This is a genomic window from Simplicispira metamorpha, from assembly GCF_004341365.1.
In the GTDB taxonomy this organism is placed as follows: Bacteria; Pseudomonadota; Gammaproteobacteria; order Burkholderiales; family Burkholderiaceae_C; genus Simplicispira; species Simplicispira metamorpha.
Genome location: NZ_SLXH01000009.1, coordinates 57672 through 114214, shown reverse-complemented (window position 1 = coordinate 114214; position 56543 = coordinate 57672). Strand labels below are relative to the sequence as shown.

Genomic DNA, 56543 nt, shown 5'->3' with positions numbered 1-56543 from the left:
GTGCGCGCTCTTTGGTGTCGCGGCCCTTTTGCTGGCCCAGCACCATGCAGGCGTGGCCATTGAAGCGCGCCAGACCACCGACGATGGATTTGTCGTCGGCAAAATGCCGGTCGCCATGCAGCTCGACAAAGTCGGTGAACAGATCGCGCACGTAGTCCAGCGTGTAAGGGCGCTCGGGGTGGCGCGCAATCTTCGTAACCTGCCAGGGCGACAAGTCCGCATAGATGTCTTTGGTGAGCTGCTGGCTTTTTTTGCTGAGCTGGTCGATTTCTTCCGAAATATCGACAGCACTTTCGTTTTGCACGTAGCGCAGCTCTTCAATTTTGCTTTCGAGTTCTGCGATGGGTTGCTCAAAGTCGAGGAATGTTTTTTTCGCCAAGATGGGTTCTCCTAGGGCGCCCTGCGGCCGATGGTGGCGCAGGCGCGGTGCCGTTCAGTACGCGACCGGCTGCGGGTCCAGCGAGCGCCAAATATACCAAGTGGCTACGCTGCACCAGGGCTTCCAGGCCTCGGCCACCTCGCGGGCGTCGCTGCGGCTGACCGGGTCGCCAGAAAAGTAACCGAGGCTGATGCCCTTGATCAGCCCCACGTCGTCCAGCGGCAGCACGTTGGGCCGCAGCAGGTGGAAAATCAGGAACATTTCTGCCGTCCAGCGGCCCACGCCGCGGATGGCCACCAGCTCGGCAATGATGGCCTCGTCGTCCATGCTGCGCCAGGCATCGACGTGCAGCTTGCCCGCGTCAAAGTGCAGCGCCAGATCCACAAGATAGTCCACCTTGCGCGCCGACAGGCCCGCAGCGCGCATGTCGTCCACCTTGAGCCGCAGCACACTGGCGGGCGTGATGGTCGCTGGCGCCAGCGCGGCAAAGCGATCCCAGACGGTCTGCGCTGCCTTGACCGAGATTTGCTGGCCGACGATGCTGCGCGCCAGCGTGGTGAAGGCATCGCCGCGCGATTGCAAGGTGGCCTCGCCCAACTGCGGGATCAGGCGCTTCATGACCCGGTCTTTTTTCATGAGGTGCTTGCGCGCCTCTGACCAGTAGGCGGGCGAGACCAGATTTGCACCCTCTTGAACTATGATTTTAGTAGCTACCACCGCACGCCCCGTCTGCTTTGGAAGCCATTTTGACCATTAAATTTTTCACTGGGCAGCTTCCCAGGTGGTGCCTGCGGCAGAGTCTTTGAGCACGATGCCAGCGGCCAGCAGCTCTTGGCGAATACGGTCGGCTTCGGCCCAGTTTTTGGCGGCTTTGGCGGCGGTGCGCGCGGCAATCTGCGCCTCGATGGCGGCGCCATCCAGCGCCGTGCCCGCTTGCAAAAATGCCTGCGGATCGGCTTGCAGCAACCCCAGGCAGGCGCCCAGGCGCTTGAGCAACCCGGCAGCCTGCGCCGACTGGCTGCGATTGACTTCACTGGCCAGGTCAAACAGCACGGCCACGGCGTCGGGCGTGCCAAAGTCTTCGTCCATGGCCGCCTTGAAGCGGGCGGCGTGTGGCTCGGCCCAGTCCACGTCCACCTCGGCGGGCGCGACCAGGCTCAGGGCGGTGTACAGGCGCTTGAGGGCAGCGCGGGCGTCGTTCAAATGCACATCGCTGTAGTTGAGCGGGCTGCGGTAGTGGCTGCGCACGACAAAAAAGCGCACCGTTTCGGCGTCGTACTGTTGCAGCACGTCGCGGATGGTGAAGAAGTTGCCCAGGGATTTGGACATCTTCTCGTTGTCGATGTTGATGAAGCCGTTGTGCATCCAGGTGCGTGCCAGCATCTGGCCGTGGGCACCTTCGCTTTGGGCGATTTCGTTTTCGTGGTGCGGAAACTGCAAGTCGGCGCCGCCGCCGTGGATGTCAAAGCTCTCGCCCAGCAGTGCGCAGCCCATGGCCGAGCATTCGATGTGCCAACCGGGGCGGCCTTTGCCGAACGGGCTGTCCCACTGCACCTCGGTCGGTTCGGTGGGTTTGGCCGATTTCCAGAGCACAAAGTCCAGCGGATCGTGCTTGCCGTCTTGCACGGCCACGCGCTCGCCCGCATTCAACTCATCCAGCGACTTGCCCGAGAGCTTGCCGTAGCCCGCAAACTTGCGCACGGCGTAGTTCATGTCGCCATTGCCGGCCTGGTAGGCCAGGCCCTTGTCGGCCAGCTGGCCAATCAGCGACAGCATCTGCGGCACGTAGTCGGTGGCGCGCGGCTCGTGGGTGGGGCGCTCTATGCCCAGCGCGTCGGCATCCTGGTGCAGGGCATCGATCATGCGGTCGGTCAGGCTGCGGATGGTTTCGCCGTTGTGCACGGCGCGCTGGATGATTTTGTCGTCGATGTCGGTGATGTTGCGCACGTAGGTCACGCGGTAGCCGCTGGTGCGCAGCCAGCGCTGCACCACATCAAACGCCACCATGGAGCGGGCATGGCCCAGGTGGCACAGGTCGTACACGGTCATGCCGCAGACGTACATGCGCACATGGCCGGGTTCGAGCGGGGAAAACGCTTCCAATGCACGCGACAGCGTGTTGTAGATACGCAAACTCATGGGGTGTCAATGTTGGAGATTCAAGGGTGAAGCAGATTCACCGGGGGCGTGGGAAATTTGCCCGCTGCGGGGGGACAGGCCACTGGGCTGGTACACGCCTGTGTTGCGGCCCGTGGGGGTGCTACCCCGGTCTGGCACCCCCCTCAGCTACAATTCGCCGCAGTATAAGCCCCCTCGGGGCTTGTCGCATTCCTCCCCCAATCCACCCTCCATGAAGCAAGTTCGCCGCAATTTTTCCGATGTTCTGCGCCTGCTGGCACTGACTGCACTGCTGGGTGCCAGCGCTGCCCACGCCAACGAATATGGCGACATTGCCCAGTTGCTGCGCACCGGCAAAGCCGCCGAAGCACTGGCCAAGGCAGACCAGCTCCTGGTGGCCAAACCGCGCGATCCACAGCTGCGTTTCCTGCGCGGCGTGGCACTGACCGAGGCGGGCAAGCCCACCGAGGCCATCGCCGCTTTTTCCAAACTCACGCAAGACTATCCCGAGCTGCCTGAGCCCTACAACAACCTGGCCGTGCTGTACGCCAGCCAAAACCAGTTTGACAAGGCCCGTGCCGCGCTGGAGATGGCCATCCGTACCAATCCCAGCTACGCCACGGCCCACGAAAACCTGGGCGATGTCTATGCCCGCCTGGCCAGCCAGGCCTACAACAAGGCACTGCAACTGGACGCTACCCAGGCCGCAACGGTGCAGCCCAAGCTGGGGCTGATCCGCGATCTGGTCTCGCCCGTGGCAGGCGCTGGCGGCAAAGACGCCACCAAAGTTGCAGCAACACCGCCCCCCGCCCCGGCGGCTCCCCCAGTGCCTGCGGCACCCGTGGCAGCCCCGGCACAGGCATCGACGGCACCTTCTCCTGCTGCCGCACCGGCGGTCGCAGCCCCTGCACAGCCCGCCCCGGCGGCTGCACCCGCAGCAAAACCAGCACCTCCAGCGCCAGCGCCCGCCCCGGCAGCACCCGCGCCCGATGCGGCCGCAGTGCGCGACATAACCAGCGCAGTGCAAGACTGGGCCAAGGCCTGGGCCGCCAAAGACATGCCCTCTTACCTCAGCGCTTACGGCAAAGACTTCGTGCCTGCGGGCAAACAAAGCCGCAAAGCCTGGGAGACCGAGCGCCGCGATCGCATCGTGGGCAAATCGCGCATCAGCGTCAAAATTGATGACCTGCAAGTCAAAGTGGCAGGCACCAAGGCCACGGCACGGTTTCGCCAAAGCTACAGCGCAGGCGCACTCAACACCCAAAGCCGCAAGACGCTGGAGATGGTCAAAGTGCAAAACCAATGGCTCATCGTGCGCGAATCTGTGGGCAACTGACGCCAGCTGCCCGGCGCGGGCGGCCTGGATAGATATACAGACAGCGATTTGAACGCCGACATCTTTTTCTCACACCCTGCGCGGGGCCACTGGGTGCTGGCCAGCGCCTTAGTATGCGCACTGGGCATGCCGGGCACCGCTTGGGCGCAAGACAACAAGCCCAGCAAACGCCCTACCAAGCCCACGGCCAGCGCCCCCAAGAAAACCGTTCCACGGGCAGCACTGATCGACGGGCAGGCTGAAACGCGGCTGCTGGCCATCTACCAGCTCATCGGCCAGGGACAACAACGCCAGGCGCTGACCGATGCCGAAAACCTGGTGCGCGACCACCCCAACTTCCAATTGGCACAACTGGTACTGGGCGATTTGCTGGCGGCACGCGCACGCCCGCTGCGCCAGGTGGGTGCTGTGCCGGGCGCCCATGTGGCAGGCATTGTGGGCACCACCGACACCCTGAGCGTGCTGCGCGAAGAATCCCGCCAGCGGCTACAGGCGCAACACGCCCGCCCCCCGGCCAACACCATTCCGGCGCAATTCCTGGCCCTGTCGCCACGCCAGCGCCATGCGGTGGCGGTCGATGCCTCGCGCTCACGGTTGTATTTGTTTGAGAACTCGGCCCAGGGCATGCGCCTGGTGGCCGATTACTACGCCTCGGTGGGCAAGCTGGGCATCGACAAATACGTCGAAGGCGACCAGCGCACGCCGCTGGGCGTGTACTTCATCACCAGCCGCCTGGATCCGGCAACGCTGCGCGACTTCTACGGCGCCGGCGCCCTGCCCCTGAACTACCCCAATCCGCTCGACCAAAGCCGTGGCAAAACCGGCAGCGGCATCTGGCTGCACGGCACACCGCCCGAGCAGTTTGCGCGCGCGCCGTTGGCCACCGATGGCTGTGTGGCCATTGCCAACCCCGATCTGGAGCGCCTGCTGCGCACCGTCGAACGCTCCACCCCCGTGGTGATCGCACAGCAACTGCGCTGGGTGGCCCCCGACAGCGTGCAAACCGAGCGCCAACAGTTTGACGCCGTGCTCAACGCCTGGCGCGCCGCAAAATCCCAGGGCGACCTGGCCAGCCTGCAACGCTTTTACGCCCCTGACTTCAAAAGCGCCTCAGAGCAACCGCTGGCGCAGTGGCTGACCACGCTGACCCCGCCCCCCGACCAGCGCGGGCGCAGCATCGAAATCAAAGACAAATCCTATCTGCGCTGGACAGACAGCCAGGACACCATGGTGGTGACGTTTGGCGAAGTCCCCGAAGGCGCGCGCACTGGCACCACGCGGCGCCAATACTGGACGCGCAAGGGCACGCAGTGGCAAATATTCTACGAAGGAGTGACCGGATGATTTCCAAGAGAAAATCGACTCTAACGCTTGCTGGTATTGCGCTAGCAGCTATGTTTTCAGTAGCACCCATGGCCCAGGCGCAAGACGCGCCCCAGGTCAAACTGGCCACCTCCATGGGCGACATCGTGGTGCAGCTCGACCCGGCCAAGGCACCCAAGACGGTCGAGAACTTTCTGTCCTACGTGAAAGACAAGCACTACGACGGCACCATCTTCCACCGTGTCATCGACGGTTTCATGGTGCAAGGCGGTGGTTTTACCGCCGACATGGTGCAAAAGCCCACCAAGGCACCCATTCCCCTGGAAGCGGGCAATGGCCTGAAGAACGACACCTACACCATCGCCATGGCGCGCACCGGCAACCCGAACTCGGCCACGGCGCAGTTCTTCATCAACGTCAAAGACAACGCCATGCTCAACGCCCCGCAGCCTGACGGCCATGGCTATGCCGTGTTCGGCAAAGTGGTCAAGGGCACCGACGTGGTGGACAAAATCAAGGCCGTGGCCACCGGCAACAAGGGCGGCCACCAGAACGTGCCCACCACCCCCATCACCATCACTTCCGCCACGTTGGTGAAGTAAAACCCTTCTTTTTTGAAAGACCTTGCCATGAGCAACCCCCAAGTCGAACTGCACATCGCCAACTACGGCGTCATCACCCTCGAACTCGATGCGGCCAAAGCGCCCAAGTCGGTCGAGAACTTCCTGGCCTACGTCAACAACGGCCACTACAACAACACCATTTTTCACCGCGTGATCCCTGGCTTCATGGTGCAAGGCGGCGGCTTTGAACCCGGCATGAAGCAAAAAGAATCGACTCTGGTCGCTCCCATCCAGAACGAAGCACAGAACGGCCTGAAAAACGCCAACTACACCGTGGCCATGGCCCGCACCAGCGACCCGCACTCGGCCACAGCGCAGTTCTTCATCAACGTGACGGACAACAGCTTCCTCAACCACACCTCTCCCACACCGCAGGGCTGGGGCTATGCCGTATTTGGCAAGGTGATTTCGGGCACCGAGGTGGTGGACAAAATCAAGGCCGTCAAGACCGGTCGCAGCGGCTTCCATGACGACGTGCCCAAGGAAGACGTGGTCATCGAAAAGGCTGTGGCGCTGTAAGGCAGCCACCTGGTTCGCAGCCCCTGCCCTGCCACCATGACGCCGACCGTGCCCCGGTTCGAAGAGCTTGTGGCTCCTTCGCACTGGCGCACGGTCGATTTCATTTCCGACCTGCACTTGCAGGCCAGCGACCCGGCCACCTTGGCCGCTTGGCAGCAGCTGCTCCACACCACGCCCGCCGACGCCCTGTTCATTCTGGGCGATCTGTTTGAAGTGTGGGTGGGCGACGATGCCCTGCAAGAGCCCGGCAGCTTTGAGGCCCATTGCTGCGCCGTGCTGCAAGCCAGCGCCCGGCGCCAGCCTGTTTTTTTCATGCACGGCAACCGCGACTTTCTGGCGGGCGAGGCGTTTTTGCGCCACTGCGGCATCACCGGCCTGGCCGACCCCACGGTGCTGACGCTGGGCGAAGAACGCATCGTGCTCAGCCACGGCGACCTGCTGTGCGTGGACGATGTGGATTACCAGCGCTTTCGCCAGCAAGTGCGCAACCCCGTCTGGCAGCAGCAGGTGCTGGCCCAGCCCCTGGCCGCACGCCGCGCCCAGGCGCGCAGCATCCGCAGCGAGAGCGAGGCGCGCAAGCAGTCCGGCGAGGCGTATGCCGATGTGGACGGCCCCACCGCCATCGCCTGGCTACAAGCCGCCGGTGCCCGCACCCTGCTGCACGGCCACACCCACCGCCCCGCCGAACACACATGGGCCGATGGCCTGACCCGGGTGGTGTTGAGCGACTGGGACTGCACCGCCACACCGCCACGCGCCCAGGTGCTGCGCTGGCAAGCCGGCGCAGGCTTTGCGCGGATCAACACGCTGGCCGATCCGGCCCCTTGAGAATATGAGCGCATTGCAGGGCGCAGCGCAGGTTCTGCGGCGCCTATGGCAGGCCCTCCAACGCCTGGCCCGCCGCACCCCGCTGGCTGCGTTGGTGACCGAGCGCGACATTCCCGATGCGCTGTGGCAGGCCACGCTGGCGCACTACCCGTTTCTGACCTGCCTGAACGCCGCCGAGGCGCAGCACCTGCGCCGCCTGAGCGCCGCTTTTCTGGCGCACAAAGAATTTCACGGTAGCCACGGCCTGGTGGTGACCGACGCCATGGCCGTGGACATTGCCGCCCAGGCCTGCCTGCCGCTGCTGTACTGGGGCGACGGCACCGAGGCACTGGGCTGGTACGACGATTTTGTCGGCATCGTGCTGCACCCGGGGCAAGCGCTGGCCCGGCGCAAGGCCATGGACGATGCCGGTGTGGTGCACCACTACACCGAAGTGCTGGCGGGCGAGGCCATGGAGCGCGGCCCCATCATGCTGAGCTGGCAAGACGTGCGGGCGGGCGCACACAGCACGCACCACGGCACCAACGTGGTCATCCACGAATTTGCCCACAAGCTCGATATGCGCAACGGCAGCGCCGACGGCTGCCCGCCCCTGCCCGCAGGCTTCATGGGCACCGAGGGCGCGCGCGCGGCCCACGCCCTGTGGTGGCAAGCCTGGGAAAGCGCCTACGCCCAGTTCAAAGAGCGCGTCACCATCGCCGAGCGCTTTGGCGGCGCCTGGCCCTGGCTGGATGCCTACGGCGCCACCGCCCCCGCCGAGTTTTTTGCCGTGGCCTGCGAGGCGTATTGGGTCAACCGGATGCAGTTCGCCCACGAGTTCCCCAGCCTGGCGCCGCTGCTGGACGCTTTTTTTCAGCGTCCGGCGTGAGAACATTCGCTCGCTAAAAAAACAGCCAAATCAGCCTCTGACACCTGCCCATCAAGCGCGAGCAGCTATCATTTTTTACAAATTCAAACCGGTGGTTGCAAAGCAAAAGCATCCATGGCCAGCACGCCGTACATCACCTCTCGGCTGAGGTAGTCGGGGTGCAGGTCGTCGCCCGCCGCGCCCAGGGCAAAAAACAGCGGCAGAAAATGATCGTCCGTGGGGTGGGCACGCGCAGCATGGGGGGCGCGGCGGCGGTAGTCCAGCAACGCGGCCAAGTCACCGCGCAGCAGCGTATCTTCAATCCAGCGGCTGAACTCCAGCACATAGGGCGCGGGTTCACGCTCGCCGCCAAAAAACTCGCGCAGGTTGTGCGTCATGCTGCCCGAGCCCATCACCAGCACCCCCGACTGGCGCAGGCTGCGCAGGGCCACGCCCATGGCATAGACCTCGGCAGGGCCTGCCTGCGAGGGCAGCGCCACCTGCACCACGGGCAGATCAGCCTGGGCAAACAGGTGCATCAGCGGCACCCAGGCACCGTGGTCAAAAGGCCGCTCGGCATCGCCTTGCGCGGCCATGCCTGCGCTCTGCAACAAGGCAATCACCTCGTGTGCCAGCGCGGGCGATCCCGGTGCGGGGTATTGCAGCGCGTACAGCGCGGGCGGAAAGCCGCCAAAGTCGTGCCAGGTGGCGGGCTGCGCGCTGGTCATGACCCGGGGCGTGGGCGCCATCCAGTGTGGCGACATGACCACCACGCCGCGCAGGCTGGCAAAATTTTTGCGCAGTGTCTGCCCCCAGCGGGCCAGTGCCGGGCCGGTGCTGCCCGCCTCCATGGCAAACAAGGGGGCGCCGTGCGAGACAAACAGGGCCGGAACGCGGGCCGCATCACCGGTGGATGGGGCGACAAAAACAGGGGTGGCAGTGGACATGGCGTACTTTCAGAAGAATGGCCCACTGTAAAACGCCGCGCCGCTGCGACCAAGCCCCGCCGCCCCTACACACTGTTGCACCAGCAGCACCAATCGGTCAGTTGCCGTCGCGCACCCGGGCGCGCAGGGCCTTGGTGGCGCCGCGCTGGGTTTTGCCTTCCAGGCGGCGCTGTTTGGAGCCATAGGTGGGCTTGGTGGCACGGCGCACCAGCGGCGCCTGCGCCACGCTTTGCACCAAGGCGTTGAGCCGTGCCAGCGCATCGGCACGGTTTTGCTCCTGGCTGCGGTATTGCTGGGCCTTGATGACGACCACGCCGTCTTGCGTGATGCGGCTGTCGCGCAGCGCCAGCAGGCGCGCTTTCACGTCGATGGGCAGCGATGAGGCGCCCACGTCAAAGCGCAAATGCACCGCACTGGAAACCTTGTTGACGTTTTGCCCACCAGCGCCCTGGGCGCGCATGGCCGTGAACTCGACTTCCTCTTCCGGTACGTGCAGCAGGGGCGGGGTCATGGTGCGCTCCAGACAACAAGTCCGGCGTGGGGTGCGGTGCGTACTCGCACGGTGGCCAAAGAATGCGGGCGCACTCAGGCGGCGGCCTGCATCTGGGCCAGCGCGTCTATGGCCAGACCATAGCCCTGCACGCCAAAGCCGCACATCACGGCGCGCGCCACCGCCGACAGGTACGAGTGGTGGCGAAAGCTCTCACGCGCAAACACATTGCTGATGTGCAGCTCCACCAAAGTCACGCCCGTGCCCTTGATGGCATCGGCCAGTGCGATGCTGGTGTGCGTATAGGCACCCGCGTTGAGCACCACCCCGGCCAGATCACCTGCGGCGTGCAGACGACCGGCCTCGTGAATCCAGTCCAGCAGCACGCCCTCGTGGTTGCTTTGGTGAAAACGCAGCGCCAGGCCATGGCGCGCGCAGGCGGCGGCACACATCTGCCCCACATCGGCCAGCGTGTGTGCGCCATACACGGCGGGCTCGCGCGTGCCCAGCAGGTTGAGGTTGGGGCCATTGAGGACAAAAACGGTTTTCACAAGCACTGCTCCCTTTGCCAAGCGCCCGGCCAGCACAGGCCGCTGGTGGGCACAAACGCGCGATTATGCGGCGCCCCATGCAAAAGGCGGCCCCCAAAGGCCGCCTGCGCGCACAACAACTGCTGCACGCACTGGTGTCAGCGGCGATCCCAGCGGTCGCCCCGACCACCCCGGTCATCGCGGTGGCCATGGCCATGGCCGTGACCACGGTGGCGGTGGTGGCGACCACCATCACGGTAGTAATAACCAGGAGGCGGTGCCACGTAGGCAGGCGGTGCGTAATACACCGGCTGCGGTGGTGCGTAGTACACAGGCCGGGGTGGCGGTGCGTAATACACCGGTGGCGGGGGCGCGTAATACACCGGCGCGGGCGCCACCACCGCCGGGTAGCCATTGCCCACGCCCACTGCCACACCGGGAGCGGCAATGCCCACGGCCCAGTTCACATCACTGCGGGCCTGTGCTGCACCTGCCCCCACCAGCAAAGCCAAAGCCAGCCCTGCCGAAGCAGCCATGGCATGGAAAGAACGGTTTTTTGTCATAAAAATCTCCTGGTTGGATAGATGCCAGAGCACCTACCGTGCCCCCGCTGGTACATAACGCACCAGACAGCCGCAAGGATGGCACGAAAGCGCATCTTCTGTGTTTCCGGACGTACGCACGCCTGTTTCTGTGCGTAACCCCCACCCCGGGCAGCCACCTAAAATGGCCCCATGAGCCTTCCCACCACCCACACCCCCACAGACGCTGCCAAGCCCAGCAACTTTTTGCGCCAAATCATCGAGCACGACCTCGACAAAGGCACCTACGCCAGCCGCCGCTGGGCTGGCAGCCCCGGCGACGCTGCCCACCACGCCCAGGGCGAACCCGACCCCGCCAAAATCCGCACCCGCTTCCCGCCCGAGCCCAACGGCTACCTGCACATCGGCCACGCCAAAAGCATCTGCATCAACTTTGGCCTGGCGCGCGACTACGGCGGTATCTGCCACCTGCGCTTTGACGACACCAACCCGGAAAAAGAAGACACCGAATACGTCAACAGCATCATCGATGCCGTGAAATGGCTGGGCTTTGACTGGAACGGCAGCGCGGGCGCCGCCCCCTACCAGGCCAGCGACTACTTCGACTTCATGTACCGCGCTGCCGAATACCTGATTGAAGCGGGCCACGCCTACGTCGATGAACAAAGCGCCGAGGACATGCGCGCCAACCGGGGCGACTTCGGCAAGCCCGGCATCGACAGCCCCTACCGCAGCCGCCCCCCCGCCGAGAATTTAATGCGTTTTCGGGAGATGAGGGACGGCCAGCATGCGGATGGCGCTATGGTTTTGCGAGCAAAAATCGACATGGCCAGCCCCAACATCAACCTGCGCGACCCGGCCATCTACCGCATCCGCCGCGCCACGCACCACCACACGGGCGACCAATGGTGCATCTACCCCATGTACACCTTCGCGCACCCGATTGAGGACGCGCTGGAGCAAATCACCCACAGCATTTGCACGCTCGAATTTGAAGACCAGCGCCCGTTCTACGACTGGCTGCTGCAACGCCTGATAGAAGGCGGCCTGCTGGCCAGCCCGCCGCCGCACCAGTACGAATTTGCGCGCCTGAACCTGACCTACGTGGTGACCAGCAAACGCAAACTGGCCCAGTTGGTCAACGAACACAAAGTGAGTGGCTGGGACGATCCGCGCATGCCAACAATAGTCGGGCTGCGCCGCCGGGGTTACACGCCCCAAGCGCTGCAACTGTTTGCCGAACGCATCGGCGTGACCAAAAGCGACAGCTGGATCGACTACAGCACCCTCGAAGGCTGCCTGCGCGAAACCCTCGAACTGACCGCCCACCGGGGCATGGCCGTACTCAACCCCGTCAAGCTGGTACTGACCAACTGGGACGAGGTTTTTGCCGCAGGCTACCTGGAGCCCTGCCAACTGCCCGCCCTGCCCCACCCGCCCGAAGGCGTGGAGTCGCCCACCCGCCACTTCACCATCGGCAAGGAAGTCTGGATCGAGCGCGAAGACTTTGAAGAAGTGCCGCCCAAGGGCTACAAGCGCCTGTTCCCCGGCAACAAGGTGCGCCTCAAGGGCGGCTACGTCATTGAATGCACCGGCTGCACGAAAGATGCCAACGGCCAGATCACCGAAGTGCTGGCCACCGTGGTGGGGGACACCAAAAGCGGCACCCCCGGCGCCGACAGCGTGAAGGTGAAAGCCGCCATCACCTGGGTGGGCGTGGCAGACGGCGTGAGCGCCGAAGTGCGCATGTACGACCGCCTGTTCCTGGATGCGCAGCCCGATGCAGGCGGCAAAGACTTCCTGCAATGCCTGAACCCGAACAGCCTGAAGGTGGTGACCGCCATCGTCGAGCCGTCATTGGCCAACGCCCAGCCCGACGACAAATTCCAGTTTGAGCGCCACGGCTACTTTGTGGCCGATCGCATCGACCATCAGGCAGGCAAGCCGGTGTTTAACCTGGCGGTGGGGTTGAAGGACAGCTGGGGCAAGTAATGCCCCGCCCGCAAACATCAACCACTATTTCCGCATAACTTGCTACGCTTTTAGGAGCTGCTAGCGCGCACCAATAAAGCGCTAGCGGCCGATTTAGCTCTATATTTTTATCTGATGAACTTCGCAGACCGCCTGAAACAACTTCCCTCCGCCAGCCACCTCGCCGCACTCCATGTGCTGGACACTGACGGGCAAGCAATGGCCACCATCGAGAACAAGCCCGGCCAGACTGGCTCTCTGGTGGTGTATGCCGCGCTGGCGGCGCTGTACGGTGGCAGCATCACGCCCGCCGCAGCCCGCCTGGGGCTGGAGTGGTATGCCGAACACACGGCAGACGCACACGCCTTTCCCGGCAAACACCCCAACATCGACCGCCTGCTGGCCTGGGCCCAAGGCACCGAAAACTACCGCGTGCAGACCGTCGCTGCGTGATAAGCGAGCCAGATCGGCGGGGCACTGTTGTGGCCTACTATGTCCAGTGGAACCTGATGGGCTCCACCTCTTTCTGAAAGGATTCCTGATGAACTCCCCCACCTCTCTGGTCAGCGAACTGATGGCCCAGCTCCAGGGCGCCCCGCTCCAGCAAATGGCCCAGCAACTGGGAACCAGCACTTCGCAAACCGAGACTGCCGTCAGTGCTGCCTTGCCACTGCTGCTGGGCAGTTTGGGGCGCAATGCGGCCCAGCCCCAGGGCGCGATGGATCTTTTTGGTGCATTGCAGCGCAACCACAGCGGTGGTGCCGATCTGGGCGGGCTGCTGGGCTCACTGCTGGGAGGAGGCGCCAGCAGCAGTGCAGGCGGTGGCCAGCTGGATGGCGCAGCCATCCTGGGCCACATTTTTGGCGGCAACCAGCAGCGCGCTGAGGCGGGTCTGGGCCAAGCCACCGGGCTGGGTGCCAATGCCGGGCAGTTGCTGCAAATGCTGGCACCGATCGTGATGTCCTTCCTCGCGCAGCGCATGAACGCTGGCGGCATGGACGCCGGCAGCCTGGGCCAGGTTCTGAATCAAGAAAAAGAGCGCGCGCAACAACAGGGCGGTCTGGGTGGTGGTCTGCTGGGCAGCCTGCTCGACCAAGACGGTGACGGTCAGGTGGGGTTGAGCGATTTGCTCAAGATAGGCGGTGGACTGCTGGGCGGGCGGCGCTGAAAGCACACTGGGATCGCTCTGCTTTTGATAGCTGTTAGCGCTGTATGGCTGCACTCTGCGGCCATATTGAATCCCAAAACAAAAACGCCACAACCAAAAAAATTTGATTGTGGCGTTTGCTTTTATGGCGGAGTGGACGGGACTCGAACCCGCGACCCCCGGCGTGACAGGCCGGTATTCTAACCAACTGAACTACCACTCCTGGCAGGCAGCTTTCGCTTGTATTCATCACACAAGCCAAGCGCTACAACTTGGCGACCCCACGGGGATTCGAACCCCGGTACTCACCGTGAAAGGGTGATGTCCTAGGCCTCTAGACGATGGGGTCAAAACCTTGGAACTAACCGTTAACAGACAAATTTGGTGGAGGTAAACGGGATCGAACCGATGACCTCTTGCATGCCATGCAAGCGCTCTCCCAGCTGAGCTATACCCCCACTATGCAACAACATTCACTGTGTGTTTGTTGTCATCATCTGAGCCTCGAATTATAGACAGGTTTTTCAGTGGTTTCGCAATCTTTCGATAACTTTTTCTTTTCCGACCAATTCAAGCACGGCATCTACGGACGGCGTATGGGCCGTACCGACGGTCACAACACGCACGGGCATGGCCAGTTGCGGCATTTTCAGACCCTGGGCGGTCAGCACCTGCTTGAAGGTGGCAGCAATCGAAGCCTTGTCCCACACACACTCCTCCAGCGCAGCCGCCAATGCATCGAGTGCCGGAGCAATCGCTGCGGTCACGTGCTGCGCCCGCTCCTCAGCGGAAGGCTCGACCGTGCTGCCATAAAACACCAGCGCCCAATCAGCCAAGGCCACAGTGGTGTCACAGCGGTCTTTGAACAGTGCGCAAATACGGGGCAAGCGGCCATCGTCCAGAGCCTCAGGGGCAATACCACGCTGCACTAACTGGGGCGATATCAAAGCGGCCAAAGCATCATCAGACATGGCCTTGAGGTGCTGGGCGTTCACCCAGCGCAGCTTGGCCTCATCAAACTGGGCAGCGCTGCGCCCCAGGTGGTCCAGGTTGAACCATTCAATGAACTGTGCACGGCTGAAGATTTCATCGTCGCCATGGCTCCAGCCCAGGCGCGCCAGGTAGTTCACCATAGCATCGGGCAAAAAGCCTTCATCGCGGTACTGCGTGACGGGCTTGGCACCGTTGCGCTTGCTCATCTTCTCGCCTTGCTCGTTGAGCACCGTGGGCAAGTGGGCGTACACCGGTGGTTCTTTACCCAGTGCGCGGAAGATGTTGATCTGCCGGGGCGTGTTGTTGACGTGGTCATCACCCCGAATCACGTGGGTGATGGCCATATCAATGTCATCCACCACCACACAGAAGTTGTAGGTAGGGGTGCCGTCGGGTCGGGCAATCACCAGATCATCGAGCTCATCGTTGCGAATCTCGATGCGGCCTTTGACCTTGTCGTCCCAGGCCACCACACCGCCTTGCGGGTTTTTGAAGCGCAGTACCGGCTGTACGCCTTCCGGCACCGGAGGCAGCGTTTTGCCGGACTCCGGGCGCCAGGTGCCGTCGTAGCGGGGCTTTTCTTTGGCGGCCATCTGCTTCTCACGCAGGGCATCCAGTTCGACCACGCTCATGTAGCAGGGATAGACATGGCCTGCCGCCTGTAGCTGCGCCAGTACCTCTTTGTAGCGGTCCATGCGCTGCATTTGGTAGAACGGGCCTTCATCGGGATCCATGCCCAGCCAGTGCATGCCCTCCAGAATCACATCCACTGCCGCCTGGGTGGAGCGCTCCAGGTCGGTGTCTTCAATGCGCAAGATGAAATCACCGCCTGTGGCGCGGGCAAATGCCCACGGATACAGCGCCGAGCGGATATTGCCCAAATGGATGAAACCCGTGGGCGACGGTGCAAAGCGCGTGCGCACATGCTGAGGAGGAGTGTGATTTTTGTCGGTCATGGCAAAGTGTCCAGCCCTCTGGCGAGGTCCGTTTTCAAGTCGTCAATGTATTCAAGTCCCACAGCCACGCGGATCAATCCCTGGCCAAGGCCTGCAGCCTGGCGCTGCGCCTCCGTCAGGCGACCGTGCGAGGTGCTGGCCGGATGGGTGATGGTGGTCTTGGTGTCGCCGAGGTTGGCGGTGATGCTGCACACGCGCGTACTGTCAATGGCGTGGAAGGCCCGGGTGCGGGCGGTTTCGGGGTCGCTGGCACGCACATCGAAGGACAGCACTGCGCCGCCCAGCCCCGACTGCTGGCGCATGGCCAGTGCGTGCTGCGGATGCGAATCCAGCCCGGGGTAGTACACCCGCGCCACGGATGGATGCCCCTGCAACCACTGTGCCAACGCCAGGGCGTTGGCACTTTGCGCCTTGACGCGCAGAGACAGCGTCTCCATGCCTTTGAGCACCACCCAGGCGTTGAAGGGGGACAGGTTCATGCCTGCGCTGCGGATCAACGGCGCCAGCTTGTCATCAATCAATGCGCGCGGCCCGCACACCGCACCGGCCATCACACGGCCTTGTCCATCGAGAAACTTGGTGCCCGAATGGATCACCAGATCAGCCCCCCACCGGGCAGGTTGCTGCAATGCAGGCGAGGCAAAACAGTTGTCCACGGCCAGCAGCACGCCAGCGCCATGGGCAATGTCGGCCAGCGCACGGATATCGCACAAATCGGTCAGAGGGTTGGTGGGTGTTTCGGCAAACATCAGCCGCGTCTCGGGTCGCAGCGCGGCCTGCCAGGCTGCCGCATCCGTTTGCGAGACAAAGCTGGACTGCACCCCAAACCGTGCAAACTCCTTGCCGATCAGGTTCATGGTGGAACCAAACATCGACTGCGAGCAGATCACATGGTCGCCCGCCTTGAGCAACGCCATGCACATCAGCAAGATGGCCGACATGCCGCTGGAAGTGCCAATCGCGGTTTCGGTGCCTTCGAGCGCGGCCAGACGCTGCTCAAAGCTGGTCACGGTGGGATTGGAGGTGCGCGAATAGGTGTATCCCTCCTCGGCGCCTGCAAAGCGCAATGCGGCTGTAGCGGCATCGGGCTGCACAAAGCTGCTGGTCAGGTACAGTGCCTCGGAGTGCTCGCCATAGGGGCTGCGCGCAATGGCCTGGCGCACCGCGAGCGTGTCGGGATGCAAGCCGGCAGGTAATTCGTGGTTCATGGACTCAATCTTTTCTGGTGGCGGCACAGACAGCAAACGCCTCAAGCGTCGTGCGCATTGGGCAGAGCCAGCCGCGAAGTGTCTTCTGCATCCTCTTGCCCGGCGGGTCGTTCATCGTTGAGGCGTTCTATATCGGCCACGGTGATATCGCCCGTCACGTACACGCCATCGAAGCACGAGGCATCAAAGTCAGCGATGTGGGGGTTGAGGGCACCAATCGCTTTCTTCATACCGTCCACGTCCTGGTAGATCAGTGCATCGCAGCCAATCACCTGGCGCACCTGCTCGACGGTGCGGTCGTGCGCCACCAGTTCGCTGCTGGTAGGCATATCGATGCCATACACGTTCGGGTAGCGCACTGGGGGTGCCGCACTGGCCAGATAGACCTTGTTGGCCCCCGCCTCACGGGCCATTTGTACGATTTCGCGGCTGGTGGTGCCGCGCACGATGGAGTCGTCCACCAGCAGGACGTTGCGGCCCTTGAACTCACTGGCAGTCACGTTGAGCTTCTGGCGCACCGATTTTTTGCGCACGCCCTGACCCGGCATGATGAAGGTGCGCCCGACGTAGCGGTTCTTCACGAAACCTTCGCGGTAAGGCAGGCCCAGTAACTGGGCTAACTGCATGGCACTGGGACGGCTGGACTCAGGGATCGGGATGACCACGTCGATTTCTCTCGGTGGCACGGTAGAGACCACGCGCTTGGCCAGCGTCTCGCCCAGGTTCAGGCGCGCCTGGTACACCGAAATGCCATCCATCACGGAGTCAGGGCGTGCCAGATACACGTACTCAAAAATGCACGGACTCAGGCGCGGTGTGTCAGCACACTGCTGTGCTGTCATCTGGCCTTTCAGATCGATAAAAACAGCCTCGCCGGGCTGAATGTCACGCTCCAGCACGTGGCCCGTTCCTTCGAGCACCACCGATTCGCTGGCCAGCATGACCGTGTTGTCAGCGGTACTGCGGCCAATGCACAACGGACGAATACCGTAAGGATCGCGGAAAGCCAGCAAGCCATGGCCAGCGATCAACGCGATCACGGCGTAAGAGCCCCGGATGCGTTTGTGCACCGCACGCACAGCAGCAAACACATCCTGCTCATGCAGCACCTTGCCCCGGGTGGCTTTGTCCAGCTCATCGGCCAGCACGTTGAGCAACACTTCGGAATCGCTCTCGGTATTGATGTGGCGGTGGTCGGTATTGAACAGATCAGCCTTGAGCGCCTGTGCGTTGGTCAAGTTGCCGTTGTGCACCAGCACAATGCCAAAAGGTGCATTCACGTAGAAAGGCTGTGCCTCTTCCTCGCTGAATGCATTGCCCGCCGTGGGGTAACGCACCTGGCCCAGGCCGCAGTTGCCGGGCAAAGCGCGCATGTTGCGGGTGCGAAACACATCTTTGACCATACCCTTGGCCTTGTGCATGAAAAATTTGCGCCCTTGCTGGGTGACGATACCTGCAGCATCCTGGCCGCGGTGCTGCAACAACAACAGCGCGTCATAAATCAGCTGATTGACAGGGGCGCCACTAACGACACCGACAATTCCACACATAGTTGACTTTCATCCGTTGGCGGGGCAAGGCCCGCATAGCATCAGGGTGCCACCTGGCCGACGGCCAGAGACCACCCACGAATTCACTCACGAAGGCAGGTGCCTGCCAAAATCTGCGGGCAGGGCCGGCCTCAATTCTTTCAGTGCAGCCGACAGCAGTACGGCACTGCCCGACTCTTGCCACCAGGCACCCTGCTGCAAGGGCGTGAGTTGCACCACCACCGCCACCACCAGGCCCACCACCACGGCGCGCAGTACGCCAAACAGCGCGCCCAGAGTGCGATCGACCGGGCGCAGGCCTGTGGCCTCGACCAGCTTCTTGCCCAGCCAGGCGATAAAGCCGCAGCCAAACAAGGCCAAAACAAACGTCACGACAAAACCTGCGGCATAGCGCGCAGCCCCCTGAAGATCACCCAAAGGCAGATAGGCGGCTACATCGGCGGCAAACCACTGCGCCACCACGAATGCCGCCAGCCAGCCCAGCACCGAAAGCACCTCAAACACCAGACCACGCCACGCGCCAATCAGCATCGATGCCAACAGCAGCGCCATAAAAATCCAGTCCAGTGCAGCCATGCGAGGCCTCGCTTCCGTCACAAAGTGAGAATCGAGGCGGGCAAATCCAGCCCCCGGATGCGCGATGCGGCCTTGTCGGCTTCAGCACGACCCGCAAAAGGCCCTACCCGCACACGGGTGCGTTTGCCATCTTTGGTATCGACCGTCTGGGTGTAGGTCTTGAAGCCCGAGCGTTCCAGCTTTTGGCGCACTTCACGCGCCTTGTCCGCGTCGGCAAAGGCACCGATCTGCACGATGAAACGCCCATCTTCCTGGGCGGCTGGTGCAGCAGCAACAACCGTGCGGCCCTCCAGCAAAGCCCGCGCACGCGCAGCCTCGTCTGGACGCGGCTCAGGCTTGGGTGCCGGTTTGGGTTCTGGCTTGGGCTCGGGTTTCGGCTCAGGCTTGGGAGTTGGCTTGGGCTCGGGCTTGGGCTCAGGTTTTGGCGCTGGCTTGGGCTCAGGTTTAGGTTCTGGCTTGGGCTCGGGTTTGGGTGTCGGCTTAGGCTCTGGCTTGGGCTCTGGCTTGGGCTCTGGCTTGGGCTCAGGTTTGGCAACGGGCTTGGGCTCGGGCTCGGCGGCGGCTTTGGGCGCCACCGCCGGGCGGCTGTCAGGCAGCAGCAGCGACTGCGCTGTCGCCATGGGCGATGGTGCAGCAGCCACCTGGGCGCTGCCACCCCGCCCGGACGGCAGCACCTCTTCGCCATCGACCAGCCCCGCCTTGGCCACCTCTTCTTCAGACGGCACTACCAGCGGCGCCACTTTGTCTTGCCCCGGAATCTCGATGGCAATATCGACGGGAATGGGGCGCGGCTGTGTGTCGAACAGCATGGGAAAACCCACCACGCCCAGCAACACCAGCACCGCAGCGCCAATGAGCCGATGGCGGGCACGGCGGCGCATCACCTCGATACTCTCAGCGTGGGGAGCGCGCGATGGCCTCATCGCCTTGTCGCCCTGCCCTTGCTGGCCTGGCCACCGAAACTTGAAAAATGCCATGAATAAGCAAAAACCGGTGCGGACTTAGGTGTCCAGATGCTTGGCCTGCAAGCGCGGCGTGCCGTTTTGCAGAACGCCGCCCACGGTGTAGAACGAGCCAAAGACCACGATTCTATCAGCGGGGTCTGCGGCGGCCACGGCCGCTTCCAGGGCTTTTTCAGGGCTGGCATGGGTGCTGCACGGCACTTCGCGGCGCCCACCGGCCACGATTTGCAGCGCGTTCCACTTTTGCTGCAAGCTGGCGGCGGTGTCGGCGCGCGGCGTGGGCAGGTCGGTGAAATACCACCGGTCGATCAGTGGCCCCACCTTGGCCAGCATGGGCGCCAGGTCTTTGTCGGCCATGGCGCCAAAAACGGCGTGGGTGGTGGGAAAGTAGCCCATGGCATCGAGGTTGGCCGTGAGCGCCGCCACCGAATGCGGGTTGTGCGCCACATCCATCACCAGCGTGGGCTGGCCCGGCACGATCTGAAAGCGCCCCGGCAGCTGCACCAGCGCCAGCCCGTTGCGCACGGCCTGCGCCGTGACCGGGATGCGATCGCGCAGCGCCTCGAACGCGGCCAGAGCGCCCGAGGCGTTCATCAGCTGGTTGGCGCCGCGCAGTGCCGGGTAGGCCAGCCCGGCGTAGCGGCGCCCGCGCCCACTCCAGGCCCACTGCTGCTTGTCGCCCGAATAATTGAAGTCCTGGCCAAAACGCCACAGGTCGGCGCCAATCTCGCGGGCGTGGTCGATCACGCTTTGCGGCGGCACGGGATCGCTGACGATGACCGGGCGCCCGGTGCGCATGATGCCGGCCTTCTCGCGGCCAATGCTGTCGCGGTCGGGGCCGAGGTATTCGGTGTGGTCGATGTCGATGCTGGTGATGACGGCGCAGTCGGCATCGATGAGGTTGGTGGCGTCCAGGCGGCCGCCCAGGCCCACTTCCAGGATGGCCACGTCCAGCAGCGAAAAGCTCATCAGGCGCAGGATGGCCAGCGTGGTGAACTCGAAATAGCTCAGCGAGACTTCATTGCCATTTTGCGTTCTGGCGCTCTCCACCGCTGCGAAGTGCGCTATCAAATCAGAAGCATTGACGATATCGCCATGGATGCGGCAGCGCTCCTCAAAATGCACCAGGTGCGGCGAGGTATAGACGCCCGTGCGGTAGCCGGCCTGCAACGCCACCGCCTCCAGCATGGCGCAGGTCGAGCCTTTGCCGTTGGTGCCCGCCACGGTAATGACGGGGCAGTCAAAACGCAGCGCCATGCGGCGGGCCACCTCGCGCACGCGCTCCAGGCCCATGTCGATGTGTTGGGGGTGCAGGCGCTCGCAGTGGGCAAGCCAGCCTTCAAGGGTGTGGATGGTGGTGTGCATACAGGGCGCCATTGTCGCCGAGCAGGCTGGGGTGCATGATGGCCACCATGATTACCCCTGACATCACTTTGTATGGCATTGCCAATTGCGACACCGTGAAAAAGGCCCGCGCCTGGTTCACCGCCCAAGGGCTGGATTACCACTTTCACGACTTCAAAAAGCACGGCGTACCCGCTGACCAGCTCCCGGTGTGGATGAACGTCGTGGGCTGGGACAAGCTGCTCAACCGCCAGGGCACCACCTGGCGCAAGCTCGACGCCGCCACGCAAGCCAGCGTGCACGACGCCGCCAGCGCCAGCGCCTTGCTGCAAACGCACGCCAGCGCCATCAAGCGCCCGGTGGTGCGCTGGCACAGCGCCGGTGCCACCCGCATCAGCGTGGGCCTGGACACCGAGCGCTGGGCGCAGTGGCTGGCCGACGGCGCAGGCCCCACCCCAGCGGCCTGAACCAGCGCCGGTGCGCACACTTTTGGCACAGGTCTTTACGCAGCTTTACGGCAGGCAGATGCTGCATTAGGCTGGTCCCGATAAACTTTTTTCCCGTCTGGCGCGTTACAGACCGAACGACCTGAAAAGGATTCTTATGCAAAAAACAGTGATCTTCTCTCTCCTGCTGGCCGGATGGGCTGGTGTGGCCGGTGTGGCCAATGCGCAGGAGCGGGCGCGCGTTCTGTCGGCCACCCCCATCGTGCAGCAGGTGGGCGCGCCGCGCCAGGTGTGCGGCGTGGAAACCGTACACACCGGCCCACGCACCAGCGGCGGCGGTGCGCTGCTGGGCGCCATTGCGGGCGGCGCAGCGGGCAACGCCATTGGCGGCGGCAGTGGCCGGGCCGCAGCCACGGCCTTGGGCGTGATTGGCGGGGCCGTGCTGGGCAACCACATCGAAGGCAATGGCCGCCCCGAGTACGAAAACGTCCAGCGCTGCACCACCGAAACTTTCTACGAGAACCGCACCGTGGGCTACAACGTCACCTACGAATACGCGGGCCGCCAATACACCACGCGCACCCAAACCGACCCCGGCGCCTGGATCAGCGTGAGCGTGCAGCCGCTGCACAACAGCCCCGGCGCGGGCCAGACCTACTCCACCATCGACCCCTACGCCCCCGAAAGCGCACCCTACCCCGTGCAGCCCTTGCAGCCGGTGTACGTCAACCCGCCGGTGACGGTGATCGAGTACAACAGCGAGCCCTACTACCCGCCCCCACGCCCGCGCCCGCACTGGCGCTGAAGCACGCGGCGCGGCACCAGCGCACCACCAAAGAGCCCCTCGGGGCTCTTTTTCATGGCTGCGCGCTGGCGGGAAGCGCGCTGTGCCTGTCCTAAAATCGCCGCTCTTTCACACCTCCCCGACACCACCTCCATGACCACCGAAAAAATCGACGGCGTTTCCGTCTCCACCCAGGCCAGCGTGTACTTTGATGGCAAGTGCGTCAGCCACGGCATCACCTTCCCCGACGGCACGAAAAAATCCGTCGGCGTGGTGCTGCCCGCCACGCTCACCTTCAACACCGGCGCCCCCGAAATCATGGAATGCGTGGCCGGCAGCTGCGAATACCGCCTCGATGGCACCGACACCTGGCTGACCAGCCAGCCCGGCGAGCAATTCAGCATCCCCGGCAACTCCAAGTTCGACATCCGCGTGACCGAGGCTTACCACTACATCTGCCACTTCGGCTGAAAACCACTGCGGCTGAAATTCAGAGCTTTTTTGGCCTCCAGCGCTTGCCAGATAAGCGCGAGCAGCTATCATTTTTGAGAGATATTCCATGGCAACCATCCTGCAAAACCTTCCCGTCGGCCAAAAGGTCGGCATCGCCTTCTCGGGCGGTCTGGACACCAGCGCCGCGCTGCACTGGATGAAGCTCAAGGGCGCCCTGCCCTACGCCTACACGGCCAACCTGGGCCAGCCCGACGAGCCCGACTACGACGCCATCCCGCGCAAGGCCATGGAATACGGCGCTGAAAAAGCCCGCCTGATCGACTGCCGCACGCAGCTGGCGCACGAAGGCATTGCCGCGCTGCAAGCCGGGGCCTTCCACATCAGCACTGGCGGCCTGACCTACTTCAACACCACGCCGCTGGGCCGCGCCGTGACGGGCACCATGCTGGTGGCCGCCATGAAGGAAGACGACGTGCACATCTGGGGCGACGGCTCCACCTTCAAGGGCAACGACATCGAGCGCTTTTACCGCTACGGCCTGCTCACCAACCCCGCCCTGAAAATCTACAAGCCCTGGCTCGACCAGCTGTTCATTGACGAGCTGGGCGGCCGCGCCGAAATGTCGGCCTTCATGACGCAGCACGGCTTTGGCTACAAGATGAGCGCCGAAAAGGCCTACTCCACCGACTCCAACATGCTGGGCGCCACGCACGAGGCCAAAGACCTGGAGTTTTTGAACAGCGGCATCCGCATCGTCAACCCCATCATGGGCGTGGCTTTCTGGAAGGACGACGTGGCCGTGAAGGCCGAAGAAGTGTCGGTCACGTTCAACGAAGGCCAGCCCGTGGCGCTCAACGGCGTGGAGTTCAACGACCCCGTGGAGCTGATTCTCGAAGCCAACCGCATCGGTGGCCGCCACGGCCTGGGCATGAGCGACCAGATCGAAAACCGCATCATCGAAGCCAAGAGCCGCGGCATTTACGAAGCCCCCGGCCTGGCGCTGCTGCACATCGCCTACGAGCGCCTGGTGACGGGCATCCACAACGAAGACACCATCGAGCAGTACCGCATGAACGGCCTCAAACTGGGCCGCCTGCTGTACCAAGGCCGCTGGTTTGACCCGCAAGCCATCATGCTGCGCGAAACCGCCCAGCGCTGGGTGGCCCGCGCCGTGACCGGCACCGTGACGCTGGAGCTGCGCCGTGGCAACGATTACTCCATCCTCAACACCGAGTCGCCCAACCTGACCTACCACCCCGAGCGCCTGTCCATGGAAAAGGTGGAAGACGCGCCGTTCAGCCCGCTCGACCGCATCGGCCAGTTGACCATGCGCAACCTCGACATCGTGGACACGCGCGCCAAGCTGGGCATTTACTCGAACGCGGGCTTGCTGTCGCTGGGCGGCAATGCGGCGCTGGCGCAGCTGGGCAACGACGACAAGCGCTGACGCGCGCAGCGCCCCGGCGGTTTTGCGGGGCGCTTCAGTGGTTAAAACAGCCTCCAGCGCCCGTGTGACGTGCGCTTTCAGCTATCAAAAAAGAAGCGTTTACCGCCGCAGCCCGTGCCACACGGATGCCACCGCCCTCGCCGCCAGGCCGGGCGGTTTTTTATGGCGTTTCAGGCTTGCAAGGCGCGCGTGGTGGGCGCAAGCAGCTATCAAATCAGGAGCTTACACCACCACAGGCTCGGGCTCCAGCCGGATGCCAAAGCGCTCGTACACACTGGTCTGGATGGCTTTGGCCAGTGTCATGACCTCGCCGCCGGTCACGCTGGTTTCGCCCCGGCCCTGGTTGACCAGCACCAGCGCCTGTTTTTCATACACCGCCGCTTTGCCCACGGTTTTGCCTTTCCAGCCGCAGGCGTCGATGAGCCAGCCCGCCGCCAGCTTGATGCTGCCATCGGGCATGGGGTAGTGAACGATTTTGGGGTCGCGGGCGATGATGTCTGCGCACTGCTCGGGCGTGACGGTGGGGTTTTTGAAGAAGCTGCCCGCGTTACCCAACACCGCCGGATCGGGCAGCTTGGCACGGCGGATGGCGCACACCCAGTCAAAAATCTGCTGCGGCGAGGGGGGCACATCGGCCTCGGCGGCGCGGCGCTCCAGCTCGGCATAGCCCAGCTCGGGCTTCCAGGGTTTGGGCAGGCGAAAGCGCACCTGCGTAATCACGGCCCGGCCTGCCAGGCCCATGCCCCGGGGCACATCGCCCACCGCACTGCCCGGCGCGGGTGCATGCTTGAACACCGAGTCGCGGTAGCCAAAGGCACACTGCGCGGCGTTGAGCGTAAAGCTCTGGCCGGTGGCCAGGTCGATGGCATCGAGCGAGTCGAAGCGGTCTTGCAATTCGACGCCGTAAGCGCCGATGTTTTGCACGGGCGCAGCGCCCACGGTGCCTGGAATCAGCGCCAGGTTTTCCAGCCCCGGCCAGCCCTGCGCCAGCGTCCAGGCCACGGTGTCGTGCCAGGGCTCGCCCGCGCCGGCCTCGACGATCCAGGCATGTTCAGTTTCTTGTACCAGGCGGCGGCCCTTGATTTCCATTTTCAGCACCACGGGCTTGACATCGCCCGTGAGCACCACGTTGCTGCCCCCACCCAGCACAAACCAGGGCTGCGGGCCCAGCTGCGGGTGGGCGCGCAGGGCGTGTACATCGTCGCTGCTGCGCACGCGCACCAGTGTCTGGGCGCGGGCAACGATGCCGAAGGTGTTGTAGGGCTGCAGGGAGGCGTTGTTCTCGACTAACATCGCCCGGATTGTCGCACCGGCCCTGGGTGCGACGTGCTTTCTGGAGAGAACCCCACCATGCCATCGTTTGATACCGTTTGTGAAGCCGACTTCGTCGAAGTGAAAAATGCCGTGGAGAACGCGGCCAAAGAAATCGGCACCCGTTTCGACTTCAAAGGCACCTCGGCCGCTGTCGAACTCAAGGACAAAGAGATCACCCTGTTCGGCGATGCCGAATTCCAGCTCACACAGGTCGAAGACCTGCTGCGGGGCAAGCTCACCAAGCGCAATGTGGATGTGCGCTTTCTGGACATCGGCAAGCCACAAAAAATCGGCGGCGACAAGGTCAAGCAAGTCATCAAGGTGCGCAACGGCATCGAGAGCGAGCTGGCCAAGAAGCTGCAAAAGCTCATCAAAGACAGCAAGCTCAAGGTGCAGGCGGCCATCCAAGAAGAAAAAGTGCGCATCACCGGCGCCAAGCGCGATGACCTGCAAGCGGCCATGGCGCTGATCCGCAAAGACATTGCCGACATGCCGCTGTCGTTCAACAACTTCCGCGACTGACCTGCACTGTCCCTGCGGCATGGCGTTTGCAGCGGGCCCAGGGCGGCCCGCGCCCTGAGCCCCACACCACATGTCCTCCAGCCCGCGCCACGGCGCCCACGAAGAAGAGTACGAAGACCTGCTCAGCCTGTGGGCGGATCTGGAGGCGGGCCTGTCGGTGTTGTTGGCACAGCCCCGGCAGGTGCTGGATTTTCCGGCCAAGGTGCGCCAGTTTGACCGCTGGCTGCAAGACCTGGCGGCGCACGACATTGATGCGGCGCTGTACCTGATGTTCCAGCTGGCCAGCACCTCCACCGTGGGCTACAGCGCCTCGCACGCGCTGGTGTGCAGCACGCTGTGCCACCTGATGGCGCGCGAGCTGGCCTTGCCACTGCGCGAGCGCAACGCCCTGGTGCGCGCCGCCCTGACCATGAACATCGGCATGACGGCGCTGCAAGACGAGCTGGCCAGCCAGCGCGAGCGCCCCAACCCCGCCCAGCAAGACGCCATCCGCAACCACCCGCAAGAGAGCCAGACCATTCTGGAGCGCCTGTACGTCACCGACCACCTGTGGCTGGACGTGGTGGGCCAGCACCACGAGCGCCCCCACGAGCGCACACCGCTGGCCGAGCTGGAAGACGTGGAGCGCCTGACCCGCATTCTGGGCACCATCGACCGCTATGCGGCCATGATCAGCCCGCGCCAGTCACGCCCCGGGCGCAGCGCCCTGGACTCGGTGCGCGCTCTGGTAGGCCCGGGCATAGACCAGCGCGATGAAGTGGGCTATGCGCTGGTGCGCTGCGTGGGGCTGTGCCCACCGGGCACCCTGGTCAAGCTGGACAACGGTGACACCGCCATCGTGCTGCGCCGCAGCGACAAAGCCAACCTGCCACTGGTGGCCAGCCTGCTGGACCGCAGCGGCACGCATTACCGCGAACCGCGCCTGCACCAGACATCGCACGGCAAGCCGCGCATCCAGTCCGCCCTGCCACGCATGTCGGTGGTGGTGGAGATGAACCACCGCACCATGGTGCGCTTGGGGCTTTACGCAGCCCAGCGCAGCACGGGCCTGGTGTCGCAGCTGCCCACCTGAAAGCGCACACAGGCGCCAGGCCGGGCGCCGTGGTTAATGGGCGTGGCCCCAGTACAACAGCGCATCGCGCCCCTGCACCGACAGCTCCACCTGCGCGCCCACGGGCAGCATGACCTTGGTGGCCACGTGGCCGTAGGGCAGATTGGCCAGCACCGGCGCGGTGATTTTGCTGCGCAGCCAGTCCACCACGGTTTGCAGTTTGTAGCCCTTGTCGTGCGGCGCCAGCTGGTAGTTGGTGAATTGCCCCAGCAGCACCGCTTTTTGCTGCGCCAGCACACCCGCGTGCAGCAGCTGGGTGAGCATGCGCTCGATACGGTAGGGGTGCTCGTTCACATCCTCAATGAACAAAATACCGCCGGGCACCTGCGGCAAATATGGCGTGCCCACCAACGAGCTCAGCACCGTCAGGTTGCCACCCCACAGCCGCGCCGCCGGGATTTCAAACTCTTGCGGCACGGCGGGCGGTACAGGCTCCGTGGGCGCAGCGCCGGGGCAGGCCTTGTCGCGCGGCATGCGCCAGCCAGTGCCCTCGCCGTGCCCCGAGAGCACGTCGTCAAAGCAGGCTTCCATGATGTCGTCAGGCAGGCCCTGAACGCCAAAATCAGCGCCCAGCGACGGCCCGGCCCAGGTCACGGCGCCGGTCTGGGCCAGCACGGCGTTCTGGAAGGCGGTGAAATCGCTCACGCCGACAAACAGCGTGCCGCCCTCGATGGCGCGGGCCACGGCGGCGTAGTCGATGTCCGGCAGCAACCGGGTCAGGCCATAGCCGCCGCGCGAGATCAGCGCCACATCGGCACCGCTGGCAGCGGCGCGGTGGATGGCGGCCAGGCGCGTGGCGTCGTCGCCCGCAAAACGGGTGTGGCTGGCCAGGGCGTCGGGGTCAATCTCGACCTCGTGGCCCAGCGCTTGCAGGCGCTTGATGCCGCGCTTGAACGCGGCCTTGTCGCGTACTGCGCTGGAGGGGGAGTAGATGTAGATGTGCTTGGGGCCGTGGTCGTGGCCGCAATCGCAAGAGGTGTTTTCAGAAGACAAAGCGCCCGGGCCGCTCGTGGTGGCCCGCTCCGTGGAATGTGCGGGGGTGGGTGCGCTGCGCAGGCTGCGCGCGCAGGAGACATCAAGGCGCGAAGTATTCCACAGCCTGCTGGGCCAGCGCAGCGCCGTGCTCGGGCAACCAATGTCCGGCCCGGGGCACCACGGTGGGCACAGGGCAGCCACGCACGTGGCGTTGCAGGTGCTGCATGGCCACCAGCCCCCATACCGGATCGCCCTGCCCGGCCATGGCCAGCGTGCGCCCAGCCCAGCCATGGCGCCAAAAACCCTGCAACGAGGGCTCCAGGGCAGCCGTAGCCGCAGCTCCGGTGCCAGCAGCACCAGGCGCCCAGGTGGCTCGGGCCACTTCGGGTGCAGCACCCGCACGGTCTGACCCACCAGCGCTGCCGTCCCCGTTCAGCCCACCGTGGCCCGCTGGCTCGGCCCACGCAGCCGACAACATCGCCGGAAACGCCCGCAGCGCTGCGCGGTAACCCCGGTCGGGGAATGGCGCCTCGTAGGCCGCGCACTCGGGCGCCGACAGCTGCGGCTGGTCGCGTGCCAGCAAGCGGCCTACGCCATACAGCGGCTTGCGCGCGCACCAATCGCGCCAGCGTTGCCAATCGGCGGGCAGTGGTGCATCGCCCCCAGGCAGGCCGGTGTTCAGCGCCCACAGGCCAATAAAGCGCTCTGGGCAGGCGGGCACCAGCGCCAGGCCCAGGCTGCCGCCGCTGCCGTGGCCCACCAGCACGGTGCGGCGCAAGTCCAGCCGCTGCACCAGCTCCAGCAGCACCTGACGGTGCCAGGCGAAGCGGTGGGTGGGTTCTTTTTTGGGCTTGTCGCTGCGGCCAAAGCCGATCAGGTCGGGGGCCACCACGCGGTGGCCTGCGGCGGTGAACACGGGCAGCCAATGGCGGTACAGGTAGCTCCAGGTGGGCACGCCGTGCAGGCACAGCCAGGTGATGGGCGCATCGCGCGCTCCTTCGTCCAGGTAGTGCAGGCGCAGCCCGGCCAGCGCGGGCAGGTCGCTGACGTAGTGCGGTGCCCAGGGGTAATCGGGCAGGTGGGCAAAGCGCGCTTCGGGGGTGCGCAGGGCGTCGTCGCGCAGCGGGTGGGCGGCCAGGGCCTGGGCACGCTGGCTGCGGCGGCGCGCCTGGAAAAACGCCGCCAGCACCTGCGCGCACTCATCGGCCAGCACCCCGCCCTGCACTACCGTCTGGTGGTTGAGCTGCGGCGTGGCAAACAAATTCAGCACCGATCCGGCCACGCCGGTTTTGGCATCGTGGGCACCAAACACCACCCGCGCCAAGCGGGCGTGCAGCATGGCGCCGGTGCACATGGCGCAGGGCTCCAGCGTGACGTAGAGCGTGCAGCCATCGAGCCGGTAGTTACCCAGCTGCTGCGCGGCGGCGCGCAGGGCCTGGATTTCGGCGTGGGCGGTGGGGTCGTGGCCTTGCATGGGGGCGTTGCGGCCCGTGGAAATGAGCTGGCCCGCGCGCACCACCACGGCGCCCACGGGCACCTCGCCCGCCTGGGCGGCAGCCTGCGCCTGGGCCAATGCCAGACGCATCCAACGGGCATCTTCTTCAGGATTCATGGATTATTTTGATAGCTGCTTGCGCACACCCAGCAAGGGCTAGAGGCTGTTTTGGCCTGTATTTTTACCCGGCAGTGCTGCGTTACAGCAACGCAGGCCGTGCGCTGCCATGGTGCTTACTGCGCATCGTCTGGCAGCGCCCGGGGCTGCTGCATCACCCCTTCAACGGTTTGCTGGATGTGCTGCACCTGCTGGCCGGGCGTGCGCACAGCGGCGGGCGCAGACGGGGCCGCACCGGCATCGCCCGTGGCGCTGGCGGGCAGCGTGGGCACTGGCGGGTGGCCGATGGCGCCCCACTGGCGCTTGACCAGCACGCCCACAATGGCCAGCGCCAGCAGCACGGACAACAAGGTCAAAGCGGCACGCATCAGGCCCCCTTGCCCGGTTTGTCAGGCGGCAGCAGCAAATCATCGTCCAGTTCAAATCGCACTTCAAAACGGGGGTTGGTGGAACCAAAGCCCACGGGCTGCCCCGGCGGTGGTGCGGGCGTGACGGGCACTGCGGGCACGTCCTGCAAGGTCAGGGAGGGCAGCGGAAAGTCCATTTCCATGGGCTCATGCGGCGCCGTCAAATCCAAATCCAGCAAAACCGACGGGAATCCGTCAGCCGCCGGTGCAGGGGCATACGAGGGCGGCGCAGGCGGTGGCTGGGTGGCGATGGCGTGCGGCGCGGCCTCATCCAGGGCGGGCGACAGGGTTTCCAGGGCCCAGGGGAAGTCGTAGTCGGGCAAGCTGGGTGCGGCCTGCGGGGCAGCCGCCGGGAGCAAGTCCAGTGCGGGCAAACCCATCTCGGGCAATTGCTCTTGCAACAGATCACCGGGCTGATGGCCCTGGCGCCCGGACGCTGTAGGCAAGACGCCAATGCCTTCGGAGAGGGTGGCATCTTCTGGCGTGGTGCGGGCGCGCGGCGGCGGCGCGCCCCGAACACCAGCAGGGGTAGTCTGTGCAATGGCGTACAGCAGCAGCAGGTCTTCGTAGGCGGCCAAATCAAACAAGGGCATGGCAGCGTTGTCGCGCCGGAACAGGCACGACTCCAGCTGCTGTAGCACCACGTCATCGCTCCACTGCGCCTCGATGGCGGCCAGGGCATCGGTGTAGCCCAGCAAGGTGTGCCCTGGCCGGTTGAAGCCCGCAAACTCGGGCACCTGTGCATTGAAGTAGCGGTGGAATTGCGCACGCAAGGCGTTGAAGTCGTCGATGCGGCCCAGGGAGTGGTACAGCCGCATCAAGTCGAGATAGGCCAGGGGGGAGGACTGCTCGTTGTCGGCGATGTGTTGCTTCATCACGTCAATGGCCTGGTCGTGTTCGCCCACCGAGACAAAAAATTCGGCCTGCTGCTGCAAATCAAACAACGCTTCTGGGTTGATGACACGCACGGCGGGCACGGCGGGGGCCACCGGATCGGTAGCCGTGGGCACGGCAGGCACCGGCACTGCGGGGGCCACAGCCTGGCTGCCTGGCAGCGGATCGGGGACGGGCGTGTCCGCAGGCGCGGCTTGCGCAGCCTCCAGCGGTGCCAGTGCAGCGGGCACGGGCGCCGCAACGGGCGCGTCTGTGGCGCGCGCGGTGGAATCGGCATCGTGGTGGCGCTCTACGGCGTCATGCCATGCAGCACTTTGGGCAACGCGCGCGCGCTGCCACAGCCAGGCAATCCCGGCCAGCGCCGCCGCCAGCAAAGCCAGCAAGGCGTACACCAGCGGCGCCGGAAAGCGCTCGGACTCGACCATTTCCAGGCGCTCTCGCAAGCCCGCCATGGTGGCCTGGTCTTGGGCGGTGCTGGCGCGCAAGGTGTTGAGGTCGGCAGTCAACTGCTCCAGGCTGGCGCTGCTGCGGCGCAACTCTTCAGGGGTGCTGCCCAAGATGCGCCAGGCAGCGGCGGCCTCGGCGCGCTGCTCGGTGGCAGCCTCGCCAGGGATGTGCGCCAGCTCGGTGGACAGGCGCAGCCCCGCCGGAGCGGGCGGCGCAAGGTCCAGCGGCTCTATCACCAGCCGCGCGCGCTGCGGTGGCACTGCGGGTGCGGCGCTTGCGGCAACGCGGGGTACTGGGGCAGCACGTTCGCGCGGTACCGGGCGCGGCGCGGGCCGGAGTGCGCTGGCCTCTGGCGACTCTGCGCCCGAAGCCGGTGGGCGCGCAGAGCGACTGCTGCCCGGGGATGGCGGTGCCTGCGTGCCACGGCCATCACTGCGGGCGGGTGCCGCGTCGGGCTTGAGGGCGGCAATGGCAATGGGCGCTGTCGCGGCGGCCACGGTGTCCGGCAAATCGGCCAGAAAGGTATAGGTGCGGGTGATTTTGCCGCTGCAACCAGCCGACAACTGCACGGTGACGATGGGCTCGTTGACCACCCCGGATGCGCGCAGGCGCACCGCCGAGGATCGGCCCGGCACTGCGGGCAGCGGTGTGATGTCTATGCGCGACTGGCTGATGAGCGTGTCGCCCAGCAATATATCGGCGGCAACGCAGGCCCCATCGACCGACTCGGTGCCATCTGTCAGCACCTGGAACACCAAGTCCAGGGGGCGGCCCAGCACCACGGTGCCACGCGACTCACCCAACGACAACGCCGCCGCACCACATGTGGTCAAGGCCACACCGGCAGCCAGCAATGTGTTACGAAAATTCACGTTTCTCCTTCAATGGAGTTTTCGATTCTGGCACAGAACCACGGCGACACCGGCGCAGGGCAGAAGGGATAATGCCGCAATGAACATACACTTTTCTACCGTAGGCATTGTGGGTTCGGGTGCCATGGGCCGCGGCATTGCACAAATCTGCGCCCAGGCAGGCAGCCAGGTGGTGTTGCTGGACGCCCAACCCGGCGCAGCCGATGTCGCCCACACCGCCATCGTCGCCCAATGGCAGCGCCAGGCCGAAAAAGGCCGCCTGGATGCAGCGCATGTCGCCGTGCTCCGTGAGCGCCTGCACACAGCCGCCACGCTGGATGAGCTGGCCCACTGCAATCTGGTGGTCGAGGCCATCGTCGAGCGCCTGGAGGCCAAGCAGGATTTGCTGGCCCAGCTCGAAGCGCTGCTGGCACCCGGCGCTGTGCTGGCCACCAACACCTCGTCGCTGTCGATCACGGCCATTGGCGCCGCCTTGCAGCGCCCCGAGCGCCTGGCCGGCTTTCACTTCTTCAACCCGGTGCCGCTGATGAAGGTGGTGGAAGTGGTGGCCGGGCTCAAAACCGACCCAGCCGTCTGCGCCACGCTCTCGGCCTATGCGCGCGACATGGGGCACACGCCCGTGCAGGCGCAAGACACGCCCGGCTTCATCGTCAACCACGCGGGCCGGGGCTACGGCACTGAAGCGCTGCGCATTCTGGGCGAAGGTGTAGCCGATGTGGCCACCATTGACCGCATCCTGCGCGACCAGGTGGGCTTCAAGCTTGGGCCATTCGAGTTGCTGGACTTGACTGCGCTGGACGTATCGCACCCGGTGATGGAATCCATCTACCACCAATACTATGAAGAGCCGCGCTTTCGGCCCAGCGTCATCACGGCGCAGCGGCTGGCGGGCGGCCTGGTGGGCAAAAAAGTGGGCGAAGGTTTTTACCGCTATGCCGATGGCGTGGCCCACATCAGCCCTGAGCCTGCCGTGCCCGTGGTGGCCGATGCCGACATGCCCCCGGTGTGGGTATCGCCGCGCGCGGCCCGGCGCGCTGAGCTGTACCAATTGCTCAAAGACCTGGGCGCACGCATCGAAACCGGCACCTCGCCCTCGCCCCAGGCGCTGACACTGGTGGCGCCGCTGGGCTTTGATGTGACCACTGTGGCCGTGGTGGAGCGCCTGGACCCAGCCCGCACCGTGGGCATCGACATGTTGATCGAAGACGCCGCCACCAAGCGCCGCGTGCTGGCCACCAACCCGGCCACGCGCGTCGATATGCGCAACGCCGCCCATGCCCTGTTTGCCCGCGACGGCAAGCCCGTGAGCGTGATCCGCGACAGCGGCGGCTTTGTCACGCAGCGCGTGGTGGCCCACATCGTGAACATTGCCAGCGACATCTGCCAGCAAGGCATTTGCAGCCCTGCTGACCTGGAAACCGCCGTCACGCTGGGGCTGGGCTACCCGCTGGGGCCGCTGGCCATGGGCAACCGCTGGGGCCCGACCAACATCCTGGAAGTGCTGTTCAACCTGCAAACCGTGTATGGCGACACACGCTACCGCCCCAGCCCTTGGCTGCGCCGGCGTGGTGCCATCGGTCTGAGCCTGCTGCACGAAGAAGAGTAAGCCTGCGCAGCAGGCACCTGAACAGACCATGGACGACCCGATTCTGACCATTGAAGAACGTGAAGCGATCAACTCTGGCCGCTGGTTTTCATCACTCTCGCCCTCGCTGCGCCACGACATCCTGCGCTGCGCCTACGTCAAGCGCTACAAGGACGACGGCCTCATCGTGGCGCGTGGCGACCCGCCCGAAGAGTGGGTGGCCTGCGCCAAGGGGGCGGTGCGCGTCAGCTCCACGTCCATCTCGGGCAAGCAGATCACGCTCACCTACATCGAGCCGGGCATCTGGTTTGGCGACGTGGCGCTGTTTGACGGCGACCGGCGCACCCACGATGCCTATGCCCACGGTGACACCACCATCCTGTGCGTGGCCAGGGCCGATTTCCACAAGATTTTGGCCACGCATGTGGAGCTGTACGACGCCATCTTGCTGCTGCACGCACGGCGCATTCGCCAGCTCTATGGGCTGGTCGAAGACCTGAACACGCTGCCGCTGCGCGCGCGCCTGGCCAAGCAGCTGCTGCACCTGGTGCGCAGCTACGGCATTCCCAGCCTGTCGGATGGCGACGAAGTGCGCATCGGCCTGCAACTGGCGCAAGAAGAACTGGCGCAGCTGCTGGGCGCCTCGCGCCAGCGCGTGAACCAGGAGCTCAAGGCCATGGAGCGCGAGGACACCATCCGCATCGAGCCCGGTGGTCTGGTGGTGCGCAACCGCAAGGCACTGCTGCGCATCACGGAAACCGACCACTGAGGCGCCAGCGGCAGGCTTGGTCGGCACAGAAATCACTATTTATTTGATAGCTTCTTGCGCGCACCCACATTGGGCTGGAGGCACATTTGGCCTTAAAAAAATGACGATACCCCTGGGGTGCCCCAATGGCCGCCCATGCGCTGTTGGCACGCCAGCAGTACCGCAGACACACCCACGGGCCGCGTCTGGCCTCAAGCCTGCGGCTGGGCCACCAGCCACTGGGCCGCGCCTTGGCCAGCGCGCACGCCGGTGGCCATGCTGGCCGTGAGCAGGTAGCCGCCCGTGGGCGCCTCCCAATCGAGCATCTCTCCGGCGCAAAACACGCCGGGCAGATCGTGCAGCATGAGGTGATCGTCCAGCGCCTCAAACTGCACGCCGCCCGCCGTGCTGATGGCCTCGTCGATGGGCCGCGTCGCCACCACCGTGATCGGCAGCGCCTTGATGGCCTGGGCCAGGGCCTGCGGGTCGTTCATGCGCTCTTTGCCCAGTTGCTCGTAGAGGATGCCCATCTTGATGCCGTCCAGCCCCAGGCGGCTTTTGAGGTGGCTGCTCAAGCTGCGTGTGCCGCGCGGGTGGCGCACTTCGGCCAGCACACGCTCGGGGCTGTGGTCGGGCAGCAAATCCAGGTGCAGCGTGGCGCTTCCGTGGGCCTGCACCTCATCGCGCAAGAGCGCCGAAACAGCGTAGACCAGGCTACCCTCAATGCCCGTGGCAGTGGCAACAAATTCTCCACGGCGGCTGAAATGCCGCCCCGCGCTGTCGGTAAACGCAATGGCCACCGACTTGAAGGGCTGGCCTGCAAAGCGGCTGGCGAAATGCGCCGACCAGCCCACGGCGGGCGTCTGGCCCAGCAGTTCGCGCAAAAATTCACGCCGTGTCTCGTGCCCCAGCGTGTGCTGGGGCAGCACATCAAAACCGCAGTTGGACGGGCGCAGCGGCGCCACCGCCACACCGCGCGCGACCAACCAGGGCGCCCAGGCGCCGTCCGAACCCAGCCGCGCCCAGCTGGCCCCGCCCAGCGCCAGCACCACCGCACGGGCGCTGACCTGCACAGCGCCCGTGGGCGTGGTGAACTGCAGCGCTGCACCATCGGCGCTCCAGCCTGTCCAGCGGTGGCGCATGTGGAACTGCACCCCCATGCCGCGCAAACGCTGTAGCCAGGCGCGCAACAAGGGCGCCGCCTTCATGTCGGTGGGAAACACCCGCCCCGAGGTACCTACAAACGTGCCAATACCCAGGTCTTGCGCCCAGGCACGCACCTGCTCGGCACCCCAAGGCTGCAACAAGGGGGCCAGCTGCTGCTGGCGATCACCAAAGCGGCCCACAAAGGTCGGTGCCGGCTCTGAATGCGTGAGATTGAGCCCGCCCTTGCCGGCCAGCAAGAATTTGCGACCTACCGTGGGCATGGCATCGAAAACATGGACGCTGACACCTTGGCGGGCCAGGGTTTCTGCGGCCATCAAGCCAGCGGGGCCCGCGCCCACAATGGCAACGTCGCAAGAGGGGTGGGAGAGTTCAATAGTCAAAGCATTCATGCTGGATCATATACTTGCCACACGCGCGCCAGGCCTACACTTCTTGCTATCAGGGTCATAGCTAAAAACAGGCTGGCAGCAGCGGTGCAAACACCGGTTTCTGTCACAATGCACGCACTTTATCTTGAGCGCCCCCCGATTGAAGGAAAATTCATGGCCAACGAATTGATCAAACACGTCTCTGACGCCAGCTTTGAAGCCGACGTACTCAAGGCAGCCCCGCCCGTGCTGGTGGACTACTGGGCTGAGTGGTGCGGCCCCTGCAAGATGATTGCCCCCATCCTGGACGAAGTGGCCAGCGCCTACCAAGGCAAGCTGCAAGTGGCCAAAATGAACGTCGATGAAAACCGCGAAGTTCCGGCCAAATTTGGTATCCGCGGCATCCCGACGCTGATGCTGTTCAAGGACGGTGAACTGGTCGCCACCAAAGTGGGCGCCTTGAGCAAGGCCCAGCTCACTGCCTTCATCGACCAACAGCTGGCCTGATACGCCCTCCCCGCGCAGCGCACTCACAGCCTGCGCGCCCTCCGTCCCAAGCCAAGGCGGAGGGTTTCTCCTGTGATATGCGCCAGAGCAGCGCGATTTTCCCGAAAATTTTCCTGTCATAATCTGTGTCGATCTTTGGGCTGCACGCATTGGCAGCCTGCACCAGATCACCCGGTTGGCCCAAGCTGCCTACCGCAGTTTTTCCGGCATCTCGCATTCCCCCCAAGATTCATACCAACTCCGCCAAGGAGTCACCCCCATGCACCTCAACGAACTCAAGGCACTGCACGTGTCTGAAGTCCTCAAGCAGGCCGAAGCGCTTGAAATCGAAAACGGCGGCCGCATGCGCAAGCAGGAACTGATGTTTGCCATCATCAAGAAGCGGGCGAAAGCGGGTGAGCAGATTTTTGCCGATGGCGTGCTGGAAATCCTGCCCGACGGCTTTGGCTTCCTGCGCAGCCCCGACACCAGCTACACGGCCAGCACCGACGACATCTACATCAGCCCCAGCCAGGTGCGGCGCTTTAACCTGCACACCGGCGACATGATCGAAGGCGAAGTGCGCACGCCCAAGGATGGTGAGCGCTACTTTGCGCTGACCAAGCTCGACCGGGTCAACGATGGCCCGCCCGAACAGAACAAGCACAAGGTGATGTTTGAAAACCTCACGCCGCTGTTCCCCAAGGAGCACATGCGGCTGGAGCGCGACATCAAGAGCGAAGAAAACATCACTGGCCGCATCATCGACATCATTGCCCCGATTGGCCGCGGCCAGCGCGCTCTGATCGTGGCTCCACCCAAGAGCGGCAAAACGGTGATGATGCAGCACATTGCCCACGCCATCACCGCCAACAACCCCGATGTGCATTTGATGGTGCTGCTGGTGGACGAGCGCCCCGAAGAAGTCACCGAAATGCAGCGCACGGTGAAGGGCGAGATCATTGCCTCGACTTTTGATGAGCCAGCGGCGCGCCATGTTCACGTCGCTGAAATGGTGATCGAACGCGCCAAGCGCCTGGTCGAGCTGAAAAAAGACGTGGTGATTTTGCTGGACTCCATCACCCGCCTGGCCCGTGCCTACAACAACGTCGTGCCGTCCTCGGGCAAGGTGCTTTCGGGCGGCGTGGACGCAGCCGCACTGCAACGCCCCAAGCGCTTCTTTGGCGCAGCGCGCAAAGTGGAAGAAGGCGGCTCACTGACCATCATTGCCACGGCGCTGGTCGATACCGGCAGCCGCATGGACGAGGTGATTTTTGAAGAATTCAAGGGCACGGGCAACTGCGAAATCCACCTGAATCGCCGCCTGTATGAAAAGCGCGTGTTCCCTGCCATCGAACTCAACAAGAGCGGCACCCGCCGCGAAGAGCTGCTGCTGGCGCCTGAAATTCTGCAAAAAACCCGCATCCTGCGCCAGTTCATGTACAACATGGACGAGATCGAATCCATGGAGCTGATGATCAAGAAAATGAAGGAAACCAAAACGAATGTGGATTTCTTCGACGCCATGCGCCGGGGCGGTTAAGGGACTGCGGGCTATAATCGAGGGCTTTTTATTGCGGAAAGTACGCCAAGCGGTTTGGCGCGGCTCCCGCACTTGACAAGGATTGATCATGAAAGAAGGCATTCACCCCAACTACCGCGAAGTTCTGTTCGTGGACCTGTCCAACGGTTTCAAGTTTGTGACCCGCTCCTGCGTGAACACCAAGGAAACCGAAACCTTTGAAGGCAAGGACTACCCGCTGTACAAGCTCGATACCTCGTCTGAGTCGCACCCCTTCTACACCGGCACGCAAAAGTCGGTGGACAACATGGGCGGCCGCGTCGAGAAGTTCCGCAACCGTTTCGGCAAGACGACTGTGGCGAAGTAATCTTCGCTGCTCCGCCAAAAAGGCAGCCCGGGCAACCGTGCTGCCTTTTTGTTTGCGCTTATTCTCCAGCCACCCCAAGCCTTCCCTGACTGACGCGTGAACCATCTGACCCCCGCCATCGTGGCGCAAAGTGCTGTGCGCAGGCTGCCTCGGCCGGCGCTGCTGTTGCTGTGTCTGGCCTACATCCTGCCGGGCTTTGTGGCGCGTGACCCATGGCGCGGTACCGACATGGTGGCATTTGGCTACATGCGCGCACTGGCGCAGGGCCACACCGACTGGCTGGCGCCCCAGTTGCTGGGCATGGCGCCCGACACCCTGGGGCTGCTGCCGTACTGGCTGGGCGCCTGGGCCTTGCAGGGGCTGGGCACCGTACTGCCACCCGAGCTGGCCGCGCGCATCCCGTTCATTGCCATGTTGGTGCTCACGCTGTGGGCCACCTGGCATGGCGTGTATTGGCTGGCACGCAGCCGTGGCGCGCAACCCGTGGCCTTCGCGTTCGGTGGCGAGGCACAGCCCGCCGACTATGCCTGTGCCATGGCCGATGGCGCCCTGCTGGCCTTGCTGGCTTGCCTGGGTCTGGCACAGCCTTCGCACGAGGTGACCTCGTACCTGACACAACTGTGCTGCACGACGCTGGTGTTTTTTGCCCTGGCGGGTGCCCCCCACCTGCGCTGGCGCCCTGTGCTGGCCTTGGTGGCTGGCCTGCTGGGGCTGGTGCTCAGCGGCGCACCCACGCTGGCGCTGCTGTACGGCGCGGGTGGCGCGGCCCTGTGCCTGCTGGAATACCGCTGCGCCCTGCAAACACGTGCCGGTGCCCGGTGGTGGGGCCTGATGGTGGTCGCACTCAGCCTGGGGGCAGCCCTGCTGGCCTGGCAACTTGACCTGCTGCGCTGGCACGCCACCCTGCCCCAGGCCGATGACAGCGCCAGCCTGGCCCGGCTGCTGCTCTGGTTCACCTGGCCGGCCTGGCCGCTGGCACTATGGACGCTGTGGCGCTGGCGCAAACAAATCGCCACGCGCGCACCACACCGGCATTTGCTGCTGCCGCTGTGGTTTGTGCTCGTATCCCTGGGCGCCACCCTGACCACCCAACCGGCAGACCGCGCACTGCTGCTGGCACTGCCCGCGCTGGCGGCACTGGCGGCTTTTGCATTGCCCACGCTCAGCCGCAGCGTGGCCGCACTGGTGGACTGGTTCACGCTGCTGTTCTTCAGCAGCTGCGCCATTGCCATCTGGGTGGTGTGGATTTCCACGCAAACGCATATCCCGGCCAAACCGGCCGCCAACGTGGCCAAGCTGGCACCTGGTTTTGTGCCCGAGTTTTCGATGCTGGCGCTGCTGCTGGCTTTGGTGGCCAGCGCCGCCTGGTGTGCGCTGGTGGGCTGGCGTGCCAAGCGCCACCGCGCAGCCATCTGGAAAAGCCTGGTGCTGCCCGCCGCAGGCTCCACCCTCAGCTGGGTGCTGCTGATGACGCTGTGGCTGCCCATGCTGAACTACGGCCGCAGCGACGCGCCGCAGGTGCGCGCCATCGTGGCAGCACTGGGCCAGGGCACCAGCGGCTGCGTGGCAGCCCAGCGCCTGAGCCGCAACCAGGTGGCAGCGCTGCAATACCACGGCAAGCTGCAACTACTGCCTGCGGACAGCCACCACACCTGCGACTGGCTGATTGCACCGGCAGACACGCCCGCACCGCACCACAGCGCCCGCTGGCAGGAACAGCAGCGCATTGCGCGCCCCACCGACGCCAAGGATGTGCTGGTGCTGTACCGCCGCCGCCCAACCTGACAGAGCCAAAATTTCAGGTCAAATCCGGCTCTAATGCCCGTGTAATAAGCGCAAGCAGCTATTAAAAAAGTAGCTGAAAATGCCCACGAAAGGCAACGCTTTATCCGGCCCCAGGCGTGGGCATGGCCAGCGCGTTGTGCGGTTTGCGCACCCGGCTGGCCGGAAAATGCACGCTGAAGGTGGAGCCACGACCAGGCTTGCTATCGATCTCCAGCACGGCATCGTGGCGCTGCAACACATGCTTGACGATAGACAGCCCCAGCCCCGTGCCACCGGTTTCGCGCGAACGGCTGTGGTCCACGCGGTAAAAACGCTCTGTCAGGCGTGGCACATGCTTGGGGTCAATGCCGGGGCCGGTGTCCTGCACTGAAAACACCGCGCCGCCATCGTCTAGCCAGCGCCATTTCACCGTGATGGAGCCGCTGGCAGGTGTGTAGCGCACCGCATTGGCCACCAGGTTGGAGAGCGCGCTCAGCAACTCGGACTGTATGCCCGCAATCTCGCCCAGCCCCTCTGCCGGAGCGGGCAGCGGAAACACCATGGTGTGGTGCTGCGACTGGTTGCGCGTGAGCAGCTGCGACAGGGCGCGCCCCTCGTCCGCGCATTGCTCCAGCAAGCGCTGCACCGATACCCATTCGCCCTTGCCCGGCCAGGGGCTGTCCTCCAGTCGCGACAGCGTCAACAAGCCCTGCACCACGTTTTGCATGCGCATGGCCTGCTGGGCCATCAAGGCCAAGTAGCGCTCGTTTTCTTCGGGAGACAGCTTCAGGGTTTGCAGCGTCTCGACAAAGCCGGTCAGCACCGTCAGGGGCGTGCGAATTTCATGGGAGACGTTGGCGACAAAATCGCGCCGCATGGCCTCGGCCTGCTCCAGCGCCGTGATGTCACGCGACAACATCAGCTTGCGCCCCTGGCCGTGCGGGTAAATGTGTACCGACAGGCGCACGGGCCGCGAGGGCGTGCTGGAGCGCCCCTGCAAGACCACGCCGTGCGCGTAATCTTTGCTGGCCAGGTAGGCCGTGAAGTCTGGATCGCGCACCAGATTGCCCAGCAGCTGCATCCGGTCACGCTCGGCATCAAAACCAAAGTGCGCGCAGGCTATCTGGTTGCACCACTCAATGTGGCCTTCGGAGTCGAGCAGCACCAGGCCATTGGGCGAGGCTTGCAGTGCCGCAAAAATATCGTCCAGCTGGCTCTCACGCTCTTGAATCTGTAACTGCTGTGCGCGCAGCAAGCGGCGCACACGGTCCAGGGCCTGACCCCACAGGCCGTGCATGGGCTGGGGCAAGGCATCCAGGTCGCCATGGCGAAACCAGCGCAGCACACGCAAACCACGCCCCAGATCAGCAGCAAACCAGCACCAACCCGCCAAGGCACCACCCACCGCAGCCCCCCAAGCGCCCCCGTACCACCAGCCCAGCAGCAACCCGAGCACCTGGCTCAGTGAAAAAACAAGAATGCGCCAAGCCATGCGAAATTACCCGGTGGGTGGAGGAGAAAGGGGGGTGGAGACGTTCTCAGGCTTGCAGCAACGCCTTGGGTTGTGCCGTGAGGCGGTAGCCTGCACCGCGCACCGTCTCGACCATGGCACCGGCCATGCCCAACGCCTCACGCAGGCGCTTGACATGCACATCCACGGTGCGCTCCTCGATGAATACGTGGTCGCCCCAGACCTTGTCGAGCAACTGCGAGCGGCTGTGCACGCGCTCCGGGTGCTTCATCAGGTAGTGCAGCAACTTGAATTCAGTAGGCCCGACCTTGACCGGCTGCTCTTGGCACGTCACCCGGTGGGTGGCTGCATCCAGCGTGAGCACACCAATGCTGACGCTGTCGCTCAGCTGCTCGGGCGCGCGCCGGCGCAGCACGGCACGGATGCGCGCCAGCAGCTCCTGGGTGGAAAAAGGTTTGGTGATGTAGTCGTCGGCACCGGCATCCAGCCCGGCCACTTTGTCGGGCTCGTCGCCGCGTGCGGTCAGCATGAGGATGGGGATGGGCTTGGTACGGCTGTCTGCACGCCATTTGCGCGCCAGCGCCAGCCCGCTTTGGCCGGGCAGCATCCAATCGAGCAAGATGACATCGGGCAAGATGGCGTCCAGCTCGCGCTGGGCGCTATCGCCGTCTTCCGACCAAATCGGCGAAAAACCGTTGTGGCGCAGGTTGACCGCAATCAGCTCTGCAATGGCGGGCTCGTCTTCAACAATCAGGACGCGGGGAAGTCTTTTCATCGCACAAGGCCAAAGAGGAAGGTCAGAGTAATGCTGACTCAATCTGATCGAGCGATGTGTGGCGCACATCCATGCCCTTGACCAGGTAAATGATCAGTTCAGCCAGATTCTTGGAGTGGTCGCCAATGCGCTCAATGGCCTTGGCCAGAAACAGCAAGTCCAGGCTGGGCGAGATGGTGCGTGGGTCTTCCATCATGTAGGTGATGAGCTTGCGCACAAAACCGTCAAATTCCTGGTCAATCAAATCGTCTTCTTTGAGGATGGCGACTGCCGCGGTGGTATCGAGGCGGGCAAACGCGTCCAGCGCCTTGCGCAGCAATCCCGAAGCCAGGTCTGCCGCCACGCGCAAATCCATTGTGGGCAGCGAGCGCGAAGCACCGCTTTCGATGATGGACTGCACCATGCGCGCCATTTTGCTGGCCTCATCGCCCATGCGCTCCAGGTTGGCTGTGGCCTTGGAAAAGGCCATCAGCAAACGCAGATCGCGCGCGGTGGGCTGGCGCCTGGCGATGATGGTGGAGAGGTCTTGGTCAATCTCGACCTCCATGGCATTGATGCGGTTCTCCATGACCGCCACCTGCTTGACAGACTCCAGGCTGAAGTGCGACAGCGCATGGATGGCCTGGCGAATTTGCGATTCCACCAGCCCCCCCAGCTCCATGACACGGGCAGAAACACTGTTCAGTTCACTGTCGAACTGCGATGAAAGATGCTTTTCGGTCATGCCGTCTCCTGTCAGCCAAAACGGCCCGTAATGTAGTCTTCTGTTTCTTTGCGCTGGGGTTTGAAGAACATGCGCTCGGTTTCACCGAATTCCATCAGATCGCCCAGGTACATATAAGCCGTGTAGTCGCTGCAACGCGCCGCCTGCTGCATGTTGTGGGTGACGATGACCACGGTGTAATCGGTCTTCAGTTCGGCGATCAGCTCCTCGACCTTGGCGGTGGAAATGGGGTCCAGCGCAGAGCACGGTTCGTCGAGCAACAACACCTCGGGCTTGATGGCAATGCCACGCGCAATGCACAAGCGCTGCTGCTGCCCGCCCGAGAGGCTGGAGCCGCTTTGATTGAGCTTGTCCTTGACCTCGTTCCACAAAGCGGCTTTGCGCAGCGCCCACTCCACGCGCTCTTCCATATCGGAGGCGCTGAGGCTTTCAAACAATTTGACGCCAAACGCGATGTTGTCGTAGATCGACATCGGAAAGGGGGTGGGCTTCTGGAACACCATGCCCACCTTGGCCCGGATCAGTGCCACATCCTGTTTGCTGGTGAGCAGGTTTTCGCCGTCCAGAATGATCTGGCCCTCGGCGCGCTGCTCGGGATACAGCTCGAACATGCGATTGAACGTGCGCAACAGCGTGGATTTGCCACAGCCTGACGGCCCAATAAAGGCCGTGACCTTGTTGGCAGGAATGTCCAGATTGATGCCCTTGAGGGCGTGGAACTTGCCGTAATAGAAGTTGAGATCGCGCACCGTGATCTTGGACTCGGTGGGCGTCGGCGCCGCTGCGCCTGGTTGGAGAGAAGAAGGCATGCAATCGTCCTTGTCTTATTTTTGGCGCGTCAAAACACGCGCCAGAATGTTGAGCCCCAGCACTGCCACAGTGATAAGGAACACACCGGCCCAGGCCAACTGCTGCCAGTTCTCGTAGGGGCTCATGGCAAACTTGAAGATGGTCACGGGCAGGCTGGCCATGGGTTTGGAGAGATCGGAGTTCCAGAACTGGTTGTTCAGCGCCGTGAACAGCAACGGTGCTGTCTCACCCGCAATGCGCGCCACGCCCAGCAAGACACCCGTGATGACGCCCGCGCGCGCCGCACGCAGTGTGACCATGCTGATCACTTTCCACTTGGGCGTACCCAGTGCGTAGGCCGCCTCACGCAACCCGGCAGGCACGAGCAGGAGCATGTTTTCTGTGGTGCGGATCACCACCGGAATCACGATCAAAGCCAGCGCCAGAATGCCGGCATATGCCGAAAAGCTTTTGAACCGCGCTACCACCACGGCGTACACAAACAGGCCAATCACGATGCTGGGAGCCGACAGCAAAATGTCGTTCACGAACCGGGTAATGGATGCCAGCCAGCCGTGCGTATCGTATTCAGCCAGATACACACCGGCCATGATGCCGATGGGCGTACCCACAAAGGTGGCCATCATCACCATCACAAAAGAGCCAAAAATGGCATTCGAGATACCACCAGCCTCGTTGGGTGGCGGCGTCATTTCAGTGAACAGGGCCAGACTCAGACCGCCAACCCCCAGGCGAATGGTTTCCCACAGAATCCAGACCAACCAAAACAGGCCAAACGCCATGGCGGCCAGCGCCAGGGTCAGGGCTATCTGGTTGACGCGCTTGCGGCTGTTGTAGCGCGCCTGGCGCTGGCGGGTCTGCTCTGCCGCTGACAAAAGGCTGTGCGATGTTGTCATGTGCGCGCTCCTTCGTTCTTCTTGAGGCTGGCCAGCAGCACCTTGGACAACGCCAGCACCACGAACGTGATGAAAAACAGTACCAGACCCAGGTAAATCAACGATGCCTGGTGCAAACCTTCGCCCGCCTCGGCGAACTCGTTGGCCAAAGCCGAAGTGATGCTGTTGGCTGCTTCAAACACCGACAGGGAGTTGAGCTGGTTCATGTTGCCGATCACGAAAGTCACTGCCATGGTCTCGCCCAGCGCGCGCCCCAGACCCAGCATGATGCCACCCAGCACACCCGTCTTGGTGTAGGGGAGCACCACCTTCCAGACGACTTCCCAGGTGGTAGAGCCCAGACCGTAGGCCGACTCTTTCAGCAGCGGCGGTGTCACTTCAAACACGTCACGCATCACCGACGCAATGAACGGAATGATCATGATGGCCAGGATGATGCCTGCCGACAGAATGCCGATGCCCACCGGCGGCCCCGACACAAAAGCGCCCAGGTAGGGCACATCGCTCAACAAAGATTGCAAGGGTTGCTGGACATAGGTGGCCAAAATAGGGCCAAACACCATCAACCCCCACATGCCATAAACGATGGAGGGCACAGCAGCCAGCAATTCGATGGCGGTACCCAAGGGGCGTTTGAGCCAGGCTGGCGACAGCTCTGTCAGGAACAAAGCGATACCAAAGCTCACTGGCACCGCCACCAGCAAGGCAATGAAAGAAGTGACCAGCGTGCCGTAAATCATGACCAGACCGCCGTACTCGTTCTGCACGGGATCCCAGACCGTGCTGGTCAAAAAGCCCAAGCCGTACTTCTCAATCGAGGGCCAGGCACCAATCACCAGCGAGGTCATGATGCCCAGCAGCAAAGCCAGCGTCAAAACGGCTGCGCCACGCGCCAGCCAGCCAAACATGCGATCCGCCAGCACGCCAGAAATCAGCGGCTTGCGGGAGGGGGGTGTAGTCTGCTGCGAGCCAGACCCTACCTTGGCAGGGGCGGCTTGGTGGACTGGCAACGTAGTGGACACGTCTGCGCCTTTGTAAAAAGTGAAGAAGGCAGCTGGCGTGGTGCCAGCCACCGTCAGATTACTTCAGGGCAATGGCCTTGCCGGAAGCGTCCTTGATGTTGTCCCAGGACTTCATGATGATGCCCTTGACGCTGTCAGGCATGGGCACGTAGTCCAGGTCTGCGGCTGTCTTGTCGCCCGATTTGTAAGCCCATTCAAAGAACTTCAGTGCGGTGGCGGCCTGCACCGGTTTTTCCTGGACTTTCTGGAACAGGATGAAGGTGGCCGACGTGATGGGCCAGGAATCCTTGCCGGGCTGATCGGTCAGGATCTGGTAGAAGCTCTTGGCCCAGTCGGCACCAGCGGCAGCGGCCTTGAACGAAGTGTCGTCGGGGGCCACGAAGTTGCCTGCCGAGTTCTGCATCAGCGCGTAGGTCAGCTTGTTTTGCTTGACGTAAGCGTATTCCAGGTAGCCAATCGAGTTGGGCAGGCGGCCCACAAAAGCGGCCACGCCTTCGTTGCCTTTGCCACCGGCACCTGTAGGCCAGTTGACAGCGGTGCCCTCGCCCACTTTGGCTTTCCAGTCGGCGTTGACTTTGGACAGGTAGTTCGTAAAGCCGAAGGTGGTGCCCGAACCATCAGCGCGGCGCACTGGGGCAATGTCGCTGTCAGGCAATGCCAGCGCAGGGTTCAGCGCCTTGATGGCAGCGTCGTTCCACTTGGTGATCTTGCCCAGGTAGATGTCGCCCAGCACCTGGCCGTTCAGCTTGAGCTGGCCCGGTGCCACGCCCTTGATGTTCACCACGGGCACGATGCCGCCGATCACGGTAGGAAACTGCACCAACCCTTTTTTGTTCAGCTCCTCATCCTTCAGAGGCGCATCAGAGGCGCCAAAGTCCACCGTCTTGGCTTCGATCTGGCGCAAGCCTGCACCCGAACCCACCGACTGGTAGTTGATCTTCACACTAGTGGCTTTGTTGTAGTCGGCTGCCCACTTGGAATACAGCGGCGCAGGAAAACTGGCACCAGCTCCCGTGGCTTCCTGTTGCGCCATGGCACCGGAGAACGCTCCGGCAGAAGCCACACCAGCTACCAGAACTCGAATCATGGACATTTTCATGAAGATACCTTTTGGGATTGAAGGAGTTGGGATGTGGCGACTCTAGGCCCCTCATATGACAGTGCTGTGACAACAGCGGACGCCTGTCACAAAGCATTTTTTGCGGTTCTGGGTGGCCAACACGGCCCTTCGTCACATCTTCTTCACAGGCCCTGCGTAGTCTGTGTACTGCGCAAATAACACCTGTCACGCATCCAATGGCCATGTACCCTTCCGATAGTCCAGCGGTTGCACTGAACCGCCGCCAGTGGTTTGCCTGGAGCGCTGCTGCCAGCGCCGCCATGGCAGGCGACGCAACGGCCCAGCCCCTGCTGTCAGCCAGCCCGGCCCGCAACACCGATGCTGAACGCCCTTTGGTGGTGGCCCAAATCGTTGATTTGAGCCTGAACCAGCAAGATGTCAGCCGGGACTTTCTGGTGGGCTCACGATCCGCCTGGCAAAACCTGAACGCACGCGGCGGTGTGCGGGGCCGCACGGTGCAACACATCACGCTGGAAACCAATGGCTCACCCGCAAGCCTGCAAACTGCCTGGCAAACTGCACACCGGCAAACCGGGTGTGTGGCGTTGTCTGGTTGTGTGGGCAACGCCACCGCCGCCGCACTGGTGGCCATGCCCCCTCCTGCCGATTCCAGCTCTGCCCTGGCGCTGATTGCACCCTGGTTGCACAACGCTGTCACCGACAGCGAAGCCGAAACGGTGTTTGAGGTGTTTCCAGACCACCAGACCCAGATAGCGCATGCCATCAAAACGCATGCGTCGCTGGGGGTCAAACAGATCGGCGTGGTGTTTGCCAACGTACAGGTGCAGCAGCAATCCCAGGGCTATGTGCTCCAGGTAGCAAAGAGCCTGGGCCTGGAGGCCCAGATACTGCCGCACGCCAGCGCCAAGAGCCCCATTGCAAATCAGCTGATAACGCCAACGCAAACCATTATTTTGTTTGTCGGGGGAACTCCGGAGTTGCATGCCTTCGTGAGCAAGCTCGCCGCCCCACCAGGCCGGCAATGCTTTGTCGTGGCCCTGGCCGATGTCAACCTACAGGTGCTGGCCCAGATGGGAGGCACACCCAAAGGCATTTCTATCATCGCCACGCAGGCAGTTCCCTTGATCAGCTCCAGCCTGCCCGTGGTGCGCGCTTACCGCGACGCGCTGGGCCGGTTTTTTGACGAGTCCCCCTCCCCGCAAGGCCTGGCAGGGTTCATTGCCGCACGCTATACCGCCGAGGTTCTGGGCGGCATCACCGGCCCCATCACACGCGCCACAGTGCTCGCGGCATTACAGCGGCGCGCTGATGTGAACATGGGCGGGTACGTCGTGGCCTACCGGGGGAAAAAGCGCACCAACGCCTACGTGACGCAAAGCATGCTGACCCAGGACGGTCGCATCATCGGCTGACGCACCGCCCCGAACACCAGAATGCGGGTGCTATGCTGCCCGCTGAAGATACAAGCGCCTTGCGCGCACCAACATGCACAACGGAACACTGCTCGCAGCTGTGGATCTGGGATCCAACAGCTTTCGCCTGGAAATTGGCCGCTTCGAGCACGGCCACATCCAGCGTGTGGAATACATCAAAGAAACCGTGCGCCAAGGCAACGGCCTGGATGACAACCGCAACCTGACGCCCGACGCCTTGCAGCGCGGTTGGGATTGTCTGGCGCGTTTTGCCGAGCGCCTGGCCGACTTTCCCAGTGCCCAGGTGCGTGCCGTGGCCACGCAAACCCTGCGCGAAGCGCGCAACCGCGATGTTTTTCTGCACCGTGCCAACCAGATACTGGGCCACCCCATTGATGTGGTGTCCGGCCCCGAAGAAGCCCGCCTGATTTACCAGGGCGTCTCGCACATGCTGGCGCAATCCAACGAGCGGCGGCTGGTGGTGGACATTGGCGGGCGCTCAACCGAGCTGATCCTGGGCCAGCAGTTCAACGCCAACGCGGTGGCCTCTTTCCGCGTGGGCAGTGTGGCGTGGTCAGCGCGGTATTTTCCGCAGGGTGTGTTTACGGCCCAGGCCTTCAACACCGCAGAAATCGCTGCCAAGGCCGTGCTGGACGAGGCCCTGGACGCTTACCGCCCCGAAGACTGGGAAGTGGCCTACGGCTCCTCGGGCACGATAGGCGCCGTGGGCGACATGCTGGCCGCAGCAGGCCATCCGCCCGGCACCATCACCCCCGAAGGGCTGGACTGGCTGCAAGAGCGCATGTTGCGCGCGCAAAGCGCTGACCGGCTGCGCCTGGAAGGGCTCAAGGAAGAGCGCCGCCCCGTCATTGGCGGCGGGCTCAGTGTGCTGCGCGCCGTGTTTGAGCTGTTGCAAATTGACCGTATGCAGGTGGCGCAAGGCGCCTTGCGCCAGGGCGCTTTGTACGATCTGCTCGACCGAGAGCAACCCACCACCGACCTGCGAACCTCCACCGTGCGCTCGCTGATGCAGCGCTTTGCTGTGGACGAAGCACAGGCCGAGCGGGTGGCGCAGGTAGCCTGCGCCCTGTTTGCCCAGGCCAGCCACGGCGATCACGCCCACGCACTGCGCAAACTCGGCTGGGCCGCACGCCTGCACGAAATCGGCTGCCGCATCTCGCACAGCGAGTCGCACCGCCACGGCGCCTACATCCTGGACAACACCGATGTCGCCGGCTTCTCGCAGCCCGAGTTGCACCGCTTGGGCATGCTGGTACTGGGACACAAAGGCAAGGTGCGCAAACTCGAAACCGACCTGGACGACGCCACCTTTGCCTTGCAACTGCTGTGCCTGCGCCTGGCCGTCGTGCTGTGCCACGCCCGACGCGACCCGGACACCCACGCACTGGCGCTGCATGCCAACACGGGCCTTGGTACTTTTGAACTGAGCGTGAGCGCGGGCTGGGCAGAGCGCTATCCACAGTCGGCACACCTGCTGCGCGAAGAGGTGCTGGCCTGGCAAAAAACGCCGTGGACGCTGGCGCTGGATATTCAATAAAGATAGCTGCCAGCGCACACCCCGTGCGCGCTGGAGCCACTTTTCATCATAAAAACTCTGGTGACTGCACCGTGAGCAAGACGGTTTCGGTGGCGTCCAGGCGCTGGCGCTGGCGCAACCACCAGACCGACCCTTTGCGGATCGCGCACTCAGAGGCCTGCATGCCCAGCAGCTGCGCTGCCACCTGGCCCAACATGGGCTGGTGGCCCACCACCAGCACAGTGCCTTGGGCGCTGGGCCACTGGGCCAGCTCCAGCAGGTCTTGCGGCAGGCCGTCGGGCAGCAGCTCGGCGCGCAGCTTGTATTTCCGGTTCAGCGCCTTGACCGTCTGCTCAGTGCGCACTGCCGGGCTGGCCAGTACGCGCAAACCATCGGGCAAGTGCTTGCGCAGCCATGCGGCCATGTGGGCGGCCTGCTTCTCGCCGCGCGGGGTCAGGGGGCGCTGAATGTCCTCCTCGCCCTCGACGAGGTCACGGGCATGGGCATGGCGCCACAAAATCAAGTCCATCATTTCATTCCTCCCGCTGCGGTGCTGCGTGCATAGCGGTGCATCAGCGCGTTCTGCACCCCTGTGCCGCTGCCATCGGGGCTGGAGCGGGCATACACGCCATCGGGTTGCAGGTTCCAGGCATCACGGTCGTCGCACAGGTAGGCCACCAGGCATTCGTCCACGATGCGCTGGCGCAGCACCGGATCGGTCACGGGCCAGGACACCTCTACGCGGCGCAGCATGTTGCGGTTCATCCAGTCGGCGCTGGAGAGGTAAAGCTCCTCTTGCTCGCCAGCGCGGAAGTAGAACACCCGGCTGTGCTCCAGAAAGCGCCCGATGATGGAGCGCACCCGGATGTTGTCGCTCACGCCGGGCACCTGCGCGGGCAAGATACAGGCCCCACGCACGATCAGATCGATGCGCGCGCCGCGCTGGCCCGCCAGCAACAAAGCACGCACCAGGGCCTCGTCGGTCAAGGCGTTCATTTTGGCAACGATGCGGGCATCTTTGCCTTGCGCTGCGGCCAGCCCCACCTGTTCGATTTTTTCCAGCGTGCGCCGGTGCAGGTGAAACGGCGCCACCAGCAAGCGGCGCATGCGCGGCAGGCGGTTCTGGCTGGCCAGGTGGTTGAACACGTTGTCCATGTCCGCCGTGGTGTCTTCGTCGGCAGTCAGGTAGCTCAGGTCGGTGTACAGGCGCGCCGTGCGCGGGTTGTAGTTGCCAGTGGACAAATGGCCGTAGCGGCGCAGCACACGGCCTTCGCGGCGGGTGACCAGCAGCATCTTGGCGTGCGTCTTGAGACCCACCACGCCGTACACCACCTGCGCGCCCACCGATTCGAGCGCTTCAGCCCAGTTGATGTTGGCCTCTTCGTCAAAACGTGCTTTGAGCTCGACCACCGCCAGCACCTCTTTGCCCCGGCGCACGGCCTCGCGCAGCAAATCCAGCATTTGGGGATCGGCGCCGGTGCGGTAGATGGTTTGCTTGATGGCCAGCACATGCGGGTCGTTGACGGCCTCGCGCAGAAAAGCCAGGACGCCATCAAAGCTCTCAAACGGCTGGTGGATGAGCACGTCGCCCTTGCGCAGCTGCGCCAGGATAGAGCCGCCTTGCTGCATTTGCTGCGGCCAGCACGGAGGTGATGGCTTGAACAGCAGGTTGGGCGCATCGGCCAGGTCGATCAACTGCCCCAGCCGCACCAGGTTCACCGGGCCATGCACACGGTACAACGCAGGCGCAGGCAGATTGAACTGTGCGCGCAAAAAGTCAGACAGAAAATCCGAGCAGCCCGCCGACACCTCCAGCCGCACGGCCTCACCGTAGTGGCGCTGTTGCAGCCCCTGGCGCAGCGCGGTACGCAGGTTGCGCACGTCCTCTTCATCCACCGCCAGATCCGAGTGGCGGGTGACACGAAACTGCGAAAACTCGGTGACCTGGCGCTCCGGGAACAAATCTTCCAGGTGTGCCCGCACCACGCTGGACAGGCTGACGCACTGCGCCCCTTTGGCTGCAACGGCAGCGGGCATGCGTATCAGCCGTGGCAGCGCACGGGGAATTTTGACAATGGCGATCTCATTCTCACGGCCAAAAGCATCGCCGCCCTTGAGCCGCACGATGAAGTTCAAGGACTTGTTGGCCACCTGCGGAAAAGGGTGCGCCGGGTCCAGGCCGACCGGAATCAGCAGGGGGCGCACCTCGCGCCGGAAATACTCCCGCACCCAGCGCCGCTGCGCAGGTGTGCGCCGCCCGTGCGAAATGATGCGAATGCCATGGGCATCCAGCGCTGGCACCAAATCATCGTTGTAGAGCGCATATTGGCGCGCCACCAGGTCATGCGCCTTGGCCGACAGGGCCTCAAAAGAGGCCTGGGTGCAGGGCCCTTTGGTTTCCCCGCTGCGGGCTGCTGCCAGATGGGGGGCTGCGCGAACCTCGAAAAACTCGTCGAGATTGGAAGAAACAATGGTCAGAAAACGCACCCGCTCCAGCAGTGGCACATCGGCGCGAACCGCCCAGTCAAATACGCGCTCATTGAAGGCCAGAATGCTGTGGTCCCGGTCCAGCAAAGTAGCTTGCAGGACATCGGATGCCTCTGGGATCAGCGCAGTACAGGCTTGCTCTGGCACTGCATGCAGCGCTTTGGACTGGGACGGCGTGGGCGAAAAGGTCTGGTGCGACGAAGTCACAATGCGATCCTCTGAAGAAGGTGACATGGCGCGCTCAAAATCGATGGTAAATATGACAGTATCAAGCAACGCTGTGTCAATTTCGTGACATTAACCGCAACCAAGATACACCGGTCACAGTCTGACGCACCGCTGCGCCGGACGCCCGGAAAACCGTTTCCAACGTCGCTGGCGGACACATTTTTCTGGCGCTTCTGCGGATTTTCAACAGCCCAGAAAATGCTGACGGTAGCGCAATGGCAGATCGGCAATGCGCATCATCATCGGCAGATCGGCAGTGTTGAAGTCCGGGTCCCATGCAGGTGGCCCCAGCACCCGCGCTCCCATGCGCAAATAGCCTTTGATCAGAGCGGGCGGTTCAACCACCAGCGAGTCATCCAGCCGCTCTACCGGCAATGGCAGACGCGGCAGCACCTGGTGCTCAATGGGTGCCAGGTGGGTCTGGCGCAGTTGCTGCCAGATACTGGCGGCCACATGGGCACTGGGCACGCCGTGGTGAACCATGGGAATGCTGGCGCAGCCGATCATGGTGTGCAGCCGGTTGCGCACCATGAAATCGGCCAGCGCCCCCCACAGCGCCAAAATCACCCCACCATGGCGGTGCTCCGGGTGAACGCAGCTGCGGCCCAGTTCTACGGTGTGCGCGCGCAAGGCCCGCAGACGGGTCAGGTCAAACTCGGTGTCGCTGTAGGTGCAGCCCACGCGCTGGGCCTGCGCAGGCGTCAGAACACGGTAGGTGCCCACCACCTGGCGCGTTGGCACATCGCGCACCAACAGGTGTTCGCAGTAGTCATCGAAAAAGTCGATGTCATATCCGGGCTCTGGCGTATGGAGACGGGCACCCATTTCTGTGGCAAAAACATCAAATCGCAGGCGCTGGGCTTGTCGCACTTCGTCTTGGTGGCGTGCCCAGGCCACTTCAATACGGCTGCCGCCAGGGCGTATCCCCTGCCCTGGGCGTGCATCGTCTGTGCGCTGAGGCGAACCGCAGGGCAAAGAAGGCGCCGACAGGGGCAGCGCGGGGCCATGTGAATCGTTCATCAGACACTCCAGGGTTTACGGGGTCACGGAGTACCACAGCAGCAACCAAACGATTTTTCTGGCACGAACGCTGCGGCACCTGGGCAATAGTGTGGGCACCACGGATGACAACGCGGTGTAGCTTGCATGGTGTTTTCATGACAACGCCTGGCTGGTGTTCAACACCATAAGCAGGCCCTAGCGCCTGCATAATTCAGCGAGGAAAACACACAGTGCCACCACGCTTTCACCCCACCGCTGCTTCGCCCCTGTACGCTGCGCTCGTAGCGTTTGTGCTCACGGCACTGTGTGCGGGCGCCATCATTGCCAGTCTGGAACGCAGGGAAGACGCGCAAGAGCGCACCCAGGTAGCCGACTTGGCCAGCGACCATGCACGGGCACTGCAACGCAGTATTGAACTGGCACTGTCAGCCAACAACGCATTGGCGGCGCTGGTGCGCCAAGGCAATGGCAACGTGCCCGATTTCGAGGCCATAGGCACACAAATGCTGCCTTTCTATCCAGGCATCGCAGCGCTGGGACTGGCACCGCAAGGAGTGGTGCAGCATGTGGTGCCCCTGCGGGGCAACGAATCCCTGATTGGCTTTTCCGCACTGTTGAGCCCACAACAAAGTGCAGAGTCCGCCTTGGCGCGCGACAGCAGAAGAATGACCCTGGCTGGTCCATTGCAACTGGTGCAAGGTGGCTTGGGTGTGGTGGGTCGCCAGCCGGTGTACCTGGACACAGGCTCTGGAGAGGAACGCTTCTGGGGCTTTACGAGCGTGACCATTCGCATCTCAGAGGTGCTGTCGGCAGCCAATCTGCCGCAATTGAGCGCACGGGGCTACCAGTACCGACTCTGGCGCACGGTTCTACACACTGGGGAAGAACAGGAAATCAGCGCATCCGTACCCCCGCCCGGCCCCCACGCTGCCGTGCGCACACTGTCTTTGCCCAACGGCCAGTGGCTGCTGGCCGTGGCGCCCAGCCAGGGCTGGGGCTCACCGGTGAAACTGGCGGTACGCTGCGCACTGGGCTTGCTGGTGAGTTTGCTGATGGCCTACCTGGCCCGCCTGCTGCTGCAACTCAAAGCCCACGAAAAAGACCTCGAATCCATGGTGGCCAAGCGCACGAGAGAAATCGAAGCCACGCAACAACAACTCAAGGCCACCATTGAGGCAATTCCTGATTTGCTGTTTGAACTCGACAGTGAAGGCCGGTTTATCAACATCCACCACCAGCGCCCCGATATGCTGGTGGCACCAGCTGCCAGCATGCTGGGCAACAGCATTTACCAGCACTTGCCAACAGCTGCGGCGCAATCGTTTGCGGCGGCACTGCGTGAAGCCGATGAGACCACCTGGTCTACGGGGCACGAACTCATGCTTGATCTGCCCATGCGGGGGGCGACTTGGTTTGAACTGTCGGTATCACGCAAAGCTACCACCCCGGGTGGCGAAGCGCCAGGCTACGTGGTCTTGTCGCGTGACATCACCGAACGCAAAATCGCGCAGAAAGCACTGGTCTTGACATCGCAAGCGTTTGACCAAAGCAGCGAAGCCATCGTGTTGTGTGATGCACAAGGCAGTGCCGTGCGGGTGAACCGCGCCTTCAGCCGCATTACCGGATTTTCTGCTGCCGAGGCACTGGGCAGGCCCGTCAACCTGTTCACCGCCAATGCCGATGCAACCACCAGCTTTGACCAGCTGTGCGAGCAGCTCAACCCGCAAGGTTTCTGGGAAGGCGAAGTTTGCAGTCGGCGCAAAGACGGCTCCATCTACCCGCAGTGGCTCTCTTTGAGCAACGTGCGCGACGAACAAGATCGGGTGACGCACCACATCGCGCTCTTTCGCGACACCACCCAACAACGCGAAACGCAAGACCGCATACGGCACCTGGCCCATTTTGACCACCTCACCGGGCTGCCCAACCGCGCCCTGCTGGCCGAACGTGCCCAGCGCGACATCGAACAAGAGCGGCGCAACGGCGGCTCTTTGGCCATGGTGTTCATTGACCTGGACCACTTCAAGAACGTCAACGACTCGCTGGGCCACCGCATCGGTGACACCCTGTTGGTGGCCATGTCCAAACGCTTGCAAGCACTGGTACGCGCCCAAGATACCGTCTCCAGGCTGGGCGGTGATGAGTTCTTGCTGCTGCTGCCAGGCACCACGGCAGAGGCCGCTGCGCTCATGGCCACCGATCTTTTGCACGCCCTGGCACAACCCTTTCAAATCGACCAATACGAGCTCACCACCACGTTGTCTATCGGCATTGCGGTGTTTCCCACCGACGGCGGCAACTTTGACACGCTCTACCAGCGTGCCGATGCGGCCATGTACCGCGCTAAACGCAGTGGCCGCAACCGCCACAGCTTTTTTACCGCCGATCTGGAGGCACGCTCAGCCCGCACCCTGGCACTGGAAAATGCCCTGCACCGGGCGCTGGAGCGCCAGCAGTTCGAACTGCACTACCAGCCCCAGGTGTCGCTGCACACACGCCAGATCGTGGGGGCAGAAGCACTTTTGCGCTGGCGCCACCCGGAACTGGGCATGGTCTCGCCCGCCGAGTTCATTCCGGTGGCAGAAAACAGCGGAATGATCGTCGCCATCGGCGAGTGG

Annotated in this window: 54 protein-coding genes and 3 tRNA genes (2 of these 57 cut by a window edge); 25 read left to right on the top strand and 32 right to left on the bottom strand. The window is 63.6% G+C overall.

What is annotated here, in order from left to right:
- From EV674_RS06830 to cysS, 3 genes are all read right to left on the bottom strand, one after another.
- A protein-coding gene (locus tag EV674_RS06830; RefSeq protein ID WP_119012740.1) for an acetyl-CoA carboxylase carboxyltransferase subunit alpha crosses the window boundary here: on the bottom strand, window positions 1-379 show its 5' end (the start). It extends 599 nt beyond the left edge of the window; only the first 379 of its 978 coding nucleotides appear in the window; it begins with the start codon at window positions 377-379; its stop codon lies beyond the left edge, outside the window.
- Between the two features lie 54 nt (window positions 380-433).
- Complete coding sequence (locus EV674_RS06825) at window positions 434-997, bottom strand: DNA-3-methyladenine glycosylase family protein (protein ID WP_374761671.1); 564 nt, start codon at window positions 995-997, stop codon at window positions 434-436.
- A gap of 144 nt (window positions 998-1141) precedes the next feature.
- Entirely contained in the window at window positions 1142-2518 is a 1377-nt protein-coding gene (cysS, locus tag EV674_RS06820; RefSeq protein WP_119012742.1) for a cysteine--tRNA ligase, read from the bottom strand.
- 211 nt (window positions 2519-2729) lie between these two features.
- Between cysS and EV674_RS06815 the strand changes: the two genes are divergently transcribed.
- The 6 genes from EV674_RS06815 to EV674_RS06790 all read left to right on the top strand — a co-directional run bounded on the left by EV674_RS06815 (window position 2730) and on the right by EV674_RS06790 (window position 7994).
- Window positions 2730-3833: a nuclear transport factor 2 family protein gene (locus EV674_RS06815; protein WP_119012743.1), complete on the top strand. Its 1104-nt coding sequence runs from the start codon at window positions 2730-2732 to the stop codon at window positions 3831-3833.
- Window positions 3834-3959: 126 nt separating this feature from the next.
- Window positions 3960-5177, top strand: a complete 1218-nt coding sequence (locus tag EV674_RS06810) for a L,D-transpeptidase family protein (protein WP_119012830.1) — start codon at window positions 3960-3962, stop codon at window positions 5175-5177.
- Complete coding sequence (locus EV674_RS06805; RefSeq protein ID WP_119012744.1) at window positions 5174-5758, top strand: peptidylprolyl isomerase; 585 nt, start codon at window positions 5174-5176, stop codon at window positions 5756-5758. The genes EV674_RS06810 and EV674_RS06805 overlap by 4 nt, the downstream gene beginning before the upstream one ends.
- Window positions 5759-5785: 27 nt before the next feature.
- Window positions 5786-6298, top strand: a complete 513-nt coding sequence (locus EV674_RS06800) for a peptidylprolyl isomerase (protein WP_119012745.1) — start codon at window positions 5786-5788, stop codon at window positions 6296-6298.
- A gap of 36 nt (window positions 6299-6334) precedes the next feature.
- A complete protein-coding gene (locus EV674_RS06795) occupies window positions 6335-7126 on the top strand; it encodes a UDP-2,3-diacylglucosamine diphosphatase (RefSeq protein WP_119012746.1) in 792 nt (263 codons plus the stop codon).
- A 4-nt stretch (window positions 7127-7130) separates the two neighbouring features.
- Window positions 7131-7994: a M90 family metallopeptidase gene (locus EV674_RS06790; RefSeq protein ID WP_119012747.1), complete on the top strand. Its 864-nt coding sequence runs from the start codon at window positions 7131-7133 to the stop codon at window positions 7992-7994.
- 83 nt (window positions 7995-8077) lie between these two features.
- Here EV674_RS06790 and EV674_RS06785 read toward each other — a convergent pair whose 3' ends face one another.
- The 4 genes from EV674_RS06785 to EV674_RS06770 all read right to left on the bottom strand — a co-directional run bounded on the left by EV674_RS06785 (window position 8078) and on the right by EV674_RS06770 (window position 10503).
- Window positions 8078-8920, bottom strand: coding sequence for a DODA-type extradiol aromatic ring-opening family dioxygenase (locus tag EV674_RS06785; RefSeq protein ID WP_119012748.1), 843 nt, complete (start codon window positions 8918-8920; stop codon window positions 8078-8080).
- A gap of 97 nt (window positions 8921-9017) precedes the next feature.
- Complete coding sequence (arfB, locus tag EV674_RS06780) at window positions 9018-9431, bottom strand: alternative ribosome rescue aminoacyl-tRNA hydrolase ArfB (protein ID WP_119012749.1); 414 nt, start codon at window positions 9429-9431, stop codon at window positions 9018-9020.
- Window positions 9432-9505: 74 nt separating this feature from the next.
- Window positions 9506-9967: a type II 3-dehydroquinate dehydratase gene (aroQ, locus tag EV674_RS06775; protein ID WP_119012831.1), complete on the bottom strand. Its 462-nt coding sequence runs from the start codon at window positions 9965-9967 to the stop codon at window positions 9506-9508.
- Between the two features lie 131 nt (window positions 9968-10098).
- Window positions 10099-10503, bottom strand: coding sequence for a hypothetical protein (locus tag EV674_RS06770; RefSeq protein ID WP_119012750.1), 405 nt, complete (start codon window positions 10501-10503; stop codon window positions 10099-10101).
- Window positions 10504-10674: 171 nt separating this feature from the next.
- Between EV674_RS06770 and EV674_RS06765 the strand changes: the two genes are divergently transcribed.
- From EV674_RS06765 to EV674_RS06755, 3 genes are all read left to right on the top strand, one after another.
- Window positions 10675-12474, top strand: a complete 1800-nt coding sequence (locus EV674_RS06765; RefSeq protein WP_119012751.1) for a glutamine--tRNA ligase/YqeY domain fusion protein — start codon at window positions 10675-10677, stop codon at window positions 12472-12474.
- Window positions 12475-12588: 114 nt separating this feature from the next.
- Entirely contained in the window at window positions 12589-12906 is a 318-nt protein-coding gene (locus EV674_RS06760) for a DUF2322 family protein (RefSeq protein ID WP_119012752.1), read from the top strand.
- An 88-nt stretch (window positions 12907-12994) separates the two neighbouring features.
- The gene (locus tag EV674_RS06755) at window positions 12995-13621 is read left to right on the top strand and encodes a DUF937 domain-containing protein (protein ID WP_119012753.1); all 627 of its coding nucleotides are present in this window, start codon (window positions 12995-12997) and stop codon (window positions 13619-13621) included.
- Window positions 13622-13746: 125 nt separating this feature from the next.
- Here EV674_RS06755 and EV674_RS06750 read toward each other — a convergent pair.
- From EV674_RS06750 to folC, 9 genes are all read right to left on the bottom strand, one after another.
- Window positions 13747-13823 (bottom strand) — tRNA-Asp (locus tag EV674_RS06750).
- 50 nt (window positions 13824-13873) lie between these two features.
- Window positions 13874-13949, bottom strand: a tRNA-Glu gene (locus tag EV674_RS06745).
- Window positions 13950-13982: 33 nt separating this feature from the next.
- Window positions 13983-14058: transfer RNA gene (locus tag EV674_RS06740), tRNA-Ala, on the bottom strand.
- Window positions 14059-14124: 66 nt separating this feature from the next.
- A complete protein-coding gene (gene gltX, locus EV674_RS06735; RefSeq protein ID WP_119012754.1) occupies window positions 14125-15549 on the bottom strand; it encodes a glutamate--tRNA ligase in 1425 nt (474 codons plus the stop codon).
- Window positions 15546-16757 carry an O-succinylhomoserine sulfhydrylase gene (locus EV674_RS06730; protein WP_119012755.1) on the bottom strand — a complete coding sequence of 404 codons (1212 nt, stop codon included), beginning with the start codon at window positions 16755-16757 and terminating at the stop codon, window positions 15546-15548. The genes gltX and EV674_RS06730 overlap by 4 nt, the downstream gene beginning before the upstream one ends.
- A gap of 41 nt (window positions 16758-16798) precedes the next feature.
- Window positions 16799-18307 carry an amidophosphoribosyltransferase gene (gene purF, locus EV674_RS06725; RefSeq protein ID WP_119012756.1) on the bottom strand — a complete coding sequence of 503 codons (1509 nt, stop codon included), beginning with the start codon at window positions 18305-18307 and terminating at the stop codon, window positions 16799-16801.
- An 87-nt stretch (window positions 18308-18394) separates the two neighbouring features.
- Window positions 18395-18883 (bottom strand): CvpA family protein, encoded by a 489-nt coding sequence (locus EV674_RS06720; RefSeq protein ID WP_119012757.1) that lies wholly within the window; start codon window positions 18881-18883, stop codon window positions 18395-18397.
- Between the two features lie 17 nt (window positions 18884-18900).
- Entirely contained in the window at window positions 18901-19860 is a 960-nt protein-coding gene (locus EV674_RS06715) for an SPOR domain-containing protein (RefSeq protein ID WP_119012758.1), read from the bottom strand.
- Between the two features lie 24 nt (window positions 19861-19884).
- Window positions 19885-21210: a bifunctional tetrahydrofolate synthase/dihydrofolate synthase gene (folC, locus tag EV674_RS06710; protein WP_119012759.1), complete on the bottom strand. Its 1326-nt coding sequence runs from the start codon at window positions 21208-21210 to the stop codon at window positions 19885-19887.
- A gap of 47 nt (window positions 21211-21257) precedes the next feature.
- Between folC and EV674_RS06705 the strand changes: the two genes are divergently transcribed.
- The 5 genes from EV674_RS06705 to argG all read left to right on the top strand — a co-directional run bounded on the left by EV674_RS06705 (window position 21258) and on the right by argG (window position 24319).
- Window positions 21258-21656 (top strand): arsenate reductase, encoded by a 399-nt coding sequence (locus tag EV674_RS06705; RefSeq protein WP_119012832.1) that lies wholly within the window; start codon window positions 21258-21260, stop codon window positions 21654-21656.
- A gap of 136 nt (window positions 21657-21792) precedes the next feature.
- Window positions 21793-22440 carry a glycine zipper 2TM domain-containing protein gene (locus EV674_RS06700; protein ID WP_119012760.1) on the top strand — a complete coding sequence of 216 codons (648 nt, stop codon included), beginning with the start codon at window positions 21793-21795 and terminating at the stop codon, window positions 22438-22440.
- A gap of 132 nt (window positions 22441-22572) precedes the next feature.
- Window positions 22573-22890, top strand: coding sequence for a pyrimidine/purine nucleoside phosphorylase (ppnP, locus tag EV674_RS06695; RefSeq protein ID WP_119012761.1), 318 nt, complete (start codon window positions 22573-22575; stop codon window positions 22888-22890).
- A 6-nt stretch (window positions 22891-22896) separates the two neighbouring features.
- Window positions 22897-22968, top strand: a complete 72-nt coding sequence (locus tag EV674_RS18000; protein ID WP_119012833.1) for a DUF1010 domain-containing protein — start codon at window positions 22897-22899, stop codon at window positions 22966-22968.
- A gap of 10 nt (window positions 22969-22978) precedes the next feature.
- Window positions 22979-24319, top strand: coding sequence for an argininosuccinate synthase (argG, locus tag EV674_RS06685; protein ID WP_119012762.1), 1341 nt, complete (start codon window positions 22979-22981; stop codon window positions 24317-24319).
- 222 nt (window positions 24320-24541) lie between these two features.
- Here the strand turns inward: argG and murB are convergent, their stop codons facing one another.
- Window positions 24542-25612 (bottom strand): UDP-N-acetylmuramate dehydrogenase, encoded by a 1071-nt coding sequence (murB, locus tag EV674_RS06680; protein ID WP_119012763.1) that lies wholly within the window; start codon window positions 25610-25612, stop codon window positions 24542-24544.
- A 57-nt stretch (window positions 25613-25669) separates the two neighbouring features.
- On the opposite strand from murB, the gene EV674_RS06675 reads away from it, so the two are divergent.
- Both EV674_RS06675 and EV674_RS06670 read left to right on the top strand, forming a co-directional pair.
- Window positions 25670-26155, top strand: coding sequence for a YajQ family cyclic di-GMP-binding protein (locus EV674_RS06675; RefSeq protein WP_119012764.1), 486 nt, complete (start codon window positions 25670-25672; stop codon window positions 26153-26155).
- Between the two features lie 70 nt (window positions 26156-26225).
- The gene (locus EV674_RS06670) at window positions 26226-27227 is read left to right on the top strand and encodes an HD-GYP domain-containing protein (protein WP_119012765.1); all 1002 of its coding nucleotides are present in this window, start codon (window positions 26226-26228) and stop codon (window positions 27225-27227) included.
- A 33-nt stretch (window positions 27228-27260) separates the two neighbouring features.
- Here EV674_RS06670 and EV674_RS06665 read toward each other — a convergent pair whose 3' ends face one another.
- The 4 genes from EV674_RS06665 to EV674_RS06650 form a co-directional block, all read right to left on the bottom strand.
- Window positions 27261-28259 carry an LD-carboxypeptidase gene (locus tag EV674_RS06665; protein WP_119012766.1) on the bottom strand — a complete coding sequence of 333 codons (999 nt, stop codon included), beginning with the start codon at window positions 28257-28259 and terminating at the stop codon, window positions 27261-27263.
- An 82-nt stretch (window positions 28260-28341) separates the two neighbouring features.
- Complete coding sequence (tadA, locus tag EV674_RS06660; RefSeq protein WP_119012767.1) at window positions 28342-29853, bottom strand: tRNA adenosine(34) deaminase TadA; 1512 nt, start codon at window positions 29851-29853, stop codon at window positions 28342-28344.
- A gap of 116 nt (window positions 29854-29969) precedes the next feature.
- Window positions 29970-30221 (bottom strand): hypothetical protein, encoded by a 252-nt coding sequence (locus EV674_RS06655; RefSeq protein ID WP_119012768.1) that lies wholly within the window; start codon window positions 30219-30221, stop codon window positions 29970-29972.
- Window positions 30221-32473 (bottom strand): type IV pilus assembly protein FimV, encoded by a 2253-nt coding sequence (locus EV674_RS06650; RefSeq protein WP_241524902.1) that lies wholly within the window; start codon window positions 32471-32473, stop codon window positions 30221-30223. Before EV674_RS06650 ends, EV674_RS06655 begins: the two co-directional genes overlap by 1 nt.
- Window positions 32474-32552: 79 nt before the next feature.
- On the opposite strand from EV674_RS06650, the gene EV674_RS06645 reads away from it, so the two are divergent.
- Together EV674_RS06645 and EV674_RS06640 are read left to right on the top strand one after the other, a co-directional pair.
- On the top strand, window positions 32553-34079 hold the full coding sequence (locus tag EV674_RS06645) for a 3-hydroxyacyl-CoA dehydrogenase (protein ID WP_119012769.1): 1527 nt from the start codon (window positions 32553-32555) through the stop codon (window positions 34077-34079).
- A gap of 28 nt (window positions 34080-34107) precedes the next feature.
- Window positions 34108-34827 carry a Crp/Fnr family transcriptional regulator gene (locus EV674_RS06640; protein WP_119012770.1) on the top strand — a complete coding sequence of 240 codons (720 nt, stop codon included), beginning with the start codon at window positions 34108-34110 and terminating at the stop codon, window positions 34825-34827.
- 191 nt (window positions 34828-35018) lie between these two features.
- On the opposite strand, the gene EV674_RS06635 is transcribed toward EV674_RS06640, so the two are convergent.
- The gene (locus EV674_RS06635; protein WP_119012771.1) at window positions 35019-36362 is read right to left on the bottom strand and encodes a TIGR03862 family flavoprotein; all 1344 of its coding nucleotides are present in this window, start codon (window positions 36360-36362) and stop codon (window positions 35019-35021) included.
- 153 nt (window positions 36363-36515) lie between these two features.
- On the opposite strand from EV674_RS06635, the gene trxA reads away from it, so the two are divergent.
- The 4 genes from trxA (at window position 36516) to EV674_RS06615 (ending at window position 40501) form a co-directional block, all read left to right on the top strand.
- Window positions 36516-36848, top strand: a complete 333-nt coding sequence (trxA, locus tag EV674_RS06630) for a thioredoxin TrxA (RefSeq protein ID WP_119012772.1) — start codon at window positions 36516-36518, stop codon at window positions 36846-36848.
- Window positions 36849-37107: 259 nt separating this feature from the next.
- Window positions 37108-38370, top strand: coding sequence for a transcription termination factor Rho (gene rho / locus EV674_RS06625; protein WP_119012773.1), 1263 nt, complete (start codon window positions 37108-37110; stop codon window positions 38368-38370).
- An 88-nt stretch (window positions 38371-38458) separates the two neighbouring features.
- A complete protein-coding gene (locus tag EV674_RS06620; protein ID WP_119012774.1) occupies window positions 38459-38716 on the top strand; it encodes a type B 50S ribosomal protein L31 in 258 nt (85 codons plus the stop codon).
- 96 nt (window positions 38717-38812) lie between these two features.
- The gene (locus EV674_RS06615; RefSeq protein WP_119012775.1) at window positions 38813-40501 is read left to right on the top strand and encodes a hypothetical protein; all 1689 of its coding nucleotides are present in this window, start codon (window positions 38813-38815) and stop codon (window positions 40499-40501) included.
- Window positions 40502-40601: 100 nt separating this feature from the next.
- Here EV674_RS06615 and phoR read toward each other — a convergent pair whose 3' ends face one another.
- The 7 genes from phoR to pstS are packed head-to-tail and all read right to left on the bottom strand — an operon-like array spanning window position 40602 to window position 47277.
- Window positions 40602-41972 (bottom strand): phosphate regulon sensor histidine kinase PhoR, encoded by a 1371-nt coding sequence (gene phoR, locus EV674_RS06610; protein ID WP_119012776.1) that lies wholly within the window; start codon window positions 41970-41972, stop codon window positions 40602-40604.
- A 46-nt stretch (window positions 41973-42018) separates the two neighbouring features.
- On the bottom strand, window positions 42019-42726 hold the full coding sequence (gene phoB, locus EV674_RS06605; protein WP_119012777.1) for a phosphate regulon transcriptional regulator PhoB: 708 nt from the start codon (window positions 42724-42726) through the stop codon (window positions 42019-42021).
- Between the two features lie 22 nt (window positions 42727-42748).
- Window positions 42749-43450: a phosphate signaling complex protein PhoU gene (gene phoU / locus EV674_RS06600; RefSeq protein ID WP_119012778.1), complete on the bottom strand. Its 702-nt coding sequence runs from the start codon at window positions 43448-43450 to the stop codon at window positions 42749-42751.
- A gap of 11 nt (window positions 43451-43461) precedes the next feature.
- Window positions 43462-44259, bottom strand: coding sequence for a phosphate ABC transporter ATP-binding protein PstB (gene pstB / locus EV674_RS06595; protein WP_119012779.1), 798 nt, complete (start codon window positions 44257-44259; stop codon window positions 43462-43464).
- A gap of 15 nt (window positions 44260-44274) precedes the next feature.
- Window positions 44275-45156, bottom strand: coding sequence for a phosphate ABC transporter permease PstA (pstA, locus tag EV674_RS06590; protein ID WP_119012780.1), 882 nt, complete (start codon window positions 45154-45156; stop codon window positions 44275-44277).
- Window positions 45153-46178: a phosphate ABC transporter permease PstC gene (gene pstC / locus EV674_RS06585; protein ID WP_374761672.1), complete on the bottom strand. Its 1026-nt coding sequence runs from the start codon at window positions 46176-46178 to the stop codon at window positions 45153-45155. Before pstC ends, pstA begins: the two co-directional genes overlap by 4 nt.
- A gap of 58 nt (window positions 46179-46236) precedes the next feature.
- Window positions 46237-47277 carry a phosphate ABC transporter substrate-binding protein PstS gene (gene pstS, locus EV674_RS06580; protein ID WP_119012781.1) on the bottom strand — a complete coding sequence of 347 codons (1041 nt, stop codon included), beginning with the start codon at window positions 47275-47277 and terminating at the stop codon, window positions 46237-46239.
- A gap of 203 nt (window positions 47278-47480) precedes the next feature.
- On the opposite strand from pstS, the gene EV674_RS06575 reads away from it, so the two are divergent.
- Together EV674_RS06575 and ppx are read left to right on the top strand one after the other, a co-directional pair.
- Window positions 47481-48671 carry an ABC transporter substrate-binding protein gene (locus EV674_RS06575; protein WP_119012836.1) on the top strand — a complete coding sequence of 397 codons (1191 nt, stop codon included), beginning with the start codon at window positions 47481-47483 and terminating at the stop codon, window positions 48669-48671.
- A gap of 73 nt (window positions 48672-48744) precedes the next feature.
- Entirely contained in the window at window positions 48745-50229 is a 1485-nt protein-coding gene (gene ppx / locus EV674_RS06570) for an exopolyphosphatase (RefSeq protein WP_119012782.1), read from the top strand.
- Window positions 50230-50275: 46 nt separating this feature from the next.
- On the opposite strand, the gene EV674_RS06565 is transcribed toward ppx, so the two are convergent.
- The 3 genes from EV674_RS06565 to EV674_RS06555 all read right to left on the bottom strand — a co-directional run bounded on the left by EV674_RS06565 (window position 50276) and on the right by EV674_RS06555 (window position 53943).
- Window positions 50276-50740, bottom strand: coding sequence for a SixA phosphatase family protein (locus tag EV674_RS06565; RefSeq protein ID WP_119012783.1), 465 nt, complete (start codon window positions 50738-50740; stop codon window positions 50276-50278).
- The gene (ppk1, locus tag EV674_RS06560; protein WP_119012837.1) at window positions 50737-52929 is read right to left on the bottom strand and encodes a polyphosphate kinase 1; all 2193 of its coding nucleotides are present in this window, start codon (window positions 52927-52929) and stop codon (window positions 50737-50739) included. Before ppk1 ends, EV674_RS06565 begins: the two co-directional genes overlap by 4 nt.
- Before the next feature lie 177 nt (window positions 52930-53106).
- Window positions 53107-53943: a GNAT family N-acetyltransferase gene (locus tag EV674_RS06555; protein WP_119012784.1), complete on the bottom strand. Its 837-nt coding sequence runs from the start codon at window positions 53941-53943 to the stop codon at window positions 53107-53109.
- A gap of 212 nt (window positions 53944-54155) precedes the next feature.
- Here EV674_RS06555 and EV674_RS06550 point away from each other — a divergent pair, with 212 nt between their 5' ends.
- A protein-coding gene (locus tag EV674_RS06550) for a bifunctional diguanylate cyclase/phosphodiesterase (RefSeq protein WP_119012785.1) crosses the window boundary here: on the top strand, window positions 54156-56543 show its 5' portion. Its footprint extends 561 nt past the window's final position; the window shows 2388 of its 2949 coding nt (coding positions 1-2388); the start codon lies at window positions 54156-54158; the stop codon falls past the right edge of the window.

Coding starts and splice junctions, on each gene's coding strand:
- EV674_RS06825 (WP_374761671.1), bottom strand. CDS start 997: ATGAAGCGCCTGATCCCGCAGTTGGGCGAGGCCACCTTGCAATCGCGC.
- cysS (WP_119012742.1), bottom strand. CDS start 2,518: ATGAGTTTGCGTATCTACAACACGCTGTCGCGTGCATTGGAAGCGTTT.
- EV674_RS06815 (WP_119012743.1), top strand. CDS start 2,730: ATGAAGCAAGTTCGCCGCAATTTTTCCGATGTTCTGCGCCTGCTGGCA.
- EV674_RS06810 (WP_119012830.1), top strand. CDS start 3,960: ATGCCGGGCACCGCTTGGGCGCAAGACAACAAGCCCAGCAAACGCCCT.
- EV674_RS06805 (WP_119012744.1), top strand. CDS start 5,174: ATGATTTCCAAGAGAAAATCGACTCTAACGCTTGCTGGTATTGCGCTA.
- EV674_RS06800 (WP_119012745.1), top strand. CDS start 5,786: ATGAGCAACCCCCAAGTCGAACTGCACATCGCCAACTACGGCGTCATC.
- EV674_RS06795 (WP_119012746.1), top strand. CDS start 6,335: ATGACGCCGACCGTGCCCCGGTTCGAAGAGCTTGTGGCTCCTTCGCAC.
- EV674_RS06790 (WP_119012747.1), top strand. CDS start 7,131: ATGAGCGCATTGCAGGGCGCAGCGCAGGTTCTGCGGCGCCTATGGCAG.
- EV674_RS06785 (WP_119012748.1), bottom strand. CDS start 8,920: ATGTCCACTGCCACCCCTGTTTTTGTCGCCCCATCCACCGGTGATGCG.
- arfB (WP_119012749.1), bottom strand. CDS start 9,431: ATGACCCCGCCCCTGCTGCACGTACCGGAAGAGGAAGTCGAGTTCACG.
- EV674_RS06770 (WP_119012750.1), bottom strand. CDS start 10,503: ATGACAAAAAACCGTTCTTTCCATGCCATGGCTGCTTCGGCAGGGCTG.
- EV674_RS06765 (WP_119012751.1), top strand. CDS start 10,675: ATGAGCCTTCCCACCACCCACACCCCCACAGACGCTGCCAAGCCCAGC.
- EV674_RS06760 (WP_119012752.1), top strand. CDS start 12,589: ATGAACTTCGCAGACCGCCTGAAACAACTTCCCTCCGCCAGCCACCTC.
- EV674_RS06755 (WP_119012753.1), top strand. CDS start 12,995: ATGAACTCCCCCACCTCTCTGGTCAGCGAACTGATGGCCCAGCTCCAG.
- gltX (WP_119012754.1), bottom strand. CDS start 15,549: ATGACCGACAAAAATCACACTCCTCCTCAGCATGTGCGCACGCGCTTT.
- EV674_RS06730 (WP_119012755.1), bottom strand. CDS start 16,757: ATGAACCACGAATTACCTGCCGGCTTGCATCCCGACACGCTCGCGGTG.
- purF (WP_119012756.1), bottom strand. CDS start 18,307: ATGTGTGGAATTGTCGGTGTCGTTAGTGGCGCCCCTGTCAATCAGCTG.
- EV674_RS06720 (WP_119012757.1), bottom strand. CDS start 18,883: ATGGCTGCACTGGACTGGATTTTTATGGCGCTGCTGTTGGCATCGATG.
- EV674_RS06715 (WP_119012758.1), bottom strand. CDS start 19,860: ATGGCATTTTTCAAGTTTCGGTGGCCAGGCCAGCAAGGGCAGGGCGAC.
- folC (WP_119012759.1), bottom strand. CDS start 21,210: ATGCACACCACCATCCACACCCTTGAAGGCTGGCTTGCCCACTGCGAG.
- EV674_RS06705 (WP_119012832.1), top strand. CDS start 21,258: ATGATTACCCCTGACATCACTTTGTATGGCATTGCCAATTGCGACACC.
- EV674_RS06700 (WP_119012760.1), top strand. CDS start 21,793: ATGCAAAAAACAGTGATCTTCTCTCTCCTGCTGGCCGGATGGGCTGGT.
- ppnP (WP_119012761.1), top strand. CDS start 22,573: ATGACCACCGAAAAAATCGACGGCGTTTCCGTCTCCACCCAGGCCAGC.
- argG (WP_119012762.1), top strand. CDS start 22,979: ATGGCAACCATCCTGCAAAACCTTCCCGTCGGCCAAAAGGTCGGCATC.
- murB (WP_119012763.1), bottom strand. CDS start 25,612: ATGTTAGTCGAGAACAACGCCTCCCTGCAGCCCTACAACACCTTCGGC.
- EV674_RS06675 (WP_119012764.1), top strand. CDS start 25,670: ATGCCATCGTTTGATACCGTTTGTGAAGCCGACTTCGTCGAAGTGAAA.
- EV674_RS06670 (WP_119012765.1), top strand. CDS start 26,226: ATGTCCTCCAGCCCGCGCCACGGCGCCCACGAAGAAGAGTACGAAGAC.
- tadA (WP_119012767.1), bottom strand. CDS start 29,853: ATGAATCCTGAAGAAGATGCCCGTTGGATGCGTCTGGCATTGGCCCAG.
- EV674_RS06655 (WP_119012768.1), bottom strand. CDS start 30,221: ATGCGTGCCGCTTTGACCTTGTTGTCCGTGCTGCTGGCGCTGGCCATT.
- EV674_RS06645 (WP_119012769.1), top strand. CDS start 32,553: ATGAACATACACTTTTCTACCGTAGGCATTGTGGGTTCGGGTGCCATG.
- EV674_RS06640 (WP_119012770.1), top strand. CDS start 34,108: ATGGACGACCCGATTCTGACCATTGAAGAACGTGAAGCGATCAACTCT.
- EV674_RS06635 (WP_119012771.1), bottom strand. CDS start 36,362: ATGAATGCTTTGACTATTGAACTCTCCCACCCCTCTTGCGACGTTGCC.
- trxA (WP_119012772.1), top strand. CDS start 36,516: ATGGCCAACGAATTGATCAAACACGTCTCTGACGCCAGCTTTGAAGCC.
- rho (WP_119012773.1), top strand. CDS start 37,108: ATGCACCTCAACGAACTCAAGGCACTGCACGTGTCTGAAGTCCTCAAG.
- EV674_RS06620 (WP_119012774.1), top strand. CDS start 38,459: ATGAAAGAAGGCATTCACCCCAACTACCGCGAAGTTCTGTTCGTGGAC.
- phoR (WP_119012776.1), bottom strand. CDS start 41,972: ATGGCTTGGCGCATTCTTGTTTTTTCACTGAGCCAGGTGCTCGGGTTG.
- phoB (WP_119012777.1), bottom strand. CDS start 42,726: ATGAAAAGACTTCCCCGCGTCCTGATTGTTGAAGACGAGCCCGCCATT.
- phoU (WP_119012778.1), bottom strand. CDS start 43,450: ATGACCGAAAAGCATCTTTCATCGCAGTTCGACAGTGAACTGAACAGT.
- pstB (WP_119012779.1), bottom strand. CDS start 44,259: ATGCCTTCTTCTCTCCAACCAGGCGCAGCGGCGCCGACGCCCACCGAG.
- pstA (WP_119012780.1), bottom strand. CDS start 45,156: ATGACAACATCGCACAGCCTTTTGTCAGCGGCAGAGCAGACCCGCCAG.
- pstS (WP_119012781.1), bottom strand. CDS start 47,277: ATGAAAATGTCCATGATTCGAGTTCTGGTAGCTGGTGTGGCTTCTGCC.
- EV674_RS06575 (WP_119012836.1), top strand. CDS start 47,481: ATGTACCCTTCCGATAGTCCAGCGGTTGCACTGAACCGCCGCCAGTGG.
- ppx (WP_119012782.1), top strand. CDS start 48,745: ATGCACAACGGAACACTGCTCGCAGCTGTGGATCTGGGATCCAACAGC.
- EV674_RS06565 (WP_119012783.1), bottom strand. CDS start 50,740: ATGATGGACTTGATTTTGTGGCGCCATGCCCATGCCCGTGACCTCGTC.
- ppk1 (WP_119012837.1), bottom strand. CDS start 52,929: ATGTCACCTTCTTCAGAGGATCGCATTGTGACTTCGTCGCACCAGACC.
- EV674_RS06555 (WP_119012784.1), bottom strand. CDS start 53,943: ATGAACGATTCACATGGCCCCGCGCTGCCCCTGTCGGCGCCTTCTTTG.